Source organism: Pseudoalteromonas sp. MM1, from assembly GCF_030296835.1.
Lineage (GTDB): Bacteria > Pseudomonadota > Gammaproteobacteria > Enterobacterales > Alteromonadaceae > Pseudoalteromonas.
In genome coordinates, this window is record NZ_AP027923.1 from 57,672 (window position 1) to 115,342 (window position 57,671).

Annotated in this window: 52 protein-coding genes (1 of these 52 only partly in view); 29 read left to right on the forward strand and 23 right to left on the reverse strand. The window is 40.5% G+C overall.

Annotated elements, in window-relative coordinates:
- From der to ndk, 9 genes are all read right to left on the reverse strand, one after another.
- Window positions 1-153 carry the start of a ribosome biogenesis GTPase Der gene (der, locus tag QUE46_RS16895; RefSeq protein WP_286248709.1) on the reverse strand. The gene continues 1,314 nt to the left of window position 1, outside the view, so the window shows 153 of its 1,467 coding nt (coding positions 1-153); the start codon lies at window positions 151-153; the stop codon falls past the left edge of the window.
- 74 nt (window positions 154-227) lie between these two features.
- On the reverse strand, window positions 228-1,406 hold the full coding sequence (gene bamB, locus QUE46_RS16900) for an outer membrane protein assembly factor BamB (RefSeq protein ID WP_286248711.1): 1,179 nt from the start codon (window positions 1,404-1,406) through the stop codon (window positions 228-230).
- 10 nt (window positions 1,407-1,416) lie between these two features.
- A complete protein-coding gene (locus QUE46_RS16905; RefSeq protein WP_286248713.1) occupies window positions 1,417-2,037 on the reverse strand; it encodes a tetratricopeptide repeat protein in 621 nt (206 codons plus the stop codon).
- A gap of 19 nt (window positions 2,038-2,056) precedes the next feature.
- Window positions 2,057-3,337: a histidine--tRNA ligase gene (gene hisS / locus QUE46_RS16910; RefSeq protein ID WP_286248716.1), complete on the reverse strand. Its 1,281-nt coding sequence runs from the start codon at window positions 3,335-3,337 to the stop codon at window positions 2,057-2,059.
- A gap of 395 nt (window positions 3,338-3,732) precedes the next feature.
- On the reverse strand, window positions 3,733-4,851 hold the full coding sequence (ispG, locus tag QUE46_RS16915) for a flavodoxin-dependent (E)-4-hydroxy-3-methylbut-2-enyl-diphosphate synthase (RefSeq protein WP_055016093.1): 1,119 nt from the start codon (window positions 4,849-4,851) through the stop codon (window positions 3,733-3,735).
- A gap of 5 nt (window positions 4,852-4,856) precedes the next feature.
- The gene (locus QUE46_RS16920; RefSeq protein WP_286248719.1) at window positions 4,857-5,753 is read right to left on the reverse strand and encodes a RodZ domain-containing protein; all 897 of its coding nucleotides are present in this window, start codon (window positions 5,751-5,753) and stop codon (window positions 4,857-4,859) included.
- Window positions 5,750-7,654, reverse strand: coding sequence for a type IV pilus biogenesis/stability protein PilW (gene pilW, locus QUE46_RS16925; RefSeq protein ID WP_286248721.1), 1,905 nt, complete (start codon window positions 7,652-7,654; stop codon window positions 5,750-5,752). The genes QUE46_RS16920 and pilW overlap by 4 nt, the downstream gene beginning before the upstream one ends.
- A gap of 126 nt (window positions 7,655-7,780) precedes the next feature.
- Window positions 7,781-8,911 carry a bifunctional tRNA (adenosine(37)-C2)-methyltransferase TrmG/ribosomal RNA large subunit methyltransferase RlmN gene (locus QUE46_RS16930; RefSeq protein ID WP_286248722.1) on the reverse strand — a complete coding sequence of 377 codons (1,131 nt, stop codon included), beginning with the start codon at window positions 8,909-8,911 and terminating at the stop codon, window positions 7,781-7,783.
- Between the two features lie 183 nt (window positions 8,912-9,094).
- The gene (ndk, locus tag QUE46_RS16935) at window positions 9,095-9,526 is read right to left on the reverse strand and encodes a nucleoside-diphosphate kinase (protein WP_004586996.1); all 432 of its coding nucleotides are present in this window, start codon (window positions 9,524-9,526) and stop codon (window positions 9,095-9,097) included.
- A gap of 218 nt (window positions 9,527-9,744) precedes the next feature.
- On the opposite strand from ndk, the gene yegQ reads away from it, so the two are divergent.
- From yegQ to QUE46_RS16960, 5 genes are all read left to right on the forward strand, one after another.
- The gene (yegQ, locus tag QUE46_RS16940) at window positions 9,745-11,136 is read left to right on the forward strand and encodes a tRNA 5-hydroxyuridine modification protein YegQ (RefSeq protein WP_286248723.1); all 1,392 of its coding nucleotides are present in this window, start codon (window positions 9,745-9,747) and stop codon (window positions 11,134-11,136) included.
- An 8-nt stretch (window positions 11,137-11,144) separates the two neighbouring features.
- Window positions 11,145-11,399, forward strand: coding sequence for a YfhL family 4Fe-4S dicluster ferredoxin (locus QUE46_RS16945; RefSeq protein WP_286248724.1), 255 nt, complete (start codon window positions 11,145-11,147; stop codon window positions 11,397-11,399).
- Window positions 11,400-11,532: 133 nt separating this feature from the next.
- On the forward strand, window positions 11,533-12,870 hold the full coding sequence (locus tag QUE46_RS16950; RefSeq protein ID WP_286248725.1) for a PAS domain-containing methyl-accepting chemotaxis protein: 1,338 nt from the start codon (window positions 11,533-11,535) through the stop codon (window positions 12,868-12,870).
- A 413-nt stretch (window positions 12,871-13,283) separates the two neighbouring features.
- Complete coding sequence (locus tag QUE46_RS16955) at window positions 13,284-16,211, forward strand: TonB-dependent receptor (RefSeq protein ID WP_286248726.1); 2,928 nt, start codon at window positions 13,284-13,286, stop codon at window positions 16,209-16,211.
- 97 nt (window positions 16,212-16,308) lie between these two features.
- Window positions 16,309-16,944 carry an isoprenylcysteine carboxylmethyltransferase family protein gene (locus QUE46_RS16960; RefSeq protein WP_286248727.1) on the forward strand — a complete coding sequence of 212 codons (636 nt, stop codon included), beginning with the start codon at window positions 16,309-16,311 and terminating at the stop codon, window positions 16,942-16,944.
- Between the two features lies 1 nt (window position 16,945).
- On the opposite strand, the gene QUE46_RS16965 is transcribed toward QUE46_RS16960, so the two are convergent.
- From QUE46_RS16965 to QUE46_RS16975, 3 genes are read right to left on the reverse strand one after another with little or no spacing between them, the layout of a single operon-like run.
- Window positions 16,946-18,979 carry a bifunctional diguanylate cyclase/phosphodiesterase gene (locus tag QUE46_RS16965; RefSeq protein WP_286248728.1) on the reverse strand — a complete coding sequence of 678 codons (2,034 nt, stop codon included), beginning with the start codon at window positions 18,977-18,979 and terminating at the stop codon, window positions 16,946-16,948.
- Window positions 18,980-18,981: 2 nt separating this feature from the next.
- Entirely contained in the window at window positions 18,982-19,515 is a 534-nt protein-coding gene (locus tag QUE46_RS16970) for a YfiR family protein (protein ID WP_286248729.1), read from the reverse strand.
- Window positions 19,516-19,523: 8 nt separating this feature from the next.
- Complete coding sequence (locus tag QUE46_RS16975) at window positions 19,524-21,584, reverse strand: TonB-dependent siderophore receptor (RefSeq protein WP_286248730.1); 2,061 nt, start codon at window positions 21,582-21,584, stop codon at window positions 19,524-19,526.
- Between the two features lie 405 nt (window positions 21,585-21,989).
- Between QUE46_RS16975 and QUE46_RS16980 the strand changes: the two genes are divergently transcribed.
- The 3 genes from QUE46_RS16980 (at window position 21,990) to QUE46_RS16990 (ending at window position 24,638) form a co-directional block, all read left to right on the forward strand.
- Window positions 21,990-23,006 carry a kelch repeat-containing protein gene (locus QUE46_RS16980; RefSeq protein WP_286248731.1) on the forward strand — a complete coding sequence of 339 codons (1,017 nt, stop codon included), beginning with the start codon at window positions 21,990-21,992 and terminating at the stop codon, window positions 23,004-23,006.
- Window positions 23,003-23,719, forward strand: a complete 717-nt coding sequence (locus tag QUE46_RS16985) for a Sir2 family NAD-dependent protein deacetylase (protein WP_286248732.1) — start codon at window positions 23,003-23,005, stop codon at window positions 23,717-23,719. The genes QUE46_RS16980 and QUE46_RS16985 overlap by 4 nt, the downstream gene beginning before the upstream one ends.
- A 121-nt stretch (window positions 23,720-23,840) precedes the next feature.
- The gene (locus QUE46_RS16990) at window positions 23,841-24,638 is read left to right on the forward strand and encodes a response regulator (RefSeq protein WP_286248733.1); all 798 of its coding nucleotides are present in this window, start codon (window positions 23,841-23,843) and stop codon (window positions 24,636-24,638) included.
- Between the two features lie 58 nt (window positions 24,639-24,696).
- Here QUE46_RS16990 and QUE46_RS16995 read toward each other — a convergent pair whose 3' ends face one another.
- Window positions 24,697-25,299 carry a LysE/ArgO family amino acid transporter gene (locus tag QUE46_RS16995; protein WP_286248734.1) on the reverse strand — a complete coding sequence of 201 codons (603 nt, stop codon included), beginning with the start codon at window positions 25,297-25,299 and terminating at the stop codon, window positions 24,697-24,699.
- Window positions 25,300-25,404: 105 nt separating this feature from the next.
- Here QUE46_RS16995 and QUE46_RS17000 point away from each other — a divergent pair, with 105 nt between their 5' ends.
- Complete coding sequence (locus QUE46_RS17000) at window positions 25,405-26,304, forward strand: LysR family transcriptional regulator ArgP (protein ID WP_286248735.1); 900 nt, start codon at window positions 25,405-25,407, stop codon at window positions 26,302-26,304.
- Window positions 26,305-26,319: 15 nt separating this feature from the next.
- Here QUE46_RS17000 and QUE46_RS17005 read toward each other — a convergent pair whose 3' ends face one another.
- Window positions 26,320-27,633, reverse strand: coding sequence for a M20/M25/M40 family metallo-hydrolase (locus tag QUE46_RS17005; protein ID WP_286248736.1), 1,314 nt, complete (start codon window positions 27,631-27,633; stop codon window positions 26,320-26,322).
- 677 nt (window positions 27,634-28,310) lie between these two features.
- Between QUE46_RS17005 and QUE46_RS17010 the strand changes: the two genes are divergently transcribed.
- The 4 genes from QUE46_RS17010 to QUE46_RS17025 all read left to right on the forward strand — a co-directional run bounded on the left by QUE46_RS17010 (window position 28,311) and on the right by QUE46_RS17025 (window position 29,834).
- A complete protein-coding gene (locus tag QUE46_RS17010; RefSeq protein WP_055016077.1) occupies window positions 28,311-28,769 on the forward strand; it encodes a hypothetical protein in 459 nt (152 codons plus the stop codon).
- A gap of 186 nt (window positions 28,770-28,955) precedes the next feature.
- On the forward strand, window positions 28,956-29,210 hold the full coding sequence (locus tag QUE46_RS17015) for a type II toxin-antitoxin system Phd/YefM family antitoxin (protein ID WP_286248737.1): 255 nt from the start codon (window positions 28,956-28,958) through the stop codon (window positions 29,208-29,210).
- Window positions 29,203-29,466 (forward strand): Txe/YoeB family addiction module toxin, encoded by a 264-nt coding sequence (locus QUE46_RS17020; protein ID WP_286248739.1) that lies wholly within the window; start codon window positions 29,203-29,205, stop codon window positions 29,464-29,466. Before QUE46_RS17015 ends, QUE46_RS17020 begins: the two co-directional genes overlap by 8 nt.
- A 134-nt stretch (window positions 29,467-29,600) precedes the next feature.
- Complete coding sequence (locus QUE46_RS17025) at window positions 29,601-29,834, forward strand: DUF6429 family protein (protein ID WP_286248741.1); 234 nt, start codon at window positions 29,601-29,603, stop codon at window positions 29,832-29,834.
- Between the two features lie 154 nt (window positions 29,835-29,988).
- Here the strand turns inward: QUE46_RS17025 and QUE46_RS17030 are convergent, their stop codons facing one another.
- Window positions 29,989-30,669 carry an SDR family oxidoreductase gene (locus tag QUE46_RS17030; RefSeq protein ID WP_286248743.1) on the reverse strand — a complete coding sequence of 227 codons (681 nt, stop codon included), beginning with the start codon at window positions 30,667-30,669 and terminating at the stop codon, window positions 29,989-29,991.
- Window positions 30,670-30,952: 283 nt separating this feature from the next.
- On the opposite strand from QUE46_RS17030, the gene QUE46_RS17035 reads away from it, so the two are divergent.
- A complete protein-coding gene (locus QUE46_RS17035; RefSeq protein WP_286248746.1) occupies window positions 30,953-31,807 on the forward strand; it encodes a mechanosensitive ion channel family protein in 855 nt (284 codons plus the stop codon).
- Between the two features lie 91 nt (window positions 31,808-31,898).
- Here QUE46_RS17035 and astB read toward each other — a convergent pair whose 3' ends face one another.
- The 3 genes from astB to QUE46_RS17050 all read right to left on the reverse strand — a co-directional run bounded on the left by astB (window position 31,899) and on the right by QUE46_RS17050 (window position 35,774).
- Entirely contained in the window at window positions 31,899-33,245 is a 1,347-nt protein-coding gene (gene astB / locus QUE46_RS17040; protein ID WP_286248747.1) for an N-succinylarginine dihydrolase, read from the reverse strand.
- A gap of 412 nt (window positions 33,246-33,657) precedes the next feature.
- A complete protein-coding gene (locus QUE46_RS17045) occupies window positions 33,658-34,761 on the reverse strand; it encodes an L-dopachrome tautomerase-related protein (RefSeq protein WP_286248749.1) in 1,104 nt (367 codons plus the stop codon).
- A 2-nt stretch (window positions 34,762-34,763) separates the two neighbouring features.
- Window positions 34,764-35,774 carry a zinc-binding alcohol dehydrogenase family protein gene (locus tag QUE46_RS17050; RefSeq protein WP_286248751.1) on the reverse strand — a complete coding sequence of 337 codons (1,011 nt, stop codon included), beginning with the start codon at window positions 35,772-35,774 and terminating at the stop codon, window positions 34,764-34,766.
- Window positions 35,775-35,887: 113 nt separating this feature from the next.
- On the opposite strand from QUE46_RS17050, the gene QUE46_RS17055 reads away from it, so the two are divergent.
- The gene (locus QUE46_RS17055) at window positions 35,888-36,787 is read left to right on the forward strand and encodes a LysR family transcriptional regulator (RefSeq protein WP_286248753.1); all 900 of its coding nucleotides are present in this window, start codon (window positions 35,888-35,890) and stop codon (window positions 36,785-36,787) included.
- On the opposite strand, the gene QUE46_RS17060 is transcribed toward QUE46_RS17055, so the two are convergent.
- A complete protein-coding gene (locus QUE46_RS17060) occupies window positions 36,776-37,234 on the reverse strand; it encodes a MarR family winged helix-turn-helix transcriptional regulator (protein WP_286248755.1) in 459 nt (152 codons plus the stop codon). The genes QUE46_RS17055 and QUE46_RS17060 overlap by 12 nt on opposite strands.
- A 136-nt stretch (window positions 37,235-37,370) precedes the next feature.
- Between QUE46_RS17060 and QUE46_RS17065 the strand changes: the two genes are divergently transcribed.
- The 5 genes from QUE46_RS17065 to QUE46_RS17085 all read left to right on the forward strand — a co-directional run bounded on the left by QUE46_RS17065 (window position 37,371) and on the right by QUE46_RS17085 (window position 42,857).
- Window positions 37,371-37,799 carry an organic hydroperoxide resistance protein gene (locus QUE46_RS17065; protein ID WP_286248757.1) on the forward strand — a complete coding sequence of 143 codons (429 nt, stop codon included), beginning with the start codon at window positions 37,371-37,373 and terminating at the stop codon, window positions 37,797-37,799.
- A 184-nt stretch (window positions 37,800-37,983) separates the two neighbouring features.
- Window positions 37,984-38,337, forward strand: coding sequence for a metalloregulator ArsR/SmtB family transcription factor (locus tag QUE46_RS17070; protein ID WP_286248758.1), 354 nt, complete (start codon window positions 37,984-37,986; stop codon window positions 38,335-38,337).
- 38 nt (window positions 38,338-38,375) lie between these two features.
- Window positions 38,376-39,386 carry an ArsJ-associated glyceraldehyde-3-phosphate dehydrogenase gene (locus QUE46_RS17075; protein ID WP_277054824.1) on the forward strand — a complete coding sequence of 337 codons (1,011 nt, stop codon included), beginning with the start codon at window positions 38,376-38,378 and terminating at the stop codon, window positions 39,384-39,386.
- 29 nt (window positions 39,387-39,415) lie between these two features.
- On the forward strand, window positions 39,416-40,639 hold the full coding sequence (gene arsJ / locus QUE46_RS17080; RefSeq protein WP_286248766.1) for an organoarsenical effux MFS transporter ArsJ: 1,224 nt from the start codon (window positions 39,416-39,418) through the stop codon (window positions 40,637-40,639).
- 97 nt (window positions 40,640-40,736) lie between these two features.
- Window positions 40,737-42,857 carry a methyl-accepting chemotaxis protein gene (locus tag QUE46_RS17085; protein WP_286248767.1) on the forward strand — a complete coding sequence of 707 codons (2,121 nt, stop codon included), beginning with the start codon at window positions 40,737-40,739 and terminating at the stop codon, window positions 42,855-42,857.
- Window positions 42,858-42,944: 87 nt separating this feature from the next.
- Here the strand turns inward: QUE46_RS17085 and QUE46_RS17090 are convergent, their stop codons facing one another.
- Entirely contained in the window at window positions 42,945-43,532 is a 588-nt protein-coding gene (locus QUE46_RS17090; protein ID WP_286248769.1) for a TetR/AcrR family transcriptional regulator, read from the reverse strand.
- A gap of 112 nt (window positions 43,533-43,644) precedes the next feature.
- Between QUE46_RS17090 and QUE46_RS17095 the strand changes: the two genes are divergently transcribed.
- Window positions 43,645-44,187 carry a carboxymuconolactone decarboxylase family protein gene (locus tag QUE46_RS17095; RefSeq protein ID WP_286248771.1) on the forward strand — a complete coding sequence of 181 codons (543 nt, stop codon included), beginning with the start codon at window positions 43,645-43,647 and terminating at the stop codon, window positions 44,185-44,187.
- A gap of 60 nt (window positions 44,188-44,247) precedes the next feature.
- On the opposite strand, the gene QUE46_RS17100 is transcribed toward QUE46_RS17095, so the two are convergent.
- Entirely contained in the window at window positions 44,248-44,778 is a 531-nt protein-coding gene (locus QUE46_RS17100) for a hypothetical protein (RefSeq protein WP_286248773.1), read from the reverse strand.
- A 53-nt stretch (window positions 44,779-44,831) separates the two neighbouring features.
- Here QUE46_RS17100 and QUE46_RS17105 point away from each other — a divergent pair, with 53 nt between their 5' ends.
- Window positions 44,832-45,227, forward strand: a complete 396-nt coding sequence (locus QUE46_RS17105; protein ID WP_286248775.1) for a DUF1294 domain-containing protein — start codon at window positions 44,832-44,834, stop codon at window positions 45,225-45,227.
- A 38-nt stretch (window positions 45,228-45,265) separates the two neighbouring features.
- Here QUE46_RS17105 and QUE46_RS17110 read toward each other — a convergent pair whose 3' ends face one another.
- Together QUE46_RS17110 and QUE46_RS17115 are read right to left on the reverse strand one after the other, a co-directional pair.
- Window positions 45,266-45,622 (reverse strand): PEGA domain-containing protein, encoded by a 357-nt coding sequence (locus QUE46_RS17110; protein WP_286248777.1) that lies wholly within the window; start codon window positions 45,620-45,622, stop codon window positions 45,266-45,268.
- 171 nt (window positions 45,623-45,793) lie between these two features.
- Window positions 45,794-47,767, reverse strand: a complete 1,974-nt coding sequence (locus tag QUE46_RS17115; RefSeq protein ID WP_286248779.1) for a serine/threonine-protein kinase — start codon at window positions 47,765-47,767, stop codon at window positions 45,794-45,796.
- Window positions 47,768-48,251: 484 nt separating this feature from the next.
- On the opposite strand from QUE46_RS17115, the gene tagH reads away from it, so the two are divergent.
- From tagH to QUE46_RS17150, 7 genes are read left to right on the forward strand one after another with little or no spacing between them, the layout of a single operon-like run.
- Window positions 48,252-49,526 carry a type VI secretion system-associated FHA domain protein TagH gene (tagH, locus tag QUE46_RS17120; RefSeq protein WP_286248780.1) on the forward strand — a complete coding sequence of 425 codons (1,275 nt, stop codon included), beginning with the start codon at window positions 48,252-48,254 and terminating at the stop codon, window positions 49,524-49,526.
- A gap of 15 nt (window positions 49,527-49,541) precedes the next feature.
- Window positions 49,542-50,006, forward strand: coding sequence for a type VI secretion system lipoprotein TssJ (gene tssJ, locus QUE46_RS17125; protein ID WP_286248782.1), 465 nt, complete (start codon window positions 49,542-49,544; stop codon window positions 50,004-50,006).
- A gap of 14 nt (window positions 50,007-50,020) precedes the next feature.
- Window positions 50,021-51,349 (forward strand): type VI secretion system baseplate subunit TssK, encoded by a 1,329-nt coding sequence (gene tssK, locus QUE46_RS17130; protein WP_286248785.1) that lies wholly within the window; start codon window positions 50,021-50,023, stop codon window positions 51,347-51,349.
- Between the two features lie 20 nt (window positions 51,350-51,369).
- Window positions 51,370-52,650 (forward strand): type VI secretion system protein TssL, long form, encoded by a 1,281-nt coding sequence (tssL, locus tag QUE46_RS17135; protein ID WP_286248787.1) that lies wholly within the window; start codon window positions 51,370-51,372, stop codon window positions 52,648-52,650.
- 10 nt (window positions 52,651-52,660) lie between these two features.
- Window positions 52,661-56,170: a type VI secretion system membrane subunit TssM gene (gene tssM, locus QUE46_RS17140; RefSeq protein ID WP_286248788.1), complete on the forward strand. Its 3,510-nt coding sequence runs from the start codon at window positions 52,661-52,663 to the stop codon at window positions 56,168-56,170.
- A complete protein-coding gene (gene tagF / locus QUE46_RS17145; protein ID WP_286248790.1) occupies window positions 56,152-56,880 on the forward strand; it encodes a type VI secretion system-associated protein TagF in 729 nt (242 codons plus the stop codon). Before tssM ends, tagF begins: the two co-directional genes overlap by 19 nt.
- Window positions 56,873-57,670, forward strand: a complete 798-nt coding sequence (locus QUE46_RS17150; RefSeq protein ID WP_286248793.1) for a PP2C family serine/threonine-protein phosphatase — start codon at window positions 56,873-56,875, stop codon at window positions 57,668-57,670. Before tagF ends, QUE46_RS17150 begins: the two co-directional genes overlap by 8 nt.
- Window position 57,671 lies beyond the last annotated feature (1 nt).

Sequence of the window (57,671 nt, forward strand, 5' to 3'; positions counted from 1 at the left end):
TTCATAGCCATCGTAATTAGCTTGGCCATATTTTCTATCTCGTGTTAAACCTGGAAAATCGGCTACGAGTGCATCACGAGTACGTGTTAAACGGTTAAATAATGTGGATTTGCCCACATTGGGTCGCCCAACTAGAGCGATCACGGGAAGCATAAACTACCTCTTTAAAAAACAACAAAAGGCTTCGCAGTGCGAAGCCTTACAAAAAACCTTTAAGTGTTAGCTAGTTAGTTAGGTATGTTTACCACACTAACTTCACCATCACGGGTGTATAAAATTAGCTTATCGTCGGCTACAACGGGTTCTACAAAAAAGCCTGAGCTGTCAAATTCTTCACGAGATACTAACTCGCCAGTGTCTTTGTTTAGCCAATGCAGGTTACCTTCTTGGTCGCCTAAAGCTAAGTGGCTACCTGCAACGGCAGGGCCTGTAAGGTACCAACCACGTAGAGCGGGTTGGCTCCAACGTTCAATACCTGAATTTTTATCTAATGCGTAAATTACGCCATCACTATCTACTAGGTAAATAGTTTGTGCATCCATCGCTATTTCGCGGTAGCTGCTGTATTCACGCTTCCATACTACATTACCTGAGCGAATATCTACCGCTGCTAGATTACCGTTATAAGCAATAGCATAAGCGTAAGGGCCGCTAATAAGTGGTTGCGTGTCTACATCAACCAAACGCTCAAATTCTGATGCACCTTTAGCTACGGCAATTTCTGCACTCCATGCTGAGTAACCGCTTTCTGAAATTAGTACGCTCAGCTTGCCTGTTTCTAAGCCCATTAACACACCACCGTTTGCAACTGTTGGCGAGCTTTGGCCGCGCAGTGTAAGTGGAGGTACTTCTTGTTCAAAGTTCCAGCGTTCTTCGCCTGTATCTGGGTGCAGCGCTAATAATTTACCCGAGCCTAAATTAACAAAAATTAAGCCATCGCCAGCAGCGGGTTTAGATAGTGCTTCGCCAGGTACATTTTTACGCCATACTTCTTCACCCGTTTCGCGGTCAAGAGCAATAATAAAGCCGTGCTCAGAGCCTACGTAAATTTTACCATAAGCTTGTAATATACCACCCGATAATTTTGCTGTGCCATTATCTGACCATGGCCAAAACGATAGGTTTTCACGTACATCGGTTTCCCATAACGTGTCACCATTAGTCAGCGAAAGCGCTTCAATTTGGCCTTCACGGCTGGCTACAAAAACAGTGTCTTTGTATACAGCAGGCGATAAGCGAGAAAAATAATGCTCTACACCACTGCCAACCGACTCTTGCCATACTACGTTTGTTTCAAACTGATTAACAATTTCAGGGAGTACCAACTCGTCTTCGTCATCGCTTGATGAACAACCCATTAGTGTTGCCATGCACAGTGCTAGAGTTGCTGTTGTTATTTTTTTCATACCTAAAACCTTATGCCGCTGGGCTAGTTACTGCTAGGTCGTCTAATTTAATTTGTAATAAAGGGTTTGTTGCTAACCCACCTGCATCGGCAGCGGCTTGATACGCAGTGCGAGCTTGGTCTTTATTACCTTGTGCAATGTAAATATCGCCTTTAAGCTCAGCTACATTGGCATTATATGCCTCTGGTAGTGGTGAGTTTAATGTGCTTAGCGCTTCGTCAAACTTACTTTGCGCAAGTTGAATACGGGCTAAACGCGTAATTGCGATGGCTTTAAGCTCTTCGCTTTGGGCGTTTGTAACAATCCAGCTTAGTTTTTCGCTAGCTAAGTCTAATTTTTTTGCATCAACAGCATCTTTTGCTGCAACAAAAGCGGCTAAAGTTGCATAGCTTGTGTCTTGATTATTTTTAATAAATGTATCAGCTGCGCCTAGTACATCATCACCCTGCACAAGTGTTGTATATTCGTCAGATGCTTGCTCAGCAGTTGTAATTTGGTTTTGGTTATATGCTTTCCAGCCGTATAAGCCACCTAAACCTACAATTACACCTAGCGCAAGTGATATACCGTTTTCGCGAAAAAAGCGCTTAATGGCTTCTGCTTGTTGTTCTTCTGTTGAATAAATGTCCATTACTACCTCTTATGTTAGCTTAGCTATTTATAAGCTCAGCTAATAGCGCTTTAGCTTGTTCTAATTCTAGTGTGACTTGCTCTTTACGCTCGCGTAAATATTTTATGGTCACAACGCCTTTTTCTAATTCATCTTCGCCAATAATTACGGCAACAAGTGCATCGCTTTTATCAGCTCGTTTTAGTTGTTTTTTAAAGTTACCGCCACCGGCATGTACCATAACGCGTAAACCCGGTACGTCGCTGCGCAGTTGCGCTGCAATGGCAGGGGCTTGAATACTTGCTTTGTCACCCATTGCAGCTAAATATACATCAGCATTGCGACGAATGTCACCTACACACTCAAGGGCTTGAAGTAACAGCACTAAACGCTCAAGGCCCATTGCAAAACCTACCGCTGGGGTGGCTTTGCCGCCAAGTTGCTCAACTAAGCCATCGTAGCGCCCGCCGGCACATACTGTACCTTGTGCGCCTAGGCTATCTGTTACCCATTCAAACACGGTGCGGTTGTAGTAGTCTAAACCACGTACTAACTTTTCATTAACCGTATATATGACGCCAGCTGCGTCTAAACGTTCACATAAATTTGCAAAATGTTCTTTTGATTCAGCATCTAAATGCTCAGACAATTTAGGTGCATCCACTAAAATTGCTTGCACGTCTGGGTTTTTGCTGTCAAGTACACGTAATGGGTTTGAGTACATACGGCGCTTTGAATCTTCATCAAGCACGTCGGTATGTTGTTCAAGGTAGGCTACAAGTGCATCGCGGTAATCAGCACGGGCTTCGTTAGAGCCCAATGAGTTAAGCTCTAAACGAACGTGTTCGTTAATGCCAAATGCTTTCCATAATTGCGCGGTAAGTAATATAACCTCTGCGTCTATATCGGCTGTGGCAATACCAAATGTTTCTAAACCAAATTGGTGAAACTGACGGTAGCGGCCTTTTTGCGGGCGTTCATGACGAAACATCGGGCCCATATACCACAGACGCTGCTCTTGGTTATAAAGCAAGCCATTTTGATTACCTGCACGTACACACACTGCGGTGCCTTCTGGGCGAAGGGTTAGCATGTCGCCGTTACGATCGGCAAAGGTGTACATTTCTTTTTCTACTATATCGGTTACTTCACCAATAGAGCGCTTAAATAAGTCGGTTGATTCTACAATAGGAAAACGAATTTCTTGATAACCGAACGAAGCTACTGTCTCGCGTAAAATGTTTTCTACTTTCTGCCAAACTTGCGTGTCGCCCGGCAGACAATCGTTCATACCGCGAACTGCCTGAATTTGTTTTGCCACTGATAAATCCTAATTACTGTTTATGTGTAATAAAAAATGCTTACACAACAAGAATGCTAAAAATTGACCCGTCATTATATACCCAAATGACCCCATGATGCGAGCGTCGTTGGAATTAAAAGCGATTTAGGCAAGGCATTGATTGAAAGTAATAGTGGTTCTATTGTTAAAATCAATAACGCAGTATAAATCGCTTTTAAACCAACCCGTTGGGCGGTTCACAGACACTTACTCTCATCGTTGTTACTTTTTAAAAGGGATTGCCATTCTTGCAAAGTAACGCCTTGATATTAAGAGCCTGTGAAACGCTGAATTCTGTATCTTGGGGTCGTTTGGGTATCCTCTAGCTATAAAGGTAAACGCCAAACAGCGTGGTTTGGCGCTTTATACGGTATTTATTCGACTATTTTTATGTCGATAGGTGTTTGCTGCTCTTTTTGGGCAATAAAGTCGCGTACGTAGCCTTCGAGCTGGTCAACAATGTTGTTGTTATCTATACGCGCTTTTTGGCGCTCGCCATTAATGTATAAACCTGAGCGGCGATTTGCACCGGCAAGGCCAATATCACTAACAAGAGCTTCACCTGGGCCATTAACTACACAACCAATCACCGAAACAGACATTGGCTCAACCACATCTTCTAGGCGTTCTTCAAGTTGGTTCATGGTGCTTACTACATCAAACTCTTGACGTGAGCAGCTAGGGCAGGCAATAAAGTTAATACCGCGTGAGCGTATACGCAGCGATTTTAAAATATCAAAACCTACTTTGATTTCTTGAACTGGATCGGCAGCAAGTGACACACGTAGGGTGTCGCCAATCCCTTCGGCAAGTAACATGCCTAAACCTACAGCCGATTTAACCGAACCTGAGCGCATGCCGCCGGCTTCGGTGATCCCTAAATGCAGGGGTTGATCTATTTCTTTAGCAAGTAAGCGATAAGCGCCTACAGCTAAAAATACGTCTGATGCTTTTACCGATATTTTAAATTGGTCAAAATCAAGGCGGCGTAATATATCTACATGGCGCATTGCTGATTCAAGTAATGCCTCGGGAGTTGGCTCGCCGTATTTTTCTTGTAGGTCGCGCTCTAATGAGCCGCCATTTACACCAATACGAATAGGAATATTATGCTCGCGTGCTGAGTCTACAACGGCTCTAATACGCTCTTCACTGCCTATATTCCCCGGGTTTATACGCAGGCAATCTACGCCGTATTTTGCCACTTTTAACGCTATGCGGTAATCAAAGTGAATGTCGGCTACAAGCGGTATACTAACTTGCTCTTTTATACTTTTAAACGCTTCTGCAGCATCCATTGTTGGTACAGATACCCGCACTATGTCGGCGCCGGCATCTTGTATTGCCTGAATTTGCGCTACCGTGGCATCTATATCTAGGGTGTCGGTATTGGTCATCGACTGCACGGCAATAGGGGCACCGTCACCAATAGGCACGTTGCCTACATTGATGCGGGTTGATTTTCTGCGTTTAATTGGAGATTCTGAAAACATAGCGACTACTCTGCTAATGGTAATTTAAATTTGGCTAAACGATTTTTAGGATAGCCAGAAATATCAACTGGCTCGCCGTTTAGAGAAACACTAACTACGTCGTGCTTACCCAGCACAACTGAAAAAGGCGGGGTACCGCTTACAGTCATTTTATAGCCTGCTTTTTTTACGCCAAATGCAATGCGCTCACCTTCGCCATCATGTATTTCTACCCAGCTTTCATCGTTAAACACCATGTTAATTGTACTGATGTTGCTTTGCGTGTCGGGCTCGCTAGTCGCTGCTTGCGTGCTTGCTGCAATAGGTGCTGTTGTATTTACGGCTTCACTTAAGGGCACTTGTTCATCACTTGTAGGTGTTATAGCCGGTGTGCGCTGTGCAATTTGTGTTGCTTGCATCTGCGAACTACTCTGGCTTTCATTATTAAGCGCATTATTATTTTGCTGGTTATCTAAAATTGAATTTTCAATATTGATAGTGCTAGTTTGTTCATCAATAGGCGTGGCATTTTGCCAAAACCACATGGCAGATGAGCCAATAACAATGGCTAAAATAATGTAGCTCACCAGCATTAAGCGGCTGTCGTGAGCCTCTTTTTCTGTGCGGCGCGAAAAGCTTTGCATGTTAGCCGGCTTTGTAGGCTCAGGCGGTGCAGGTAGCTTAGCTAAAATAGGGGCACTGTCGACGTTTAGTTCGCGACAATAGTTTTTTATATAACCTTTTACAAAGGTTATAGGGCCTAACGTTTGGTACTGATCGCTTTCTAATCGTTGTAACTGAGAAATAGAAAGTTTAAGCGGGCCAGTCAGTGACTCTAAGCTTATATTAGCTTGTTCTCTGTGCGCTTTTAATAGCTGCCCAACACTTGGTTCATCGCTTTGTTGCGTAGTTTCTTCTGTCATAATAAGTACGAATTTGGATCCACTAGTAATAGTCTGTGCCCGGGTGTAAGTTCTATATCTGGGCTTAATTTATTCCACCGCATTAATTCATCAATTAATACATGCCGCTGGGTAGCTATGTCGTAAAGGGTATCACCAGCTTTAATCTCGTAATAAATATTAGGATCGTTTAAATAAATTTTACTTCCGTTGATAACACGATCCGACTCCTTTAGACCATTCCACTGCAGGAGTTTTTGTAGTTTAACATTGTATCGCACCGAAATGCTAAATAGGTTTTCACCAAACTCAATAATATGAAAAGGCACCTCTAACGGTGGTACTTTTGGATTAAGCATTGGTGGCGCTTGTTTTACACTAGGTTGGTAGTTTTTTAGTGTAATGTCTTGATTATCGTTGTACGAATTATCACTAAATACCGCGCTGTCTTTTTTAGCTTCGTAAAATACAACAGTATTGTTTAAGCCCGAATTTTGTGGGCCATTTGCAGCAGAACGCGTACTTTGCGGCGCATTAAAGTTAGCTTGTTTGGGAGCGCCAAACGAAATTATTTTAACTTCGTCATCATTTTTTGGGGGTTGCGTAGAGGCGGCTTTTGGCGGCGCTGCTATAGCAGATGATGTTTGCTGATCTTGGTGCTCTGTTGTTAATGCTAAAAGTACCGCTGTGGTATCTGTTTTAGTCTCTGCAGATGCACTTATGGCTGGCGGTGTACCTACTGCTTGGGCAGGTTGGTTTTTGTCTGCTTCAGATGCCTCTGCCTTATTTGTAACATTAGGGGCCGCTACCACAGCAGGTACTTCTGTATTAGTTGTTGCTATTTTAGCTTGCGCTGGTTGAGCCGGTGATGTGTGCGCTTTCACTTCATCACTTTGCCCAGCTAAGGTTTTTTGTTTGTTTGCTGCGGTAATGGTTGCCTGTGCTTTTGCCGTCTCATTTAATACTGGGCTAGATGGCTCAACACCAGGGGAAATTAAGCTGGTAGAATTATCGGTAGTTGGACGTTTTTTACGAATAATTTTAATTTTTGGTTGCTCAACACTGATTTGCTCTTCACCATACTGCTCTTGAAGCTCCTCAAGCTGCGCTTTACGGTATTTTTCGCGCAGTATTTCAAACTCAGTTTGTTTAGTACGATTATCGCGAATAGCATAAGCTTGGTTACTTGTTGGGTAAGTTTGCAATATGGTGGCGGCAATTTTTTCTGCTTCTTCTATTCTGCCCATTCGCTGTTTAATTAAATAACTAAGTAATAAAGCCCGTGCAGACACACGGCCAGTATCGTCATGGCGCTTTAAAACGTCGCTGGCTTTATGTAAGTCACTTTTAGCATAAAAAAGGGCTGCTAAGCTAATTAGGGTCGATGTACGCTGCGAGCTATGATTAAGTGCTTGTGTAAAGTAACTCTCTGCATTTTCAAAGTCGTTAAATTCAATGGCACATAGTGCAAGGTTTTCGTAGCTTTCGGCAACGCGAATATAGCTTGGGATATCAATAGCTTTTAAAAACTGATCAGTTGCGCGGTCATACTCTTTAATACTACATAAAAATACCCCGTAGTTATTAAGCGTATTTGGATCGTCAGGCTTGATTGCTAATGCTTTTTGATAAGCTTTATCGGCACGCTCGTTTTCCCCTACTTGTTGGTAATAATAAGCAAGAGAGTAATGTACTTCAGGAAGATTAGGGGCAAACTCTATAGCTCGCTCAAGGTTATACTTTGCTTGCGAGTTATTGCCTGTTTCTAAGTATTGTAAAGCCAGAGCGATACGTGTGCGTGCTGCGCCTGCATTATTGATTTTATTTTCGACGACGGGTTTGTCACTGCCGTTATAACTACTTTCACTTACGCAGCCTGTAAGGGTAAGTGTTGAAAGTGTTAAAGCAAGTAAAGATCGCATTACCTTGTCTCTGTTTTTCTATCCATAGCGCCTATCTTACCTAAAACCCTTGGTGTTGCATCATTTATTTAAAAATAAACAACTTATCCACCCTGCATAAAGAAAATACGCAGGGTGGTAACAGGCTTATGCTTGTTGGATATTTACGCTAATGGCGTTATCGTCGCGCATTTTCTTTTTCGCCATACGCTTAGTACGGTCAACAACATCGCCAGCTAATTGCCCACAGGCGGCGTCAATATCGTCACCGCGAGTACGACGAACAATACACGTAATACCCGCAGCTTGTAGTACTTTAGAAAAACGGTCAATACGGCTGTTGCTAGAGCGCGTGTATTCGTTACCCGGGAACGGGTTAAACGGAATAAGGTTAACTTTAGAAGGGGTACCTTTAAGCGTTTTAACCAGCTCATGTGCTTGGTCGGTGCTGTCGTTAACGCCATTTAGCATAACGTATTCAATAGTCACGTCTTTATTTGCTTTAGAGCCATCGATATAACGACGACACGCAGCTAAAAATTCTTCAATAGGGTACTTTTTGTTAATTGGCACAAGTATGTCACGCAGTGCGTTATCGGGTGCGTGAAGTGAAATAGCAAGTGCTACGTCTATTTTTTCTTTTAGTAAATCAAGCGCAGGTACAACACCTGAGGTACTTAATGTTACGCGGCGCTTAGATAAACCAAAGCCCCAGTCGTCCATCATTAGCTCCATTGCTGGCACAACGTTTTTAATATTAAGTAGTGGCTCGCCCATACCCATCATTACTACGTTGGTAACGGGGCGTTTTTCGCTGTTGCCATCAAGGCCTATGTCTTTAGCTACACGCCAAACTTGGCCAATAATTTCCGATACTTTAAGGTTACGGTTAAAGCCTTGTTGCGCAGTTGAACAAAACGTGCACTCAAGGGCACAACCTACTTGTGAAGATACACATAAGGTGGCGCGGTCTTTTTCTGGGATCCATACAGCTTCCACTTCTTGGCCGCCATCAAGCACTAATGCGTACTTAATTGTGCCGTCGCTTGCTTGCTGGCGTACAGAGATTTCTGGCGCAACAATTTCGCATTCGTTTTTAAGCTTTTCTTTAAGCTTTTTATTCACGTTGCTCATATCGTCAAAGTTATCAACGCCAAAATGATAAATCCATTTCATCACCTGGTCGCCACGAAATGGCTTTTCACCGAATGATACAAATAGCTCGCGCATTGCATCTCGGTTTAAATCTAATAAGTTAATCTTTTTTTGCTCGGTCATGAAACAACCTCAATCGGTGACGGTGGAGATAAAATTTACAAGGGCGAATTGTACACAATTCACCCACTTTAATCATTAAGTAAAATATCAAAATGTACTTATGAATACTTTACGTAATGACTAAAAAAGGGCTCGAAAGCCCTTTTCTTACTTTGCATTACAGCGTTAACTGTAAAACTCGAATTAACGAGTACGTGGACAAAGCTCTTCGTCAGCGAAGAAGTACGCGATTTCGCGAGCAGCAGATTCAACAGCGTCAGAACCGTGAACAGCGTTTTCGTCGATGCTATCAGCGTAGTCTGCACGTAAAGTACCTGCTAGTGCTTCAGCTGGGTTAGTAGCACCCATGATTTCGCGGTTTTTAAGAACAGCGTTTTCGCCTTCAAGAACAGTAACCATTACTGGGCCAGATGTCATGAAAGATACTAAAGCACCGAAGAAAGGACGCTCGCTGTGCTCTGCGTAGAAACCTTCAGCTTTCTCTTTTGAAAGGTGAACCATTTTTGCTGCAACGATTTTAAGGCCTGCAGTTTCGAAACGGTTGTAGATTGCACCGATGTGGTTTTTTGCTACTGCATCAGGTTTTACGATTGAGAAAGTACGCTCTAAAGCCATCTTTATGCTCCAATAATTTTTAAATAAAAGTGTGAATATTTACGGGCGCGAATTATACGCGTTTTAATTGAAAAAACCTAATTTTATTAAAAACCAGTTTGGTTGCAGTTTTATGATCTTGATCAAAAGCACATTGTTTGGCGCACTTATAATGCCGCGTTTCTAAAATTAATTAATCATATAACCGATGTGTACTCGGTTAGCTGTTTGGAGCGCATATGCCAGCTGTTTCTTCTGTCACTTCTTTTATACCTGAACTGTTATGTCCTGCGGGAAGTTTAAAAAACATGCGCTACGCCTTTGCGTATGGGGCCGACGCCGTTTATGCCGGTCAGCCCCGCTATAGCTTACGGGTACGTAATAATGAATTTGATTTAGAAACATTAAAAATAGGGATTAATGAAGCCCATGCGCAAAACAAAAAGTTTTATGTGGTTTCTAATATTGCTCCGCACAACGCAAAGGTTAAATCGTATTTACGCGATATAGAACCGGTGATAGCTATGGGACCCGATGCGCTGATTATGTCAGATCCTGGGTTAATTATGCTGGTACGTGAAAAGTGGCCAGCCATGCCTATTCACTTATCGGTGCAAGCAAATGCCGTTAATTATGCAAGCGTTCAGTTTTGGGCAAAACAAGGTATTGAGCGGGTTATTTTATCGCGCGAGCTCTCGCTTGAAGAAATAAAAGAAATACGCACGTTATGCCCAAATACTGATCTTGAGGTGTTTGTACATGGCGCGTTATGTATGGCGTATTCTGGGCGCTGTTTGCTCTCGGGGTATATTAATAAGCGCGACCCAAATCAGGGAACCTGCACTAATGCCTGCCGCTGGGATTATGATGTAAAACCAGGCACTGAAAACGAAATGGGCGATATGGTGCACAAAGTTGACCCTAACCAAGTTATACCAACGCTTGGCGAAGGTGCGCCAACCAATAATATTTACATGCTTGAGGAGCAAGGACGCCCTAGGGAGTATATGCCCACGTTTGAGGATGAACACGGCACTTACATTATGAACTCAAAAGATTTACGTGCCGTGCAATACGTAGAACAGCTTACAAAAATGGGCGTACATAGTTTAAAAATAGAAGGGCGAACTAAATCGTTTTATTACGTAGCCCGCACTGCGCAAGTATATCGCAAGGCCATAGATGATGCGGCTTTGGGTAAACCATTCGATACTAACTTATTTAAAACACTTGAGAACTTAGCGCATAGAGGCTACACCGAAGGCTTTTTAAAACGCCATGCTCATCAAGATTATCAAAATTACGAATACGGTCATTCGGTCTCTACTAAGCAGCAATTTGTGGGAGAAGTAATAGGGCGACATGCAGAGGGTTTAGTTGAAGTAGAGGTAAAAAATAAATTTTGCGTTGGGCATTCTTTAGAGCTAATGACCCCAAAGGGAAATATCACTTTTGAGCTTGAATACATGCAAAACAAAAAGGGCGAAAGTATTAGTGATGCAAAAGGTTCTGGGCATATTGTAAAAATTTCATTAGATGTGAGCATTAATTTAGAGCACGCAATATTGATGCGCAATTTAGATGAGCACCAAGATACCCGCAATCCCTATAAAAATGTAGCAAGTGAGTAATCGGTAGCATGGCCCTATTTATTAATAACAAGTGCATTAACTGCGATGTATGTGTAGATGAGTGCCCCAACAGCGCGATTTTTATGGGAGAAGAAATCTACCAAATAGACCCAGCTAAGTGCACAGAGTGTGTGGGGCATTACGATAAACCAACGTGTGTCATAGTGTGCCCCATTAACTGCATTAAAAGCGATCCTTTAAATAGGGAGTCACTTGAGCAGCTCGCACAAAAGTATGTAAACCTAGTTGAAAGTGAAGGCTAAGCATATAAAAAAGGAACACATGCTTACAAATTTAGCAAAAAAGTAGCTTAAACTACTTATTAATTATCGCGTTATCATTAATACCTCCTATACTGGAAGTAACTTGATTTAGTGTTTTTTGGTAGGGAAATTAATGTTTTTTTCAAAAGGTAAGCAAAACGAAATAGCCGCTTTAAAAGCCCAGTTGTACCCTTTAGAGCAAGTGTGGGAAGGGCTTTACAAAGAAATGCTGGTACTTAATGTACTTTATGATGGGCGCATTTCGCATGCTAACGATAACTTTTTAAACGCATTAGGTTATAACGAAGATAATTTAACAAATAACCAGCTAAGTGATTTTATTGCTGATCAATCGCGTTTATCACCTGAATACACAGCACTTGAAAAAGCATTCCAAAAAGAAGGTCACTGGAGTGGAGCAATTGAGTTTGTTCGCCAAGATGGTAATAAAGAGTGGTTGAGGATAATTGTGCACCCAGTGGTGGGTGAACAAAACCAGTTATTGTATTTTTCGGTGTTTGGTACTGTGCTTACTAAAACAATAACAACCTCTCGCGAGCAAAGCGACACAATAAAAGCAATTTATCGCTCTATGGCTGTGATTGAATTTGATTTAGAAGGGCATGTATTAACGGCTAACGATCAATTTTTGTCAGCCATGGGATACAGTGAATCAGAAATAATTGGCCAGCATCACCGCGTGTTTTGTGAAACCGAAGAAGCTAATTCGGCCGAATACCAACACTTTTGGAGCAAGCTTAGACAGGGCCAATTTATTGCCGATAGGTTTAAGCGCATAGATAAGTATGGCAATGTAATATGGTTAGAAGCCACTTATAACCCTATATCAAATGATGCGGATCAGCTTTATAAGGTAATGAAGTTTGCCACAGTGATCACTGAGCAAGTAAACCGTGAAATGGCTATTTCACAAGCAGCCGAAATAGCCTATGGCACCTCCACAGAAACAGACAAAACAGCAGAGCGGGGTAGTAGCGTGTTACAAGAAACTGTTTCTGTTATGAACGAGCTGGCTATCAATATGGAGCAAGCGGCGAGTGAAATATCGGCGTTGGATCAACAGTCTCAACAAATAGCCAATATAGTGCAAAGCATAAGTAGTATTGCTGAGCAAACCAACTTACTTGCACTTAATGCTGCCATTGAGGCTGCCCGTGCCGGAGAGCAAGGGCGTGGTTTTGCTGTGGTTGCTGACGAAGTAAGGCATTTAGCGTCAAGAACATCAAAAGCAACAGAAGAAATTGTGGAGGTTGTGCAGCGCAATCAGTCACAAACACAAAGTACCGTGGCCGTTATTGAACAAGGCAAAGAAAAAGCAGAGCAAGGTTTAGCGCTTTCTAAAGAGTCGGGTGAGGTTATGGCTGAAATTCAAGATGGTGCTCAAAAAGTAGTGAATGCAGTTGGGCAATTTACTAGCCAATTAAACTCAAGTAATACCAACCCGCATTAATACTTAATCATTTTCAGGGGCTAAACGTGTCGCTATCTGCGTTAAAAAACTCTCATTTAGAACAACTAAATAGCGAATTTTTTGCCTTGCTATCAACTCGTTTATCCATCCTCAAAATAAATCACTTAATTATGCGGATTGGTATAACTAATTAGCAGCACTTATTACTCGTTGTTATTTATATAAGTGTTTTAAAAAGCCGCGTAAGCGGTTTTTTTGTGCGTTATTTTTATTAATTTTTACTTTGATTAGTCGTGATTATTAGCAGTTCACTTAAAATTAGGCATGCGTTAACAATAGATTAAGTTTCGCTATGTAAACTTTGCAGCAATTTACCATTACGTATCTCAATACGTTTACGGAATCACTTATTTGCTCAACCTATAGCAATGTAAATGGAATCGCTGTCAAAGATGATTAATTGCCTACGTCATTACTCCTTATCTAAAGTGTATAAATCTTTATTTTGTGTATCTGTTGTTACTGCAAGTTCGTTTAGCTTAGCGGATGATGCTGCCTCACAAAATGCTAAAACCCAGCTTAAAAAAAATATGGAAGTCATTGAAGTTCGGGGTATACGCTCAAGTATGGCTGAGAACTTAGATGTTAAGCGTATGTCTGGCTCTGTGGTAGATGCAATTACTGCCGAAGATATTGGCAAATTTCCTGATAAAAATGTAGCGGATTCGTTGCAGCGGGTACCTGGCGTTGTAATAGAACGCGATGGGGGAGAGGGATCATCGGTTAGTATTCGTGGTTTATCATCTGAGCTTACATTTACTCAGCTTAATGGCAATTTTATTGCTTCCTCTGCGGGAGAGCCCGCTCGCTCGTTCGACTACACTTTACTTCCCTCTGCCATGATAGAAAGCGTAGAAGTGTATAAATCGCCAGAAGCACGTTTAGATGAAGGCGGCGTAGGCGGCACAGTATTAATGCATAGCCGCAAGCCTTTAAGTATGGAAGCCAATTCAGGTGTATTTAATGTTGAATCTACTTACGCTGATGTGACAAAAGAGTACGAACCGCAATTTAATGGCTTATATTCGTGGAAAAATGATGACGACACCTTTGGCGTATTAGTGGGTTATACCTATCAAGAGCGTACTAATCGCACGTTAACAGGCAGCACCGATGCAAATGTATGGCGTTACACCGGTGGCGGTCAACCTACTGATGTTAATGGTAATGCCGTTGATAACAATAATGGTTGGGATACGATAAGTGATGCTAGTGGTAATCGTTATGATGGCGTGTGGTTTCCGCAAGTTGTACGTGGCTCAGTGCTTAATGAAAAACGTGAGCGCGAAGGTATTCAATTTAGTACACAATGGCGCCCAACTAATCGCTTAGAACTAGGATTTAACTACTTTGGTTTTACACTCGGACAAGACAGAACCGAATCAGTGATTGATATTCCTGAGTGGTCACTCAATCCTGATTTTTTAACCGCCGTAAACCTGGATGAAACAGGCACTATTGCAACGGGTATGCAATATAATGCCAGTGCTAGCGGTGTTGAAAACGATATGCAATTTCCGTGGATGCGTGGCAGTTATGTACGAGAAGAGTCTACCTCCGATACTATAGATTTTAATTTAACCTACGAAGGCGATAGCTTTAAAGCGCGGTTTGTTATTGGTAACACTCAAGCTGAGGGCGGCCCTGAAGAAAGCTGGGAAGCCGCTTATAAAAGCTCAAACGCCGGTGAAAACCAAGCCGTTATTCAAAACGCATCGCAAAGCGCAGCGTGGTCTTTAAATGAAAATAATGTATCGCTGAGTATTGATCCCAACACATTGGCTAACCTGCAAAGTGGCTTGGGCGGCGGGCGTGATGCTGGTTCGTCAAATTCAAGCTTTGTGCGCAGCGAACTCGAAGAGGATTATTATCAGGCCGATATCGACTTTTATGTTGATTGGGGGTTTTTAAAAACAATTAGAACCGGCGCTAAATATCGTCATGCCAATTTACACCGCGAGACCGGTAATACGTTTTTTTTAGATCCTAACTTTGATATTGCTGCAGGTGAAGCGAGTGAGCAAGGTATAACGCAATTTGATAGCTATCAATGGAATGGCGGTATGCCACTTGCCGAGGATGTGTTTATTAATCAAACCAATATAGTTGGCGGGTTTAACATAAACCAAATGCCCAGCATAGATTGGGATAAATACCGAAGTTTAGTAACCGACAACTACATGCCATATACTCGCATAGAAGATAACTTTGTATACGATATTGAAGAAAAAATATCAGCGTTTTACATTCAAGGCGATTTTGAGTTTAGTGAAGTAAGGGGTAATTTAGGTGTGCGCGTAGTACAAACTAAAACCTTAACCTCTTCTACCGATTTATATACTTATCAACTTGATCACACCAATGATGAAACAGGCGAGCCGGTTACTGGTGATGCGCGTTTTGTAGAAGACTATCAGTTGGTTACACAAAAAAATACGGACACACAAATTCTACCAAGCTTTAATATAGCGTGGGATGCCACCGACGATTTAGTGATTAGAGGCGCTATTGCTAAAGTGATGGCGCGACCAAATTACAGCGATTTAGGCTCGCAGCAGCGTATCACGTTTGTATCAAATGAGTGGGCAGATGACAGAGCGGCATTCAACGAGCTAGCAGGCTTTAGTGGCAGTGGTGGGAATAAAAATTTAAAACCTTTTGAGTCAGTACAGGCCGATTTATCTATTGAATATTATTACGACGAGGGCTCGGCATTAGGTTTAGCGCTGTTTCATAAAAAGGTTGATAACTTTGTTGTGCCGCTGGTAATAGATGCTCAGCAAGATTTTGCAGGCAAAGAAAATATAGTAGAGAGCGGTATAATTACCGTTGCGCCATACAGCACAGTGGGCAATGGCACCGATGCGGTATCAAAAGGGGCAGAAGTATTTATTCAACATGCATTTGCAGGTGGTTTTGGTTTTTATGCTAATTACACCTATAACAAAACCAATAAAGCCGATGTAAGTGTAAATGGTGAAGAATTTGGCCAATCACCATTAATAGGCAGTGCTAAATACCAGTACAACACCTCAGCTTATTACGAAGGCGAGTACTTTACTCTTCGCGCGTCGTACAATAAACGCGGCGAAACGGTCCTTGGCTTAAACAGCGGTTTAAATGTCTACCAAGACCCTTACGAGCAAGTTGATGTAAATGCCGCCATTAATATATCTGATAGCTTAAGTTTAACAGCCTCTGTTATTAATTTAACTAAATCGGAGACAGTTACGCGTTTAGGCAATGATACCGACGCGCGTTTATTAAGTTCAAGTTACTCTGGCAGGCGTTACTACGCAGGTATAAATTATAGTTTTTAAAGAAAAACCCACTATACGTTTATAGCACACTAACCTTGTTAATGAATAGCATGGCTATTATGATGAAATTATTAAAAAGGATGAAGAAAATAAATTAATGAGCTACCAACCGTTGATAGATGATTCTGTTTCGCTAATTGAATTTACGCGTGTGTATTTAGCGCTTTTTTATACGTTTGTGGCGGGGTTTTACACCGTTAGAATTATTCATAAAAACCGCTCAACCCCTGCGGGGGTTATTTTTCCAGGCGCTAAGTTTTGCACTAGCTGGTGGAATCATATGGCGTTTAAGTTTTTTAGGACTGCTATATGGTTTGTGTGTGTGCTGCGTGTGTTTGTTCCCGCCACTGATAACTACTTAGGTCTATTTAATACCTTAAATGGGTGGCCAGGTGTTATGTTTGGCAATATATTGCTCACCTCGGGCTTTGTGCTCAGTATGGTTGTTCATTTTCATATGGCGTCACTTTGGCGCTCGGGTATAGACCCAAATGGGCCACAAACGCTTAAAACTACAGGATTATACAGTTTTTCGCGTAATCCTATGTATGTCGGTGTGGCAACTGCTCAGTTGGGGTTCTTTTTGGCATTACCGAGCTTATTTAGCTTAATTTGCCTTGCTGTGGGCTTATATGCACTTTATAAACAAATAGCCGTGGAGGAAGCGCATTTAGTAACGCGTTTTAAAAATGACTACCTAAAATATAAGCAAACCGTACCGCGCTGGTTGTAGCTTATTCAACGGTTGCTTTTATTTGCAGATGGCTATTTATAAAATCTTGTTTTGAGAGCGGCTTTGAATATAAATAGCCTTGAATGTAATCACAGCCCAACGCGATTAATTGCGCTTGCTGGGTAGGTGTTTCTACCCCTTCGGCGACCACTTCTACCCCTAAGTTATGCGCCATAGTAATTATAGCTTTAATTAGCGTTATACTGCTGCTATTGGCTTCAATATTTTGTATAAAAGATTGATCTATTTTAAGTATATCAATGTCTAATTGCTGTAAGTATGCAAGCGATGAATACCCAACGCCAAAATCATCAATAGCAATATCTATATCAAGCGCGTTAAGGCGTTTTAAGTGGTGCTGAATAGCGTTATCTGGATCCATTAAGCTGTTTTCAGTTATCTCAATTAAAATCGTATGAGGTGGCAGCTTATAAAGTTTGCAAGCCTCTACCCATTGGGTAACCCATATTCCGTCGCGATCAATTTCTAAAGGTGAGGTATTTACACTAATTTGCACCGGTGTATAGCTTAGTTTATTAAACTCTACAGCATCGCGAACAGCTTGCGACTTAACCCATTCGCCAAGATCTTTTATCAAGCCATTTTGCTCTGCTATGTCGATAAATTCGACAGGGCCAATAATGCCTCGCTCTGGGTGGTTCCAACGGATCAACGCTTCTGCTTTTTTTAGTGTGTGTGAATGCGGATCCCATATTGGCTGGTAGTAAAGTTCAAATTGGTTATTATTTAAACCTGTGCGTATTTCTTCTATGAGGCGGCGTTTTTCAATCGCTAGCTCTTCCATTTCGTATGAAAAAAACTCAAACCGGTTACGCCCCTTACTTTTAGATAAATACATCGCTTGATCAGCTCGTTTAACTAAGGTTTCGACCGATGTACCGTCATGCGGAAAAAACGCCACGCCAATACTTGCTGTTACCTGCACATGTTCGTTTTTTATGGTTATTGTTCGGGTCAGGCTTTTCATTACATCGTGTGCAATGTGCGAAACCGCTGTTGTATCGCTTATTCCTTTGAGAATTAAGGTAAACTCATCACCGCCTAAGCGCGCCACTATGTCTTGCTGTTTTAAGCAGCGGCGAAGTCGCTTAGCCACTTCGTGAAGTAATAAATCACCAAAGTCGTGGCCTAAGCTATCGTTTACTTCTTTAAAGCCATCTAAATCAATAAATACCAAAGAAAATGTTTGTTCAGGTGTGCTTACAAGCTGTTGCAGGTGCTCATAAAAATAACGGCGGTTAGGTAGGTCGGTTAAGCCATCTTGATAAGCATATTGATGCAGTTGAACATTGGCATTCTCAAGCTCTGTTGTTCTTCGTTTTACTTGGTTTTCTAGCAGGTTATCGCGCTGTTCTATAGTTTGTAGCATGGTATTAAAACAACTAGTTAGCTTACCCACTTCGTCCTTCGAAAGCTCTTTAGCACGCAAGCTATAGTCGTTGGATGAGGTAATTTTCTCTGCTGTTTGTGCTAAATATAAAATGGGGTTTAAAAAACGTTTTCTGAGCATTAGCGATACAAGCAAACTTAAAATAAAGCTAAAAATCATTAACACAATAATAAACCGGCCATAAAAATCGGCTCTGTCGTTTAGGTCACTGTCGTCGGCCCGCAAAATCAGCGTACCGTAGTGTTGAGCGTCAATTGTTAATGCTGTTTTTATTTCTATTGTATGCGGTGCTGAGCTTTCTTGGTTGTATTTAGGTGACGTTACGCTTGCTATTTGTTGGCTCAAATTGTTAAACACTTCTACCGATACAATGTCGGAGCGCATTAATAGCGGCTCAATGAGCTCTTTTATTGCGGCGGTATCGTAAAATATTAAAGCAGTACTAATATTGGGGGCTAATATTTGCGAGAGTGATTTTAGGCTTTGTGTTTGTTCTTGTTTTGCGGTTTTTAGCTCATACGCGCTAAAAACTGCAGTCACGGTAGCCGTAGAGGTAAGTGCAACGCTCATTAAAATAAACAGCAGCTTTTTACTCATTGAATTTAGTGAGAAGTAGTTTTTCATTATTAGCCCTCAACTACACGTGCTAAGCGCAGCACTTTTGAGCTCATAGTAATGCCTGCTTTTTTAAGCTTGCTTGGGGCAACTTCAAAACGCACTTTACTACTTGAAAGAAAAAATCGAATATGTCCCTGTGCGGCTATAAAGCCATCGGTTTCGCCAACTATCATTGTATTTTTTAAATTAAGCGTGGTGTGAGCATTTAACCACTGGTTGTATGTATTATCGGTAATAAATACTATATCACAGTCCTCAAGTGCAGTTGCCTCAAGTGGGGTATATTTATTGTGCAAGTGGCGATTATGTACTTTTCTATTTTCTAGGGCGGCATTGGCTATTGCTATAAATTGACTGTCGGGGCTACAAATTAAAAAGTCGGGTGTGTTTTCGTGTGCAGATTGCCATTGCCCTAAACGAGCAAAGTTATATAAAAAGCCTGCTTTAAGCACATATTCTTTTTGCACAGCAAATGCGCTTGCGCTTGTACAAAGCGCAAGGCCAAAAAATAGGTAAAGCAATCGATTTAAAAGCTTAAGCATTGGTTCTCTTAAAATGTTGCACTAACTGAAAACGTGACACACTCGTCAATGTAATTTGGAACTGTAAATGTTTCGCGAGTATTACCGTATTCTATATGTGAGCCTGCAAATAAGTTTTTGCCTGATACGGCAGTGGCCCAGTTATTGTTTATTTTCCAGTTCCATGTAAGGTCTACTGCGGTGTAGTTATCTGTATTGTACGTGTTTGAGTTTTCGGCTCTTAGCGTGGCATAAATAGAATGCTGCTCACTCAATTGGTAATTCAGTTTAGTAAATAATTGTCTGTTTACTGAGTCGTAGCCAATGGAAGGGCGGGTTGCATTAGGTAAGTCGTAATCTATTTTTGTATAGCTGTAGCCTATTTCGCTACTTAAGTTATCCATTAGTTGCATCGAAAATAATAAATCACCGCCGGTTGTGGTGGTTTTGCCTACTGAAACAAAGTCGTAGTCTAAGCTTGTTGTTTGAAGCGCTGCAAATGCTTGAGGTATTTGCCCTGTAAGGTAAAGGTTTAATGCAGGTATAAATTGTTCTATGTGAGGGTTTAAACTAATTACGGCAACATCATCCGCTTGCGTATTAAATGCAGAAACATCTAAAGACCAGTCTGCTTTAGATATACGGTAGCCTATCTCGTACGAGGTGTAGTTTTCGGCTTTTACGCTATCGTTACCATTTAAAAATGTAGCTATATGGTATTGATCTATTTCGGCAATACCCGTTTGCATGCCAACAACATCTGAGACTTTTTGGCCATTTACTCTAAAGTTATCATTATATTCAATAAGTGTAGGAATGCGCACGCTTCGAGAAATTGAACCCCAAGCTAGGTGGTCGTCATATGGCTGATAGGTAAAGCGGGCAAGGGGTTGGTTTTCCCAGCCAGTTAAATCGTTATGCTCTACTTTGGTGCCTACAATGAGATTTAACGTATCAGGAATAACACTGTATTGCGCTTGTAGCATGGCACCATATTGATAAAGGTTATCGAAGTCTCTGTCACTATTAATAAAAATACTATCTTGGAAAGAAATATCATTAAAGCGATAATTTAGCCCCCAATCTACCTGTAGCTCACCGGTAATAAAGTTCATTTGATAATCAACGTCAATCGATTCAAAATCTTCATTTATAAAGGGCTGATCACCTTGTTGTTTAAGCCACGACATTTGCAGCATTTGGTTTGCATTATCTGAAAGGCGATGCTCAACGCGGGTCATTAATCGCGTATCGCGCCTATCTGCAATAGTTGGAAACTGCTGACTGCGGTTAGACGCATCTACTACGCCAGTCAGGTTTTGGCCGTGCTCTGTGTGAGTATGATCCCCTTGCAGAAGGATTGACCACTCATCGCTTGGCGTAAAATCAGCTCTAAAGCCGCCAGCGTGCTGTTTAGTAAAGTCATTAGGTTTAATGCGGCTGCCTTTTTTAGAAGGTGCGGTATTTTTAGTATTATAGTAGCCCCTGTAACTACCAATATCAGAAATATCACCACCATGGCGAAGGCTTATGTCGGCATTTATTTGATTACCTGTAATTGCTTTAGCGTAAGTGTTGCGTGTATCTAAGCTATTTTTAGTAATGATATTGATAACGCCATTATTTGCGTTATTACCCCATAACAACCCGCCCTGACCGCGAATAACCTCAATGCGCTCAATATCATATAAAGGCACGTGTAACGACTCCCAGTACACAGCTGCAAATTTTGGCGTATATAGGCTTTGCCCATCTATCATTACTAATAATTTGCTTGAATAACGTGAAGCAACACCGCGAGCAGAAATAGCCCATTGATTGTTATCAAGTTGTCTTACTGCAAGGCCTGGCACCATTTTTAACGCCTCAGGAATAGAGGTAGCGCCCGAGCTTGTAATTTGCTCTTTGCTGAGCACATAAATAGAAGAGGCGGTAGTAAAGGCCGACTGTGCTCGTTTCATTGCAGAGGTTGCTTGAACATCCATTTCCATTAACGCGTCAAGGTCTAAATCATCGTCGTTTAATGGTTCTGCAGCAATTATTGGTGAGGCAATAATCAGTAAGCACAATAACTTTTTAGGTATTTTCACCTAGGTTTCTCCACAGGGATCAAAAATCAAAAACAGGATATATTTTTGTAAAACATTTGTTACCACAAAATATTAGCATACTTTATATTGCTAAAAGTACACTTTATTAGGTTAACTAAAATAAATTGCTTAGTAGCAAGTATGTTTTAAACTTAGCGCTAAATTATTAAAATTTGTTATCTTCTAAATAAAAATTACTAAAAAAGTCTCAAAATTTAATGATTGGGTCGTGTAAATTACTTTAGGGGTGAAGGTTGCTGATTATTGTAAAGCCTCATGAGCTGAAGTGAAAACACAGCACACCGGGATACGCATATTAATATGATAAATTACCTCAAGTTAGCTGGTTCATACAGGCAAAATAATTTACCCTAAGTGTATTCTTCACTTTTATATTATTTGTTTATGAGCCTTCTTTTTTCTATTGCGTTAGCAAGCCTTCCTGCTTTACCTGAACCCGTTGCAAACAATGCAGTCGCCAAGGTTACTGTTGAAAAGCAAAGCTATTTTTTAAGTTTTATGGGGCTTGGTAAAAACAAACAACATACCGATGTACACAACAAGGTGTTTTCACTTAAATTAGGTGAGAGCGCATGGCAACAACAAGCGAGTGTACCTTCAAGTTTGCCGTTAAAAGGACGTTTAGCGAGTACTGCGGTTGGCTTAGGTGAATACGCTTATATTTTTGGTGGTTATACGGTAGATAGCGACCATACTGAAATTTCAAGCCCCGACGTGTACCGTTTTGATATTAAAAGTAATACATACAAGCACCTTGCAAGTATGCCTGTACCGGTTGATGACAGCGTAGCGCTAAGCTACAAAGAGCGTTACATATACCTTATTAGCGGTTGGCATAACGATGGTAACGTAAATTTAGTACAAGTATACGACACCCAAACCGACACATGGCAACAGGCGTCGCCTTTTTTAGGTGAGCCAGTATTTGGCCAAGCAGCTGCTATTAGTGGTAACACCATTGTTATATGCGATGGCGTTAAAACCCAAGCCAACCCCAATTCACGCCGCTCTTTTGCAGGTGTTGCGCAGTGTTTAAAAGGCACAATAGATACTCAAAATCCACTAAAAATAGATTGGCGTACTTTGCCTCACCCAACGGGGGAGTCGCATTACCGTATGGCCGCTGCTAGCTACAATAACAATATTTACATGATTGGCGGCTCTAATAACCCCTATAATTACAACGGTATTGGTTACAATAAAAAGCCCGCTCCGGCAAGTAAACATGTGTGGCGCTTTAATATTGAGCAAAATAAATGGCTAGTTTTACCGCCTTTAGCCAAAGGCAGCATGGATCACCGCGGGCTACTTGAGCACAACGGGGCTTTGTATCGTATTGGCGGTATGAACAACCAACAGCAAGTAATAAGCGATGTAACAGGTTATGAGGTAACACAGTGAATACCCTTTATATTACCGGAGCAGGGGTAAGCGCTGCCAGTGGTATACCTACTTTTAGGGGCGAAGATGGCTTTTGGACGATAGGCAGTAAAAACTATACACCTATGGAAATGGCCACGCGTGCTATGTATCAAAACAATCCGCGCGAGTTTTTAGCTTGGTATTACAACCGCTTTGCAGCGTATCGTAACCATGGCCCTAACGACGTTCACCATTGGCTTAGCGATAAAAACTTAATAACCCAAAATATAGATGGGCTTGATGGCAAAGCGGGTAACAAAAATTATATTGCTATACATGGCAGGCTCGATCAGATGACGTTATTTCATGAGCAAGGCGAAGCCGTTAAACCGCTAATGACCCCATGGGATAGCGTAGACGAAAGCCGCTTACACGCATCATTGTTTGAGCTGTTTAACATTCAAAATCAAATACCTGAGCTCAACCATTCGTTTAAGCCTTTTGTGTTGTTGTTTGATGAATTTTACACCGAGCTTTACAGAATAACCGAAGCACAGCAGCGTATGCTCAATGCCGATAAAATGGTATTTATGGGCACTTCATTTAGCGTCAATATCACTCAAATGGCATTAGAAATAGCTCGTAATTACGATATACCTGTTGAGGTTGTTGACCCTAACCCTGTTCATATAATGCACAGTAATGTAACGTTCAAAAAAATGAATGCACTAGAATACATTCAATCTAATTAGAAAGTGCTATATTTTAAAGAGATTGCTAATGTTTTCTTAAATATTACAATCTCTTTTTATAATACTAACGAGCCAACAATGATATTATTATCCTGATTACAACAATACTAAAGAGATCTAAATGAGCGACTTAACTGCAATAGCTAACTTGTCAATTTTACTTGTAGAGCCCTCGGAGGTTCAGCAAAAAATAATAATAAAATCGCTTTTAGAAAGCGGTGTAAAACAAGTTGAAACTGCATCTACACAAACACAAGCGCTTAGCTTATTAGCAAGTTATCACCCAGACCTAGTAATAAGCTCTATGTATTTATCTGACGGCACTGCCGACTCATTGTTGCAAAAAATAAGATCAAACCCAGCCACTGAGCATCAACCCTTTATGCTTATATCGAGCGAACGTAATAAAAAGTATCTTGAGCAATTACGCCAATCGGGTGTACTGGCTATTTTACCTAAACCTTTTAGCGCAAAAGCCATTACCCGCGCACTAAAAGCAACGCTCGATATTATAAGCGAAGAAGAAGTAGAGCTTGATCATTTTGATGTAACACTACTACGTGTGCTCGTGGTTGACGACAGCCGCTTTGCGCGTAAACACATAATACGCGTACTTGCTGGCATGGGTATTCCTGCGCCAGTAGAAGCCGAAAACGGTAAAGAAGCCATAACGCACCTTAACGAGCAGTCGTTCGACTTAATCGTTACCGATTACAACATGCCGGAAATGGATGGGCGCGAACTAACCGAAACAGTGCGTGGCTCTAATGCTTACTCGCATATTCCAATTTTAATGGTGAGCTCAGAGGCAAACGAAACCCATTTGGCTAATATTGCGCAAGCGGGAGTTGATGCCATTTGTGATAAGCCGTTTGAACCCGCCACAGTGCGAGAGCTTCTATATAAAATAATGTCTTAGTCGATAATAAACGGCTAACAACAGCGGTAGTTAAATACATAATTACCGCTGTTTTGGCTTATTGGCTGGGCACGTTATATAACTGAAACGCTACAAAACATAAAATAACCGCAATGCAGCTATCAAATACGCGCCATCTAAACGGGGAGCTTAAAACCTTTTTTAACTTTGGCGCAAACAATACTAAGCTGCTAAACCAAATAACAGAGGCAACACAAGCGCCAATGGCAAAGTGCATAGGCTCTGGTTGTAGTGCGCCAATACTGCCAAGCAGTAATACGGTATCTAAATAAACATGTGGATTTAGTAAACTTATTGCAAAGGCCGCAAGGGCAGTTTGCCACCAGCTCACTTTTATTACTTGAGTTACCTTTAACCCCGATGTGCCTTTAATTGCACTGCGCGCAGAGCCAAATGCTAAGTAAAGTAACATAGCTATACCGCCCCACGTTAACCACGGTAATAACCCTGGCAGCCATAGCTTTAACTCATTAGCTGCAAATACCCCTACAATAATTAAAGTGGAGTCACAAATTATGCAAACTACAGCTAATACAAAACGGTTAGCGCCCGCCATACATTGGCTTAAAATCCAAATATTTTGCGCCCCAATGGCAATAATTAAACTCAGCCCTAACATCACACCCGACAAAAACGACATACTTTAAATCCAAATAAATAAAACCTGCTATTCAATGCCTTGCAGGGTAGGGAGTATTCTGTTACAAATCCAATGAATATATTTATTGTTATATGCGTAAAACTCATGATTGATTATCAGTTACTCAATGCGCTTAGCGCCGTTATAAGTGAAGGCGGATTTGAAAAGGCATCTAAAAAGTTATTTATTACCCAATCGGCAGTGAGCCGGCGTATTCATCAGCTAGAAGCCAAACTAGGTGAACCCGTATTAATAAGAACCCAGCCACCATCACCTACAGCACTCGGCAAGCGCTTACTTAATCATTTACAGCAAGTATTACAGCTAGAAGTAGCCCTTAATGTGGGAGCGCTTAACGAGCATACTGATTTAAATACACCACTTAGCGTAAGGCTAGCTGCTAATGCGGATTCGCTTGCCACCTGGTTGCCCGAAGCACTCGCTGTGCTTGATAGTGAGCTTACGTGCAAACTACGCTTTGAAGTAATTAGTGAAGATCAATCAGTCGCCCATAAAAGAATGAAAGACGGCGAGGTTATGGTGTGTATTAGCTCATCACCCGAGCCTGTAAATGGCGGGCTTGTTAGCCCACTTGGCGCTATACGCTATAAAGCCATTGCGAGTCCTGAATTTATAAAGCAGCATAAAATCAACGACCTTTCGCAGTTAGCGCACTTACCGTGTTTAGTGTATAGCGACCTTGATAAGCTACAGCATCAGTTTTTAAACGACATTAACGGCTCAACTCCATTGTTTACCCATATATACCCTTCGTCAGAGGGATTTAAACAAGCCATGATCGCAGGCTTAGGTTATGGGTTATTACCTACATTACAGCTAGGAGATTCGTTAACAAAAGGAGAGTTAGTCGATTTATTCCCAGAATATTATATTGATACGCCTTTGTATTGGCACTATTGGCAAACCGAAAGCCCGCAACTTAAAACGCTACGCAAATTTGCATTGCAAGTAGCGAACAAACGGTTAGAGCCTATTAACCCATAAAGGCTAAGCCTGCGTTTATAACTGGCCTAATCTGTATATAAGCAGCGCTGTTTTAGCGGTGTTTTTATTTAGGCTGGTTAAATCGGCGGTTTCGTTTTTAGTGTGCGCGCCACTGCCCATTAGGCCTAGCCCATCAAGCGCCATATCAACATGGTTTGCAGCAAACGAAATATCAGCAGCACCGGCATTACGAGGGTTTGCAGCCGCCACTTTGTTATAACCTAAGTCTTGGCTTGCTTGGCTATACAGTGCAAGCAGCTTTTTATTACCTTCGGTGAGCCCCATTGGTGGGTAGCCGTCTTCAAAAATAAGCTCAGCTTGGCTGCCATTTAAGCTTTTAGCCACTATTTGCTGCATCACTTTTTTAGCGCCTTCTACCTGCTTTGGCGAAAGCGCTCGTAAATCACCCGCTACATGCACGGTTTGTGCAATTACATTACTTTTACCAAACGCCGTGGCTGACGAGTTAGCACTGTTGTACTGTGCATCAGTGCCACCCACAATAAGCCCAGGGTTAAAGGTTAAATTAGGTTGCGTGGCAAGTTGCTCTCTAAAGTCATTTAAAATACGCGAGGCCTCGTAAATAGCGCCATAGCCCACATTGTCACTAAATATTTGCGACGAATGGGCCGCATTGGCCGTTACATTTAATGTCCAGCCGGTATAACCACGGCGCGCTGCCATCGCGGTTTTAATATTGTTATCGCCGTTCTCAAAACCTAGCGCTACGTCAGCCCAAATTGCTGCATCAACAATCGCCTTTTTAGATAAACTAAGCGGGCGACCGCTGCTTTCTTCATCGCCGGTAAGTAGTACTTTAATGCTTACGTTTTCAAGTAAATTAAGGGCTTGTAAGCTTTTAAGGGCGGTAATTATTATAGTGTTGCCGCCTTTCATATCGGCTACACCTGGGCCGCTGGCGGTGTGTTCATCAATTTGTTTGTAGGTAGTAAAGTTATCGTGTTTGGCAAACACCGTATCAAGATGGCCGATCATCAGTATTTTTATTGCATCGGGGTTTTTACTCTCATGCGTAGCGAGTACATGCCCTGCACGGTTAAACGTGCTGCCATCTAACCACTCAACCTTAAAACCAATCGCTTTTAGTTGCTCACTTGCAAGTGCGCCTACCTTTTTTACACCTTCAATATTAAGTGAGCCGCTATTAATATTTACCGCTTGTTTTATCTCTTCAAGTGCTTGGGGAATATTTTTATCGACCTGTTTTACTATTTCACGCTCGTTTTTATCAAGCGCCGCATGGCTTGTAAGCGACACGGTACTCGCAAGGGTAAGAATAAGTGCTTGGCTAAATTTTAAAAGTGACATAACAGCCTCATAATTGAAGAAAAGAGTTAGGGCGTGTTTATCTTTGATGGTTGAATTTGCAGCAGTGTGTTTGGTTTTTAGGCAAGGCAGAGCCTATGTAGTGTGGTTACTCCCCATAAATAGGCGATAACGTAGCATAAATGCCAAACATGCGCTGCCCGTTGGGTTCTTTCTAGGGACGATAAACTCTTTGTTGCTCGGTTTTTACTTATTCTTACATGGATGTAAGTCATTAGAATAACGCAGGAGCAGTTATCGAGCCCACTAGGTTACAAACCTCGCGCCGCGATTTAATCACCCCTAGATTGAACAAATTTCAATCCGCAAAGGTCAACACGCCCCAATATGAAGTAAAAATACAGAGGATTCAATAGGCGTGGTTTATGACTTTTAAAATAATAACAAGTTACAAGCATAAGATGTATGGAGTGTAAGCGTTATTGGTTTAAACACAGATATTAATATTCAACTAGTACAACTAAACAGTAATTTATTTGATATTACTGCTCTCTACCAATTTGGGTTTTTGCTGTATTTAGGAAAGGTAAGGCGAAGCTAACTATCTGCTTACAGATGTTTATTTTATAGCTAGGATAAAATTATTGTATATAAAGACATTTTTCGGTTTGTAAAGCGACAAATGTCGTAGACTAAATTGTTAGGGTTAAAATTAGGCAATGAAATGGACTGAACCTTGGATTAAATCAATCCAAAATCAAGAGAAATACAGCCTCATTTCAAAGGGGCTGTTAATTAGTTGCTTATTATGGACGCTGTTTTTTGTTTTTTTGGCCGCAATAAGTCTGCTGACTAAAGATGACTTTATCCATCACGTAACTAAAATTATTTGGATTGCGCCTGTGGGAGGTTTCATTTTAGCTTGGGTCTTGTATACGATTACTTGGCTGTCACCAGTTAAAATTGACTCAGGCCCCAAAGGCCTTGTTAGAATTAAAGCGGATAACATTACTTTGATACCTTGGGAACTGATCTCTTCATACAGGTTTATTTTAAAAGGCATCGTTTTTAAGTTTACTGATGATAGTGAAATTACATTCTTATTACCTGAAAAAATGGATCGAAATTCAATATCTAAGGAACTCAAAGCACACTCAATCAAACAAGATGTTTTGTAACCCATACAAGTTGCTTAAACGGACAAAAAACAGTTGGTTTTTGCTCGTTCATCAAATATTTTAGCTCGTATGTCTTTGCGCCTTATTTAGAAATTTGCTACCACGGCAAAGTAATGCACAGCATCCTGTACATGTAATATTTTTCCAGCTAAACTTGGCTTATATAATGTACAAGTGAGGTGCAAAATGAGAATAGTCTCTTTTACCGAAGCCCGAAATAGTCTAAAAGCCGTTTTGGATAATGTAATTAATGATGCAGATACGACAGTCATCACTCGTCGTGACACTGAAGATGCGGTTGTAATGTCATTAGATTACTATAACAGCCTCATGGAAACTGTTCATTTACTTCGCTCTCCAGCGAACGTTGAACACTTAAACCGTTCAATTGCACAGTTTAAAGCGGGTAAAACAACCACGCGAGAACTGATTGATGAGTAACAGGTTATTATCATGGACTGATGAAGCTTGGAATAGTTACGTCTACTGGCAGACTCAAGATAAGAAAACCTTGAAGCGTATTAATAAGCTAATAACCGATGTTAAGCGCTCTCCTTTTGATGGGATTGGAAAACCGGAACCCCTTAAAGAAAACCTTTCAGGCTTTTGGTCTCGCAGAATAGATGATACCAATCGTTTAGTATATGCCGTGGATGATACAGCAATTACAGTTATTTCGTGTCGTTACCATTACTAGTAGTTAACAAAGTAAGCGAGATAATGCCCCTCACCCGTATTTGTGGTCGGCTCCCGTCACTTCGTTACGTATGTTAGCTCACGTGTAATGCCCCTACTTGGGTGTTAGTATCAATGTGAATAATGGAGATCGCAGTGGAAATAGATGAAAATAAAATTGATGAAGCAGCATTAGCGCTATTTTACCTTACTTTGCATGATAAGTTTGGTAGGGCTTGGAAACAAATAGATTGGAGTATTACCGATCGGCTTTATGAAAAAGGTTATATTCACGATCCCGTTGGTAAAACAAAGTCGGTTGTTTTAACTGAGGAAGGCCTTTTAAGATCAGAAGAGCTCTTCAAAAAGTTATTTGTCAAAAGTGATTGAGCTGTATGCGTAAAAGTCAGCTTTTTTGGGATATAAATAAGCTAAACATCTATTCTAAACTCTTTCTTCTACCTAGGCGGTATTTAAAGTTAATAACCATCAGGTTTAACGCCATTAGCATTAAACCTGACAGCTCAAACTTAACCAATTAACGTTAATTAGTCGGCATTAAATAAATCTCACGCACACTATTGCGCTGGTTTGCTTCTATTGCAAATAATACGGCGTCGGCTACATCTTGCGGGTCGAGTTTGTCGGGCTTAGCTTCATCAAAAAATGGGGTGTTTACCATGCCAGGGGCTATGGTGGTACAGCGGCCATTCCACTCGCTCATTTCCTCAGCTAAGTTTTGTCCAAACCCGTAAGCAAACCATTTAGTTGCGCCATAAATAGAGCCTTTAATAGGCTTACGGCCAGCGGCTGAGCTGGTTAATATAAAATGCCCTTTGTTTTGGCGCAAATGTGGCAGTGTTGCTTTTGCCGTCCACAGCAGAGCTTTAATGTTTATGTCTATCATGGTTGACCATTCATCAGGGTCACCTTGTTCGGTGCCTGCGGTTGAAACGCCCATACCTGCATTGGCAAATGCGGCATCTAGTCGGCCAAATTTTTCGAGCCCTTTTGTTACTACGTTTTCAAGCTCGGTAAAGTCGGTGGCATTTGCCGGTACACTGAGTGCGTTATCTTCACCTAATTCTATAACTAATTTTGTTAGTTTGTCTTCGCTTCTGGCTGTAAGTATTACTTTGTGGCCGTTATTAGCCAGTGTTTTAGCAGTTGCTTCACCTATACCACTAGAGGCACCTGTAATTAGAACTACTTTTTCTTTCGCCATGATTATTTCTCCTATGTTTTCATATTCAAAATGAGGACAGTATTTACAGTAACTTTTGTACTAACACTAACAGTGTAGGGTTAACCTAAATTGAATAGTAACGTCAGAGGAACATAGCTTTTATTTAATGCTTTCATTTAATACAAAAACAATAGGTATAACTGATTTATAGCTATATACTCGCGCCGTTTTTTAGCCATTAAGGTTAATTTGTGGGGTTAGCGTATTTAGCTTTGCTCCTTGTTAAATTGTGCTGAGTGTCAGCCCATTTTTTGGAATATGTATGAAAGACAAACTTATTGTGTTTTGGCAAAGCCATTCAGAAACCATTATCACTTTGGGTTACAAAGTGGTGTTAGCGTTGGCTATTTTAGTTGCGAGTGCACTTATTGCGCGCTCGGTTAAAAAAGCGATTAAAAACTCTAAGTCGCCATTAAAAAAGGTAGACGAAACACTTTTGCCGCTTCTATCGAGCATTGCGGGGTATTTAGTTTACATAATTGCTGGGCTGTTTATTTTAGATATTTTTGGCGTTAATACGGCAAGCTTAATAGCGCTAATGGGCGCGGCGGGTTTAGCGATTGGTTTGGCGCTTAAAAATACTTTAAGTAATATTGCCGCTGGCATTATGCTACTCATACTTAGGCCATTTAAAATAGGCGATTTTGTAGATGCAAGCGGCACGCTTGGCACAGTGAACGAAATAAACTTATTTACGACCATTTTTAAAACCACCGACGGCCTTTATATCGCATCGCCTAACGGTAAAGTGTGGGGCGGCAACATTAAAAACTTTACCCGCAACGGTAAAAGGCGCATGGATATAGTGGTGGGGATTTCGTACGCCGACTCTATTGATGTAGGCTTAAATGTACTTAAAGAAATCGCCGAATCAGAAAGCCGATTACTCGCAGAGCCAGCGCCTAAAGTAATGGTTACCTCAATAGGCGAAAGCGCGGTGAACATACAATTACGTGCCTGGGCTGTAAATGGCGATTACTGGCAAACCGTGTGGGATTTAAATAAGCGCGTTAAAGAAGCCATAGAAGGTGCAGGGCTGAGCATTCCGTTCCCGCAGCGAACGCTGCATATATCTGAGTCGATGGCATCGGCAATAACGGTTAATAACGGTAAATAAAAAACGTTTAAACTCTATTAGCATAAGCACAAATAAATATAGCGAGCCTTGGCTCGCTATTTTTGTATTAACCTTTGTGTTGGCTGAGGTATTAACCTTCTAATTGAAAGTCGTACACTGAGCCTAAATTAAGCAGTTGGGTTAGTTCATCCAGTGCTTGGTAGCTTTCGGTTAATAAGGCTGAATCGGCAAAGTCGCTTGCGCCTAATCTATCGCGGTAGTTGCGTTTTGCCCAGTCACAAAGTTGGGTGTATTTAGTATCAGTTAAAATAACCGCTGGGTTTACTGCAGCAAGTTCTTGCTCGTTAAGGGCTACACGTAAACGCAGGCAGGCAGGTCCGCCACCATTTTGCATACTTTGGCGCAGGTCAAAAAACTGCACTTGGTTTACTGGGTTATCGGCTAAAATCATTTCTTCAATGTAGGCGTTTACTGCGCTATTACGTTGGCACTCTTGTGGCGCTACTAATAACATTGAGCCATCATCTAGGCTTACTAATTGGCTATTAAATAAGTAACTGCTTACTGCATCGCTAATGCTTACTTTATCGGTAGGGACTTCAATTATGTATAGCTGTTTACTGCCGGTGTAGGCATCGCGAATTTCTTGCAGGGCATCTTGTTGGTTTAAAAATGCTTGCTGGTGGCAAAGCAGTACGTTTGCGTTACCTACTGCAATTACATCGTTATGAAACACGCCTTGATCTATAACATCTGGGTTTTGCTGCAGTAAAATTTGGCTCGATTCTTTTAAGTTATGTAATCGGCAAATGGCTTCTGAGGCTTCAAGTGTTTGCCTTGCAGGAAACTTAGCCGGTTTTGGTAGTTGGCTGTTAAAGGCACTTGCGCCAAATACAAACATTTCTAGGCCTTGCTCGCCGTGGCTGTCGCAAAGTCGGGTATGGTTAGCCGCGCCTTCGTCGCCAAAAAAGCCCTGATCGGGTAAATGCGTGTGGTGTGCAAAATAACTATCGTTATTAAACATGGCTTTTAGTAAGCGGGTAGTTGTAGCAGGCTCTAGCGAGCGATGAAACTTATTGTTTAAATTAGCTGAGGTAAAATGCACTTTGCCATCGAGGGTATCTGGCGAAGGTGAAACAGTAGCGGCATTGGCGGTCCACATTGCAGAGGCCGAATAACACGCGCGCAATAAAATAGGGTCTGCTTTAAATGCTTTATGAATAACTTGCGAGTCGTTGCCGGTAAAACCTAGGCGACGTAGTACGTTTAAATCGGGGCGTGCGTGGGGCGCAAACACACCTTGTGTTAGGCCTTTGTCGTGCATGGCTTTCATTTTTTCAAGGCCCTGTAACACAGCTTCTTGAGGGTTTGAAAAACTTGCCGCATTATTTAACGAGGCAACGTTACCATACGATAAACCCGCATAGTTGTGAGTAGGGCCAACTAAGCCATCAAAATTTACTTCTAAGGCGTGCATACACGTTCCAATCATATTGTTTTTAGTTACTTAACAATACAACGCAATGGCTGTGCTTGCAAAGCCTATAAATACTAAATTTATCGGCTGTAAACTCGCTCTTTGTCGCACGTAGTATGGGTATTGCTCGGATCGTTTACCTGCCATACGCTAATGTCTAAACGCCAGAGTAGGTAAAGGGTGTGGTATAGGTTAGCCATGGTATTTTCCTTGAAAGTTTCACTGAACACATTTGTACTTTGGAAGAATTATGCCAACTGTTAATTGAATATTTTATGAATATAAATCAGTAATTTATTAAAACATTAAAAATAACTTTTTAGCGTTTAGCACTACTTTGGGGCTCAAGGGCTTAAAAATTGCACCAAAAAGCCACGCAGCAGGTGCGTGGCTTATGTTTTATACGCGGAAATTAGCGCCCTACTTTACCCTTTACTAGCGGGTCGAACGACAGCACACTAAATTTCCCTTGGCTGGCATTTTTACCGTTATTTAATACTGGCGAGCGATGTAGCTCATCTACGGTAAAATATATTTTATGATCGGCGCCATAACTAAAGCCATCAGGCCAGCTTAAGCGCTCGTCTTTAAATAATACCTGGTATTTACCACTTGGTTTTACTACGCCAATTGCGTCATTGGTTATGTCGGTAACATACACATTACCGCCGCCATCAACAATAATACCGTCGGAAATGGGTTTAGTGCCGTAACGCGTTACTTTACTCTCAAGGGTGCTTGCACTCAGGCTTTTATTGTTAATGTCGCTGGTGGCAATACGGTAAACCGACGTGCCAGACATAGAGCCAAAGTAAAGCCACTGTTCGCTTGGGTCGAGCGTGATGGGGTTTACGCCTAAACGTGCTGGTTGGCCGCCTAGTTTCATGGTGCGCCCTTCAATGACCATATCGATGTTTTCGGCTGTGGTGTATGGGCTATTTTGTAATACTCTGCGCGCCTCACCTGTTTTTAAATTTACGGTAATAATAGCGGCTTGGCTGCCTTGTGCGGTGTCGGCAATGTATACAACACCGTGTTTATTATCGATGACTAAATCGTTTAAAAACGAGGTGTCGGTAATGGTGGGTTTAGCTAAGTAAATTATTTTATGCAGCTGCTCTTTATTGGTATCCCAACCGACTAAACGCCCAGCATGATCAGGGCCTGATGTATCAAGCATCCATAACACGCCATCAGCAGATACATTTATGCCAAGCACATCGTAAAACCCTTTGCCGTTTTTATACGCGTATGCCCATTCTTCATTAGGGTAGGGTTTGGTGGTGCCATCGCTTAATAGCTCCATAATTTTTTGCTTTTGGCCGTAAAAACCATGTATCGATAAAAACTTACGACCCGATGGCGTAATAGCAATGTTACCCGGTGGGTGCTGCGCATCGAATGTAGCAACTGTTTTTAAATCAGCATTTTGATTAGCGGTATTAGCAAACACACTGCTGGTTAAAAACGCGGTGCTGCAGGCTGCAACTAAAAGTAATTTTTTAATCTCGATCATGTTTAAAAGCCTTCTAAAACAAGTTTACCGCGTGAGGTGTGCGATTCTAAAATTTGGTGCGCTTTATATAAATTAGCGGCGTTTATTGGGCCTAAATTTTGCCCAAGCGTGGTTTTAAGTGTACCTGAGTCTATCAGCTCACTAATTTCATTAAGTAAGGTGTGCTGCGCTGTTATATCGGCGGTAGTAAATAGCGAGCGGGTAAACATAAACTCCCAATGCACCGATATACACTTACGCTTAAATTTTAAAATATCGAACGATGTAGGGTCGTCTATTAGCGCAAATTTACCTTGGGGTTTTATACACTCCACTATTTGGTCTTGATATTGGTCGGTATGGGTTAAGCCAATAACGTAATCAAACTCAGCTAAATCCAGTTCTTTGCGCTGCTCGTTTAAGTTTTTAGAATGATCGAGCACATGATCGGCACCTAACTCTTTAAGCCAGGTTACGCTTTGCTCGCGTGATGCAGTACCTACCACGTTTAGCCCAGTAAGTTGCTTGGCAAGCTGTACTAAAATAGAGCCAACACCACCTGCGGCGCCAATAACTAAAATAGATTGCTGAGTATTATGCTTATTTTTAGGCACTTGCAGGCGGTCAAACAGCATTTCGTAGGCGGTAATACTGGTTAGCGGCAGCGCTGCGGCTTGTGCGTCGGTTAATGTTTTAGGCGCAAGGCCTACAATACGTTCATCAACTAATTGAAATTGCGCATTACTGCCTTGGCGCGATAAATCGCCGGCGTAAAATACACGATCCCCCACATTAAATAACGAAACCGACTCGCCAACGGCTTTTACAACGCCTACACCGTCCCAGCCTAATACTTTGTAGCCTTGCTCTGGCGCTACATTTGCACGTATTTTTGTATCTACAGGGTTTACCGAAATAGCCTTTACTTCAATAAGTAGGTCGTGCCCGGTGGCGGTTGGGGTATCAAGTTCAATTGCTTGTATAGAGGTTGCTGTAAGCGTTTTTGTGTTTTTGGTGTAGCCAAATGCTTTCATGTGCGTTCCTGATGATTTTAACTAAGTGTTTTTAACTTATAAGCACTATAGCTCAGTTGAAAAATAGAAAAAGACATGAAAAACTAAAGCACTTTCAAATTTTAATTGAAAATATGCGATCATTTAACGATATTCAAACTTTTATAGATGTAGCTAGTTGCGGCAGTATTTCTGAAGCCGCACGGCAAAACGCGCAAACCCCAGCGGCGGTAAGTGCAGCTATTAAGCGCCTAGAAAAAGATTTAGGAAACGTGCTGTTTATTCGTTCTACCCGCAGCTTACGATTAAGTGTGGCAGGGGAGCAGTTTTTAAGTTACGCCAAAGATTCACTTTCGCTTATTCAACAAGGTGTAGCCGCAGTGCAAACTGTAGTAGGCGAAGTAACAGGAACGCTACAGGTATCGGCCCCGTGCGATTTAGGGCGTAATAAACTAAGTGAATGGCTTAATGAGTTTTTAGCGCAATACCCGCATGTAAAACTTAAACTGCATTTAAGTGACGAAGTAAGCGACATTTACAGCCAATCAATTGATATTGCACTGCGCTTTGGTGTACCAAAAGATTCGCAGTTAATTGCAGCGCCACTTTTTTTAAATAATGCGCGTATTTTAGTGGCCTCTGCTGAGTATGTAGCAAAAAATGGATTGCTTACACACCCCCTTAACTTAACGCAGCACACCACTATTACGTTTATGCGCTTTGGTGAGGTGTTTAAAGAGTGGCGATTTTATAAAAATGGCGCGGTGCAAAAAGTGCAGCTAAATTGCCAACACATAGTAAACGATGGCGAAATGGTGAGGCGCTGGGCGCTAGAGGGCAAAGGCATTGCGTATAAGTCGTACTTGGATGTAATTGATAATTTAGCAAGCGGGGAGCTCGTTCATTTATGCCCACAGTGGCAAAGCGATCCACTACCGCTTTATATGATGTACGCCGACCGGCGCCAAATGACCCCGGTGATCACGGCATTTAGGGCGTTTATTCAACAAAAAATAACCGCGTTAGTTGGCTAACTCATCGTCACTTTTAGCATTTAAATCGTTTACCACTAAATCAAGCAGCTGCATAAGCTGTTTAGCTTGCGTAGGGTCTACACTTTCAAACTTACATAATATATTTTTTGGAATATCAGCGGCTTCGTTTTTAAGGGCTTGTCCACTTTGGGTAAGCTGAATTAGGCGTTTACGCTTATCGTGTTCGTCTTTAATAACAGCCAGCAGAGACTTTTCGGTCATTTTTTTGAGTATTTGGGTCATAGCGCCGCCGTCAATAGCGGTTTTATCTATTAGCTGCGCGATGGTTATTTGGTCTTGCTCCCACAGCGCCATCATTACTACATACTGCGGATACGTTAAGTTAAGCGCAGCCAAAGGCTCACGGTAAGCGCGAGCAATGCTATTTGATGCCATATATAGCCTATGACACAGCTGATTTTTTAATTTTAATTGCTCAAATGACATACCTAACTCCTAGTGCGTTAATACTTTAAACTCAAAAAAACATTTTAATTTGCATGCAAAATATTTGCAATCTCTAATTACTTGGCCTATTATTTTGCACGCAAACTAAATTAATTGATAAACTTTGGAGTTCACTATGAATGTATTACAAAACGTTGCCTACACAGCAAAAGCAACTGCAACCGGTGGCCGTGAAGGTGTAGCTAAATCTGACGATGGCCGTTTAGATGTAAAACTATCAACCCCAAAAGGGCTAGGTGGCGACGACGGACAAGGCACAAACCCAGAGCAATTATTTGCAGCAGGTTATGCAGCGTGTTTTATTGGCGCACTAAAATTTGTAGCCGGTAGCGAAAAAATTGCGCTACCAAGTGATACACACATTAATTCTGAAGTCTCTATTGGCGCGATTGAAGGTGGTTTTGGTATTGCAGTTAAATTAGCTGTATCACTCGGTGATATGGATAAAACAGCAGCGCAAGAGCTGGTAAATAAAGCACACCAAGTATGCCCATACTCAAACGCTACTCGCGGTAACATTGAAGTAGAGCTTTCGGTTATTTAATTTACTAATTAGTTAACGCTTTAACAGCCCAGTGGTTTTGCCACTGGGCTTTTTTGTGCGCTGAAATTTAGCAAAGTTCATATTAATTAAACTCCTCTAAAAAATATACGGAAAATCGTATATTCACTATTTCATATATTCTCGTTTTGTTTTATTGTATGCACATTAACTAAACGAGGATGCTATGGAACAACTCAACCCACTTCAATTTTACAAATGCTTAGCCGACGATACGCGCTTAAAAGCCATGTTATTAATTAGCCATGAGCAAGAGCTATGTGTGTGTGAGCTTGTTGCTGCACTTGAACTTAGCCAACCTAAAGTGTCGCGCCACTTAGCACAGCTTAGGCAATGTGGCTTATTGAGCGACCGTAAGCAAAATCAATGGGTGTACTACAGCATTAATAAAGCCCTGCCAGAGTGGGCTCTTAGTGTACTAACACAAACCAAAGATGAAAATTCTGCGTTTTATAACGACGATTTAAATCGACTCAATGCAATGGGTAATCGCCCTGAGCGTGCAGCAAGCTGCTGTTAATTAAGCAAATTGATATAACTTTACTAAAGGTATTTATTATGACAATTAAAGTAGGTATTAACGGCTTTGGCCGTATGGGACGTTTAACACTGCGCGCAGCACTTGAGTGGCCAGAAGTAGAATTTATTAAAGTAAACGATGTTGCAGGCGATGCTAAAACACATGCCCATTTATTAGAGTTTGACTCAGTACACGGGCGTTTAGCGCACAGCGTTACAGCAAACGAGAATAGCTTTAGTGTGGGTAAACACACTATTGCCGTTACCAATAACAAGACCATTAGCGATACCGATTGGTCTGATTGCGATGTAGTAATAGAAGCCAGCGGTAAAATGAAAACCACAGAGCTGTTAAATCAATATTTAGCACAAGGTGTTAAGCGCGTTGTGGTAACCGCACCAGTAAAAGAAGACGGCATTTTAAATGTGGTTATGGGTGTTAACGATGATTTATATAACCCAGATGAGCACAAAATTGTTACAGCGGCTTCGTGTACTACTAACTGTTTAGCGCCAATTGTAAAAGTACTACAAGAAAAAGTAGGCATTAAGCACGGCTCAATGACCACTATTCACGATATTACCAATACCCAAACTATTATTGATGCGCCACATAAAGACTTACGTCGTGCTCGTTCGTGCGGTACTAGTTTAATACCCACCACAACCGGTAGCGCAACAGCCATTACGCATATATTCCCTGAGCTTAAAGGTAAGTTAAATGGGCATGCCGTGCGCGTACCTTTAACTAACGCATCAATTACCGACTGTGTATTTGAGCTTGAGCGTGGTGTAACAGCAACTGAGGTGAATGAATGGTTTGCTCAAGCGTCTAAAAACGAGCTTGCAGGTGTATTAGGTTACGAAGAAAAACCGCTGGTATCGATTGATTACAAAACCGATCCACGTAGTAGCATTATTGATGCGCTATCTACCATGGTTATTAATAATACCCAGCTTAAATTATACGCTTGGTACGATAACGAATGGGGCTACGCTAATCGTACCGCCGAGCTTATGCTTAAAGTTGCTAAAAGCGACTTGGTTTAACCATTTATAAGGTTTAAAGGGCTTTACCCATGTTTGAGCAACTTGCTAATTTACCTACAGCAATAAAACAGTATTTAATTATTACCGGTAATTACTGGGCATTTACCTTAACCGATGGCGCACTACGTATGCTGGTAGTGCTGCATTTTCATCAGTTAGGGTATGGTGCACTGGCTATTGCCATGCTGTTTTTGTTTTACGAAATTTTTGGTGTGATCACCAATTTAGTGGGCGGTTGGCTAGGGGCTCATTTAGGCCTTAATAAAACCATGAACTTTGGTTTGGCGCTGCAAATAATGGCGCTTGCCATGTTATGCGCGCCAAGTGAATGGCTTACAGTTGCTTATGTTATGGCGGCGCAAGCACTTAGTGGTATAGCAAAAGATTTAAACAAAATGAGTGCCAAAAGCGCCATTAAACATTTAGTGCCCGAGGGAGAAAGCGGCCAAGGCCAGCTTTACAAATGGGTGGCTATTTTAACGGGCTCTAAAAACGCGCTAAAAGGGGTGGGCTTCTTTTTAGGCGGGTTACTCCTTACGGTACTGGGCTTTGTCGGGGCTTTAAAAGCACTTATTATACTACTTACTATTGCGTGGATGATTAGCGTTGTATTTTTAAAAGGCGACATGGGCAAGGCTAAAAATAAGCCTAAGTTTAAAGAGCTATTTTCTAAATCCCGTGCAATAAACTTACTAAGTGCAGCACGATTATGCTTGTTTGCCGCGCGTGACGTATGGTTTGTAGTGGCTTTACCTATTTATTTAGCCCAGCAATTTAACTGGAACTTTTGGTGGGTAAGTGGCTTTATGGCACTTTGGGTAATTGGCTACGGTGGTGTGCAATCGCAAGCGCCGCGTATTACCGGCACCAGTAACTCAAGTGTTGATACCGTTAAACATGCCTATTTATGGGTGTTGCTGCTAAGTGGTGTAACAGCACTATTAGCACTTTTTATGCAACTTGATGTGGCCGTGCATGCCACGCTGATTATAGGTTTACTTATTTTTGGCGGTGTATTTGCTGTTAATTCATCTGTGCATAGTTACTTAATTGTCAGCTTTGCTAAAAGCGATGGTGTATCGCTTGATGTTGGCTTTTATTATATGGCCAATGCCATGGGGCGTTTACTGGGCACCGTGCTTTCGGGGTGGGTGTTTCAGGTTTATGGTTTTGTAGTGTGTTTGTGGGTGAGCGTAATTTTGCTTGTTTTGGCCTCTATAGCCACTGCCTTTTTAACCAAAAATAAAAGCTAAACGTTTGTATTAGATTTAATTTTCTTAGCGATATTCATAGCTTCATTTCTCAGATCTACTAAACTGTAGCCGTAGTTTAAATTAAAGGGTGAAATGAATGCGGGAATTATCGCTAGCAAAAAAATTACTGTGGCTTACAGTCTCAAGTATATTAATAACAGTAATAGTATTGTCGGTTACGTTGTGGTGGCAATTATCAACAAGTAACAAAGACTTAGCTGTTAAGTCAGAAGGGTACATTGTTGCCGAGGTTGAGCACAAACTTAATTCAAATGCAGCCGCTTATGGTGAAAAAATAGCAGGCTTTATTAATGAAGCCTATCGCGTACCTTATTCATTAGCCGCTTTATTAGGCGACGCTGCACAAAGTCAAAATTTAGACCGCGATACGGTTGTGAGCATTAACCGTTCGATGTTAGAGCAAAATACGTTGCTTTCTTCTATATATTCGCAATTTGAACCTAATGCTTTTGATGGGCAAGATTCCAGCTTTAAGCAAGGGTATAAACACTCAGTAAATGGCGATGGCACTTTAGAGGTATATATTACTCGCGATCAAAACGGCACCATTGAGCAGCAAAAAGTAGCCAGCGCCGCCGATAAATATATAACTTCATTAAACGAGTTTGGTATTCGCGAAGCGCATTGGTACTTATGTGCAAAAGACACGTTAAAGCCGTGTATTATGGAACCTTACTTATACGAAATCCCATCGGGTGATTCAGTAATGTTGACCTCGTTAACTGTGCCAATAATAAAATCGGGTCAGTTTTTAGGTTTAGCAGGTGCTGATTTAACCCTACCTACCTTTCAAGCAATGACCGAGCAATTGTCTAGCGAGTTATATAACGGGCAAGCAAAAGTAACGCTTTTAAGCGACATAGGCTTAGTGGTGGGCAGTAGCCATTATAAATCTAAATTAGGGCGCCGATTTAAAGAGGCTGTTAGTGCCGCTACTTTTAAAGAAGCCGAAAGATTCAAAGGTCAAAAAGGCATTTTTAAAATGTCGTCAGAGTATTTAGTTAATTATCCTATAAATATTAAACTTGCTAATACTCAGTGGTCTTTACTTATTGAAGTACCTACTAATTTAGCGCTTGAAGGGCCTGATGCTCTAGCTAAAGGAATGGAAGATACAGCAAGCTACTTAGGTGTAATGATCTTAATTACAGGAGCTGTAATAGCGTTAATCGCTTTTATTATTATGAAAATAGTAGTAGGCACTGTGGTCGCGCCACTTGAGCAAATTCAACAGCGTGTAGATAACCTTGCCAGCTCAGAAGGTGACTTAACTCATACACTCCATGTTGATACGCATGCAGAACTTATTGCACTTGCTGGTGGATTTAATGCCTTTTTAACTAAGTTACGAGGCTTAATTGCAGAGCTAAAAGATGTTTCATCGCAAACTAAGCATCAAGGCGAAATAGCGCAGCATATTGCTATTGATACCAAGCACAACGTGCAATCACAATTTCAAGAAATTGAAAGCGTGGTAACCGCCATGAACGAAATGAGCGCTACTGCACTTGAAGTTGCAAGAGCCTCTGAGCAATCAGCTCAACAAGCGGATGAAATAAATGGTTTAGTAGTAAGCAGTGAGTCGAGCTTGTCATCGGCTATGAGCCAAGTTAAAACCATGTCTGAAGAAATAAAAGAAGCTAACCAAGCGGTTGAAAAAGTGGCTTCGCGTAGTAAAGACATTACACAAATTTTAGATGTGATCAGAACGATTTCAGAGCAAACAAACTTACTTGCACTTAATGCTGCTATTGAAGCTGCTCGCGCTGGCGAGCATGGTCGAGGCTTTGCGGTAGTTGCTGATGAAGTACGTGCACTTGCCTCTAAAACCCGTTCATCTACCGATGATATTAGCCAACTTATAGATAGCTTATTATCAGAGGTAGGAAATGCATCTACCGTCATTGAAAACGGTGTTATTCGTGCTGAAAATGCAGTTAACGAAACCTCAGTTGCGTTTGAAGCACTGCATAGCGTGGTAGTAAAAGTGGATGAAATTACAAATCAAATAACCCACATAGCCACCGCCGCTGAAGAGCAAAGCTTAGTAACCGAAGAGATAAACCGTAACCTAACGCTTATCTCTGATGCGGCATCGCAGCTTGCTGATTTATCTACCCAAGCGGGCGATAGCAGCGAAGCACTTAATGCATTGGTAGCGCAACAAGATAGCGAGCTTAATAAGCTTAAAACGTAAAAAAGTAAGATATAAAAAAGCGGCTAATTCACACTGAATTAGCCGCTTTTTTTGTTGAGACTTTTTAGTTGTGAGTAATGCAAAAAGTTATAGCTTTTTGATCAAGGCAAACATTTGATTAATCATTGGCTGCGCTAATTGCTCAACCCCTGGGCGGTTAAAGTAGCCACGTAGCCCAGTAAATTGCACCTGAAAAAACTGCGCATATTCAAGCGCCGTAAGATTACTACTCAGCTCATTATTTTTAATAGCTTGAGCAAACAAGGTGGTTAAGTAGGCTTCAAACTTTGCCGATAGGTCTAAACTCAGCTCATATAATGAGGCATCTTTTTCTGCAAATTCACAGTTTGCTTTTACCAACATACAAATAGCACTTGGGCTGCAGTTTTTGGTTTTAATTATTACGTTTTCTACAAACGCACGCAAACCACCTACAACAGTGTCAGAACTTGCTAAAAACCCGTCAATTTGGCTTTTCATTTGTACTGTGTAGTCTTTTAAAGACTCACTATATAAGCCTTCTTTAGAGCCAAACGCCGCATAAATACTGCCAGGGCGCATATTAATTGCTTCTTGTAAATCGCGGGTTGAGGTAGCTGTAAACCCCTTCTCCCAAAATAACTGGCTTGCAACGCGAATGACATTCTCGCGTTCAAATTTAACTTTGTTAGCCATCTTCATCTCAACTATTTTGAACGTATGCTCAATTTTAACTTGAGCAGTCGCTCAAAATCAAATAGTATGTGTCTCGAAGTTACTCAAACACATTAATTTATTGGAGCAGAACATGGCAGAATTTACGTTATATACTCAAGACAACGCACCTGAAGAATCAAAGTCGCTAATGGCTGATTCAGTAGCCGCATTTGGCATGTTGCCTAACCTTCACGCAGTAATGGCAGAAGCACCTACACTGCTTAAAGGCTACCAAGTACTGCACGACTTATTCCAAAAAACATCGTTTAACGCAGAAGAGCTAACAGTTGTATGGCAAACAATTAACGTTGAGCACGAGTGTCATTACTGTGTACCAGCGCACAGCGCAATTGCCGCTTCAATGAAAGTTGACCAAAATATTGTTGATGCTCTAGTAAACAAAACACCACTTGCAGATGCAAAACTTGAAACACTACGTGAAACCACACTTGCAATGACACGCGATCGCGGCGTAATTAGTGATGAGCAAATTGAGAAGTTTTTTGCAGCAGGTTACGGTAAACAGCAACTACTAGAAATTATTGTTGGCTTATCGCAAAAAGTAATGAGCAATTACACAAACCACCTTGCTGATACACCTGTAGACGAACCATTTAAAAAGTTTGCTAAATAATACCAACTTAATAAATAACAAAGGCAGCCTAGGCTGCCTTTTTGTGTTTTAAATGCAAAGTTATTTAAATTTTACGGTTTTTGTACTGCGTGTATAAGTACGTTGCTCAGGCTTAGTCCATTCACCCTTTTTTAAATAAGATGTTGAGACGACAAATTTATCGTTTTTTAATTCACTGGTTGAGCGTACTTTGGTGATACCTTCTTTACTGCCCGTTACTTCCTCATAGGCCACAAATTGGGTGGGGCTTAGCACTTTCATGGTACCCTTTGTATAAAACCCTGCGGTAGTGAAATAGTAAAAAACCAAAGAGTCTTTTTTACTATCGTAAAAAATCATCGATTCACCACCATACTCGCCTTCATTTATAGAGTGTGTAGTATGAATTGCTTTACCATTTAAAGCGCGCTCCCAGCGGCCTACATCTTGTACAGGCTTTGCACCTTCAGGCACTTTAAAATCGGCCTGCCAAGTGCCTAAATAAGGCTTAAATACAGCAAGTTCTTTGTCAAGGTTAGCGGGTGTATCAGTGGCGTAACTATTAAAGGTGTATAAACATAATACTAAAAATAGCGCTTTAAAATATGTCATAATTTGGCTCTTATTATTTTGCTTTAACTCTTTTTAGTATAGGCGATCATGAATTGATAAAGAAAACATTAATCACCTTCTCATTGCTTTTTTTAGCTGTAATCTGGCTCGCGTATCTATCTCAGTACTTGCCTATTTACATACCTATTTATGCACCCGTTTATATAAGTGCACTGAGCTTAATCACTTTTATAATGTACGCATGGGATAAGCGACAAGCTAAACAATCAACGCATAAAAAAGTAACTCGCACGAGCGAGCGTACGTTGCAATTACTATCATTATTTGGAGGATGGCCCGGTGCACTCATTGCACAGCAATGGCTTAGACATAAATCACAAAAACGTCGTTTTATAGTGGTGTTATGGCTGTGTATTTTTGGGAATTTAAGTGTAATAGGGGTTATTACATTTTTTGCAGAAAAGATGAGAGTTATGCCTTTAAATTAATGCGTATTTAAAGGCATAAATACAATTTTACCCTGTGTTTAGTTAGCAGCTTCAGTTTTTGCTACTTCATCTAACGCTACTGTAAGTATGGTTTTTTTATCAACCACAACCCACTTGCGGTAAGTTTGGTAGCCTGGTTTGCTTACTTCAATATCATATTCACCTTCTTTTAGTTCAATGGCGTCTTGATATACTGGTTTGATATTCATAATACGCACGCGAGCGTCATTAGGGTTCGTAATTACGGTAAGTGAGATTGGAGCAACCACTTCGGCTACTTCAGCTTGAACATCGGCAACATTGTCTTCAACTTTCTGCTCAGTTTCATTCATATTTGAAGTGTTTGCACAGCCACTTAGGATGAGTAATGCTGCAAGTGCGGTTATTTTTTTCATTGGTACTCCATAAATCATTATAGTAATTAAAATTGCGAAATATCATGGAGGAGTACAAGCTTTTGCTTAACTTGTCGTCCTTGACTTTCGTCTGTAAAACTAAGTGTTCATCAACTTTTAAATTGTATTGTAAAAGCAAAGCCACATTCGCTTCGCGTTACTGTTAGTAAATTACAATAAAACATTATCAAGTGATTGAGTAATGGCTTCACTTCGCTCTACTAGTTGTTCAGCAGTACGATACATTTTCCTTTTCATTAAAGTGCTCGCCATTGTGATGTATCGTTTAGATAATTCTTGCTTTAAAGAAACTAAAAGCGAAAAGTCTGACGGTAAATCCACCGACTCAACATTAATTTTCTCTTCAAATTCTAATAGCTCTTTGTATTGCTCTATGCTTTCCAATTGCTCAGAATAGCGATTAAAGCGTGGCTGATAAAATACAATAGCATCTGCAGTAGGGAATTGTGCTTGCTGACCATTATTTACTTTTTCTTGATACAAGGTAAGCGCATCGATTGCAGACTCTCTTTTAAGTAACTCTGCGAATTGCAGCTCTTCTTTTTGAGTATTCGTAAAAATAGCCTTTCCTACATTTAATAATGCTTTTTGTGTTATAACATCGTCTTCTTCTATGGCTTTATCTAGCGCTAACTTGTAATTATCAAAGTGAATCTGTGAAGGTTCATAGACATAGGTGTCATCAACTTGTTGTAAATCGATAATTAACTGAGGAATGCTATTGTTATCAACTTCGTTGTAACGTGATTGCTCTAAAAGTAAATTAATTCGCGATGTAATATCAAAAATAATCGATTGTCTTTCTCTTAAAATACTTTCAAGTTGCACAGAAAGCTTTTCTGAATCGGGGTAGTACTCAAGTGCTTGAGTGTATACATCTATTGTTTCATCGAAGTTCTTAAACTTATCACCACTATTGTTTAGCTGGTTAGCCATACCATCAAAGCTTTGCAAAACACTCTCTTGGTTTACACGCAGTAAGCCTTGTTTTAAAACTTCATATTGCGGTGGTATTTCAGAAAGCTTACCGAGTATGCTTGGGCCATTCCATGACATCCACGTTTTCACTTGCTGATTTATAGCTTGGGCATTGTCTAGCTTAGCTTCGAGTTGTTTAATATTATGATCATTAGAGAAGTAATATTGGCCGGCAAATACTGTAGCAATTACTAAGCTTGCCACTAGTGCGATAGCTGGTTTGTAATTACGGTTTAATTTAGCAGTAATGGGTTCTAGTGAACTTAATCTATCAGAAGCGTTTAATGCAATTGCTTTATTTAAACTACCCCACAACCATAATGGGCAGTTACTAGGGCGTTTTGCCGATGTCTCTTTTGCAAGTTTATCAGCTGCTACGCGGTTAAACGGGTGTTTGCTGCTTAATAGTTCAAGCGCTATACATGCGTAAGAAAACACATCATCTTTAACTGAAGCCTCAGCTCCTTTAAGTTGCTCTGGGCTTGCATAGGTGGGAGTGTAACCACCTACAACAGCGGTATTTTGCTCGTTTTGCACAGCATAAGCATCTTCAATGGTTTTATGTTTTGCAATACCAAAATCAAGTACTTTTAAGTTGCCGTTAGAATCAAAAATAATATTTGATGGCTTTAAATCATTGTGGATAACACCGCGTGCATGCGCGTAAATCAGGGCATTAGCTAACTGTTCTAAAATCACCTTAGCTTTTTTAAACACCATACCTGTGGGTTTGTTTCTTTTTATTATTTGCTCAAGTGTTTCGCCTTCAACAAGCTCCATTGTTACATAGTGAAGATCGCCATCAGAACCTGCTGAATAAACTTTAACAATATTAGGGTGAGCTAGCTGTTGTGTTTTAGTGGTTTCATCTTTTAGAAGAGTGATGGCCTCTTCTGAGTGTGAAAACTCTTCGAGTAACACCTTTATCGCCACAAATACCTCAGGGCGACTTGGACTTTCTAAGAATAGATCCCTTGCGCGATAGATATAACACATACCGCCTTGGCCAATTAATTCTTCAACCAAGTAACGAGCAGATATTTTTTTGCCAATTAGATTGAGCTTATTTTTAGCTTGGGGTTTTTTGAGATTTGAATCAAGCGACGCTATCTGAGTTTTATCGTTAGAATTATTGATACCGCTCATTATAAATCCTTTTATTGTGTATATATAAATAATTGCAAAGGTGAATTTTTATCGTTTTTATCAATTCTCCCTTTGATAACGCCAGTATTTTTACAAAAAAAGATTACTTTAGCAATCTTTCTAGCGTAGAAGTTTCATACAAAATTAATTATGTAGCCTGTTTTAACTCATTTAAAATTTGTTTTTATTTTTAAACTTAAAAAATAACGTGCTTAAAAGCGCTGTAAAAGGCGTAAAAGGTACATTTAGCGGTAATTTTTCACTTTATTTTGTTTGGGATTAAGTTTGTTGCAGTGTGCTGAAAAAGGAACATTCAAGCGGTCATTTAATTATTGGATTTCATGTTTTTAGGTTTATTAGATTTTTCGTTGTCTTCAAATTTAAATATATGTGTATATTTTTATATATTAATTTCAATGTTGACAATAGTTTCGCTTCTACTTTATCCTAATAAAAATGTAGATTTATGGGACTAACTTATCAAATGGAACTGATACTAAATATAACTAGTTATCATAGACTCTCGCCTGAAATTGAAGCTTCTAAAACAACTAAACACTCTCTTATTTTTGGCCGCTCGGAAGCGTGCGATTGGCACTTGCCTGATCCTGAAAAAATAATTTCTAGTCGGCACGGTCGTATTGAGAAAGAAGGGGATTCGTTTTACTTATACGATACCTCCACTAACGGAACGTTTATTAATTTTGGCGTGTCTGCACTTGGTCAAGGTAATAAACACCGTTTAGCGCACAGTGATGTAATTACTGTTGGAGACTTTCAAATTGAAGTCGAATTAGCTGATTCTCAATCTACAACAGCATACACTGAAACACGCCCGAACACGGATGAGTTTGCAGTAAGAAATAACCCCCCTGCACCTGCAATAGATAATTTTTCTTCAAGTGATTTATTTTTGAATGAATCTATTCTAGATGAGTCAATGCCTTCTGTATTAATGAAAGAAGAGGGTATGGCCCAGCCTGATAACCAAATTCCAGAAAATTGGGATGAATTATCGCATTTAATGAACCCTGATGTATCAGTTTCAGCTCAAAGCCGTTTTGATGATGTTGCAGTGGCAGAAAAACCTGTTCAAGTTGAACCTCAAAAAGCACCAGAACCCATTAAGCAGCCTACAAAACAAAAGCAAACACACGCTAGTACTACAAGCGCTAATTCCGCTTTATCTGAGGCGTTTTTAAAAGGTTTAGGAGTTAAAGCTGAGCTTCAAAATGCGCTCAATACACCAGAGTTGTGGTTTGAAATGGGGCAAAGTTTAAATTTATTACTAAACGAGTTGATGGAGTCATTAAGGCAGCGAGCATTGGTAAAAAATCAATTACGTTTAAATCAAACTATGTTTCAAACAAAGCAAAATAACCCTATAAAATTTTCTGCTGATATTGATGATGTTATTCAGAATTTATTCATAAGAAATAGTGCAAGCTTCCTGTCGTCTCGTGAATCGATCAAAGAAAGCTTTACTGATACACGTAGGCACGAATATGCTTTATTAGCAGGAGCTGATGGTGTACTTAAAGGGATTTTAGAGCAAGTTTCTCCCCAGCAAATCACTCAGCAAGTAAATGAAAACTCTAATGTATTGAAAATTATTCCAGGCCAGTCAGAGGCAAAATGTTGGAAGGTATATCAAAGCCTTCATGAAGAACTAGCGCATGATGTAAATGCAAAAGGCGCTATGGCATTGTCTGACGATTTTTTAAAGGCTTACAATGATAAAACTCAAGAAACGTTTTAGAAAGGAAAGTAAATAATGTCTAAATTTAAGCTCTTATTAATGAGCATTAGCCTACTCTTTTTAACGGTTGGGTGTACTACCGTAAATAAAATAGTGCCGCCTTCAACTGATTTAATTATTAATGTTTCTAAAGATGTAAATCCAGATACATCAGAGAGACCATCGCCAGTTGTTATGAAAATATTTGAGCTAAGTTCGAGAACTATTTTTGATACACAGGACTTTTTTAGTTTATACGAAACGCCTGAAAAACTACTGGGCCCAGATCTATTAAAAAAAGACGAGTTAGAATTACAACCAAACTCAGTGCAAAAATACAAAATGAGCCTTAATAGAAATACCCGTTATGTGGGTGTTGTTGTGGCCTATAGAGATATCGATCAAGCAAGATGGAGAGCCGTTATTGAGGTTGACCCTACCGGCTATGACGATATAGATGTAAATGTTGAAGCAATTGCAACATACATGAGAGAGCGATAAAAAGGATTTGTAAAATGGGTGATAACACTCGTGTTGCGTGGACTGAAGGGATGTTCTTAAGGCCGCAACATTTTCAACAGTCAGATAAGCACTTTTCTAATTTAATTAATCAATTATGCAAAGGAAATTTATCTGATCCGTGGGGCATACTTGATATAAGTATAGACACACAATTATTGAGTTCAGGACAGTTTGCTCTTGAGTCTTTAAGTGCTATTACGCCTGATTTACTACCAATTGAAATGCCGCAATCAACCCCTTTACCTGAACCATTAGTGGTTAATAAAGATGTGTATGATGAAGTGGTATACCTTGCTATCCCTGCATTGAAAGGCAGTGGTATTAATATTTCAGCGCTGGATGAAAATATCGTCACGCGCTATAAGCTAAATGATTTAACGGTGAGTGATGACTCTTTAGGATCTCAATCCCAAGAGGTAATTCAAGTTGCCAAAATTTATAGCAAATTGGTGCTTTCGTCTGATGATCATGCAGGGTACATTCTATTGCCTGTTGCGCGCATTATTGAAGTTAGCAGCGAAGGAAGTATTAAGCTTGACGCTAAATACATACCACCATCGTTAAAAGTGGGTCAATGCAAGCCTTTGCTTGGTTTAGTGAGAGAAATTGGCTCTATGATAAAACAGCGCGCAGAGAGTATATCTGTTCGTTTATGCCAAGGTTACGCAGGTAGCACCTCAGTTGCTGACTTTATTATGCTGCAAACCCTTAATAAGTACGATGCTGTTTTTGATAATCTACTTAATATAAATAACCTCCACCCAAATGTACTTTATACTCGTCTTATCGAGCTTGCAGGCGAGCTATCTACTTTTAGTACTGCAAATAAAAGAGTACCGAAGCTGCCTAAGTACGACCATGATAATTTGGGTAAAGTATTTTCAGAAGTGGTTAACTTTTTATATCAATCTTTAAGTCATGTTATTGAACAAACTGCGACAGAAATTAAATTAGAACAAAGCAAGTTTGGTATTTCGTTTGGCGCATTAAAAGACAAGTCGGTGCTAAACTCAGCACAATTTGTTTTAGCAATTAAAGCAAGTGTTCCACACGAGGAGTTACGCAAAATTCTGCCATCCCAAATTAAGATTGGTAGCGTAGAAACCATACGAGACTTAGTTAATAACCAAATTCCAGGTATTACTATTAGTAACTTACCAACGGCACCACGCCAGATCCCATACCATGCAGGTTTTCATTACTTTGAATTAAACAAGCAGGGTGAACATTGGGAAAAACTTCGTTCAAGTGGAGGCATCGCTATCCACTTATCGGGTAATTACCCTGAGCTACAAATAAGCCTTTGGGCAATTAGAACCTAACTTTTAAAGGAAGAGTTTCAATGGATGAAACCATTATAAAACCTCGCCCTGGTAGACTAGGGCGTGATACTTCAAACACTCCTAACATTGATAACGATGCTGATAAAACAGTGATGTCTGTTGAGCCAGTTGCCAGCAGCGTTACCAATACATCTAAAGTTTCCATTTTTAAAAACCCACTTTTAGAAGCGGCAACGGATTGCTTTTCGCTTGTAATTTCGATTAGCCAAGCTAAAGAAATGACTAATATTGCCGCTTTAAAGCATCGTTGTGTTGAGGCTGTGAAGCGCTTTGAAGTTGAAGTGCGTAATCAAGGACTCTCTAAAGATGTAATTACCAATTCGCGCTACTGTTTGTGTGCGATTTTAGATGAATCAGTATTAAATTCTAAATGGAGCTCAATGGAATGGGCGGATGAGAGCTTACTATCGACATTTCATAAAGAAACTTTTGGCGGTGAATACTTTTACACCCTGCTTGACAATGCATTGGCACAACCTGAGCTACATAAGCATTTTATTGAGCTACAGTATCACTGTTTAAACTTAGGGTTCAAAGGTAAGTATAGGTTAGATAATGGCGGGGATACTAAAATTGAAGAGTACCGTTCTCAAATGTATCACCTGTTAAATCAATTAGATGGACCACTCAACAATAAGCTTTCACCTAATTGGAAGCAGCGTGTTGCCGCTGGTGTAGAACTTAGAAATCAAGTGCCTCTTTGGGTGATTTTTTCAGTGTTAGGCTTGGTGCTGTTAATGGTTTATTTATTTATAAACATGAAACTAAATGATGGCGTTACTTCTCTTAACGATAAGCTGGCTGTCATTCATCCTATAGCGCAAAACGAATCTGTCGATAAAAAAGATAAGCAACTATTAGTTCTAGAGCAATTACTGCAAACAGAAATTCAAATGGGGATAGTCACAATTAAGAAGAACCTAGACCGTATAAGAATTTCAATAAATAGTGAAAGCTTATTTAATCAAGGCGATGCAAAACTATTACCGTCAATTCAACCTATTTTAGAAAAGCTAGCACGTAGTTTAGAAGGAACAAAAGGGCGTATTTTAATTACTGGACATACTGATGATACGCCTATCCGTACTGATAAATACCCATCAAATTGGCATCTTTCATTAGCCCGTGCAACGCAAGTTGCCAATTCTATGGCTAAAAGTACAAACCTAAGTGGCCGCTTATGGCCTGAAGGTAAAGGTGCTGCAGAGCCTATCGCAAGCAATTCAGATTCAGCTTCTCGGTCACTAAACCGACGAATTGAAATCGATTTATTATTTTAATGGGGCTGACATGAGTATTTCACACAAAATAAAAAAAATTACTTACGTACTTACTTCTAAAACAGCCATGTTAATCATCGGCTTTTTAGCATTATCTTTATTAATATGGTTTGGTGGTCCGCTTATTGCGGTTGCTGATTTTATACCATTAGAGAGTGTAGCAGCACGGCTTTTAACAATTCTGTTTGTTATTTTAGTGTTTGCCATCACCAAAATTTATAGCTTAACGCAACAAAGTAAACGTGATGAAAAAATGGCTGATGAGCTCATCGAAAGTGATGAGTCCAATAGCAACGAGGTGAATGAAGAAATCACCACGTTAAAAAATCGTATGAATGAAGCCATCAACCTACTAAAAGATGTAAAGCTATTTAAAGGTAAAAATATATACCAATTACCTTGGTATATCATGATTGGCCCGCCAGGGGCAGGTAAAACAACGGTTATAAATAACTCAGGCTTAGACTACCCGTTAAAAGATAAGTTAGGTGTGGATTTAGTTCATGGTGTAGGTGGAACACGTAACTGTGATTGGTGGTTCACCAATAAGGCTGTACTTATCGATACTGCAGGACGATACACCACACAAAGTAGCCACGCTAAACATGACTCGCGCGCCTGGGAGGGCTTTTTAGGGCTTTTACGTAAGTACCGCCCGTTACGCCCAATTAATGGTGTAATGATCAGTATGGGTATTTCTGAGCTCATGAGTCAAACTAAAACAGAGCGTAATTTACATGCTCGTGCTATTAAGCAACGCTTGCAAGAGCTTCAAAATCAATTGGGCATGACCTTTCCGGTCTACGTTATTCTTTCTAAAGTAGATTTAATCGAAGGCTTTAGAGAGTTTTTTGGTGAGCTTACAGAGGAAGAGTGTGAGCAAGTTTGGGGCGTTACTTTTGAGTTAGACCTAGATAAAGACACTCAAGTTGAAGCATTTAATAAAGAGTTTCACGCATTAATCTCAAAACTAACAGAAATGCTTAATCGAAGGTTGATTAACGAACGTAATGAAGAGATACGTGCCAAAATTTTCGAATTCCCAAGACAGCTTCGCGTACTGCAAGGTGTAGGCGATGCGTTTTTAAAAGAAATTTTTACTCCTAACGCTTACGAAGAGCTGCCAATGTTTAGGGGCGTGTACCTTACAAGTGCGACTCAAGAGGGTAAGCCCGCTAGTTTTTTAAATGACGTAAACTCAGCAGATTCAAACTATATCAATCAATCGAAAAGTTTCTTTATCAAAAACGTTTTAGAAGGAGTGATTTTCCCTGAGCAAAACTTAGCAAGCACTAATAAGCACCATGATAAGCAAAACAAATGGCTGAGAGTAGGTAGTATTTCTTTAGCAAGTATTGCGGTAATTGGTTTTTCTATTTCGTGGTACTTTAGTTTTGCATGGAATAATAATTTAATGGCTGCTACAGATGAAGCCATTGAAACTTATCAAGAATTAGATGCCGCCTCGTTTGATAGAAGTAACTTATTAGTATTAAACGACAGACTCAATGCGCTACGAAACTTACCAGCAAACAATCCTGCGTTAGTTGATGACGATGAGTCTCAATCAATAGGTTTTAATAAACTCAATGAGATTAAACAGTCGTCGACACAAGCATACAATCGGTCGCTGCAAACGTATTTAGAACCTTATATTGCCAGTACGTTAATTAAAGAAATGGAGGCGCACCCAGAGCACCTTAGCTATTTATACGAAACGCTAAAATGCTATTTAATGTTATTCCAGCCTGAGTACTTTGAAAGTGAGGATATTTCGGCTTGGTTTAATGCATACCTTGAAAGAAACCTACCGGGTGATAAAAATGCGCTGACTCGTGGCCAGTTAATGGATCATATTGCTGCATTACTTGAGCTTGGGGTTAGTCAAACCAAAATAGATAACCAAGCAGTGCGTATAGCTAGAGCAGAGTTAACTAAGTTACCAATAGCAGAAAGAGCATACCAACGTCTGCAAGCTGATTTTCTTGATAGCAGCATTCCACCATTTAGATTAACAGACATAATTAGTTTTGAGAGTGCGCAAAAATTCACATTCAGAAATAACGGCGAATTGACTCGCAGTATTCCTGGCTTATATACCTTTAACGGTTTTCACGGCATTTTTAATGTTGAGAAAAGTAAAATGCTCGGTAATTTGATGGCAAGCAGCTGGGTATATGGTGAAGAAGCATCGGGAACATATGATATTTCTAAAGAAGAAATTGAAAAGAAATTAGAGCAACGTTATTTTCAGGATTATATCTTCTTTTGGCAGTCATTTATCGACGATTTAAGTCTTAATCAGTACAGTTCACCTGCTGAGGGTGTCAATATTACAGATGTACTTGCAGGCTCAGAAGCACCGATTAAAAACATTATTATGGCTGTGCAAAAAAATGTTCAGCTAACCAAATTACCGGTGTCAGAAAATCAAAAAGCAGCGGGTAAAGTTGCCGCTAATGCCGCTGAAATAGCAATGCAAACTAAAGCGAACAGAATTAAACGCTTTCTACCTGACGAAGCCCCTAAGTTTGATATTAAGCTGCCAGGTTATCAGGTTGAAGAAGCGTTTGAAGATGTAATAAATATTGATGCTCAGCAATTAGATAACATTCAGAAAAACCTCAGAGAGCTTAATGTATATCTTACTAAGCTTGATAGAGGAGATCAGTTAAAGTCATCGATAAAAGATCAAATCAGTGGAAAAAGTAAACCAAGTTTCATTCGCCAACTTGAGTTCCAAAGCCGTGATCTACCTTATCCATTTAATAGTTGGTTATTAGATATAAGTAGAGATACCAGTAATATCACTAAAAATAGCGCTAACAGACACTTAAACGAGATTTGGAAAAGTCAAGTTTTACGTGAGTACAATGCAGCTATTGTGGGCCGATACCCTTTCTCACCTTATGCGCAAAAAGAAGTGAATATGAAAGACTTTACACGCTTCTTTGGACCAGATGGCACTATTGATAGCTTCTTCACTAACTATGTAGCGCCAAGTGTGGATATGAGTTCGAGCCCGTGGAAGTTTGAAAAAGACATTGGCATAAGTGCAGATACTCTAGCTATGTTTGAACTAGCCCATCAAATTCAAACTGTGTTCTTCGATGGTGGAAGTGCAACACCTAGAATTGAGTTTGGATTAAGAACTGTTGAATTAGATCAAACTGTCTCTAAATTTAGAGTGGAAATAGATGGGCAGTCTATGTCATATCGTCATGGTCCAATCAAAATTACTAACTTTGTTTGGCCAGGTTCATCAGGGCAAAGCACCACTAGAATTGAGTTTACCCCGCCAAGCGGTGGCCGCCCGATTAATACAACTTACCAAGGTGAGTGGTCGCTTTATCGCATGCTTGATGAGCTAAGCGCTAAAAGAGCAAAAACGCGTGAGGATTTAGAGCTACATTTTTCTCTCATGGGTAACAACGCAAAAGTTGAGTTATTGCCAAAATCAATTAGGCATCCATTTTGGAATAAAAGTGTAGAGAAGTTTTCATGTCCGACCCGATTATAAATATAGGCTACCTTGGCAAAGTCCCTAGCTTAGGGGACTTTGTTCAAGACAGCGTTTCGAAAGAGTTTTCAGAGCACTGGGAACAATGGCTGCAAGCAGCGATTGCTGTAAGCAAAGAACAGCTAGGCGACAATTGGCAAGATAACTACCTAACAGGCCCGGTATGGCATTTTGCATTATCACCAAATATTGTCGGCAATAAAGGCGTAATGGGAACCCTGTTACCGAGCATGGATGCAGTAGGGCGCCATTACCCATTTACTGTGGCCAGTACATTAGAAGTTGCGCCTATAGAAGTGTTAAATTCGGGTGTGTTCTCCTTAGAGTATGAAGACACTGTACTTAAAGTACTAGATAGCTCTGTCGACCTTTTTACATGGAGAAAAGAGGTTGCTAAATCAATAAGAACGCTGACAGAGCCTAAAAAGCAGCTAAGTATTTCTCCTTCAAATGACAAAAATAAAGAGGGTGAAGCATTTGAGTTCTCTGGTGATGAGTTATCAAATGATGTTTTAAAAGACGCTCTTCATGCACTTTTGTATAAAAAACATGGTGACTACAGCGTTTGGTGGACACACGGCTCATGCAATATAAAGCCTATGATGCTTGTTACTTCAGGGCTACCACCTGTCAATCAAGTTGCAGCTATGTTAGATGGCCGATGGAAACATTGGGAATGGAATTACACACAGGTAAAAAATAGTGATTAGCAATTTAAGTACGAGCTATGCAATAACTCATCGTGGTGCTGTTAGGCAATTAAATGAAGACTCTCATGTCGAAATTAATAGCCATAACTTATGGGTAGTAGCTGATGGAATGGGCGGGCATGAAGCGGGCGAAGTTGCAAGCCAGCTTGTCGTGGATGTTATCAGAGCAAAAGTTGAAGAAAAGACATTAGCTACGCTTAGCGTTTCTCATATTGTTGCCGCTATTGAAGATGCAAATCAACAATTAAATGAATACAGCGCTCAGTACTTAGGAAGCAAAACCGCGGGCAGCACAGTAACCGCCTTATTTATAAAAGATAATCAATATTACGTTTTGTGGGTAGGCGACAGCAGGGCATATATGTTACGAAACGGCCAATTACAGCAAGTGTCTAGAGATCATAGTCAGGTAAACGATCTTATAGATGAAGGCGTAATTTCAGTCGAAGAAGCAAAAACACACCCTCTTTCGAATGTGATTACTCGTGCAGTCGGCGTTACCAATGAAGTGAAGGTAGATGTAGTCCAAGGCGAGGTGAAAACCAATGATATTTTCTTACTTTGTTCAGATGGTTTAACAGGCGAATTATCTGATGAAGAAATATGTTTGTCATTAGAGCCTAATAGTATTATTGATTCAGGTATGGCGCTTATGCATTCCTCTTTAGTAAGAGGAGCGCGTGATAACGTTACCTGTATTATAATTAAGTATGGTCATGAAAACTTTAGTAGTAAATCGGAAACATACAAAATTCAAGATGAAGCTACAATTCCACTTTTTACTAAATAAT

Coding starts and splice junctions, on each gene's coding strand:
- ispG (WP_055016093.1), bottom strand. CDS start 4,851: ATGTTTTCAGAATCTCCAATTAAACGCAGAAAATCAACCCGCATCAAT.
- yegQ (WP_286248723.1), top strand. CDS start 9,745: ATGCCAGCTGTTTCTTCTGTCACTTCTTTTATACCTGAACTGTTATGT.
- QUE46_RS17110 (WP_286248777.1), bottom strand. CDS start 45,622: ATGAAAAAAATAACCGCACTTGCAGCATTACTCATCCTAAGTGGCTGT.
- bamB (WP_286248711.1), bottom strand. CDS start 1,406: ATGAAAAAAATAACAACAGCAACTCTAGCACTGTGCATGGCAACACTA.
- QUE46_RS17100 (WP_286248773.1), bottom strand. CDS start 44,778: ATGACATATTTTAAAGCGCTATTTTTAGTATTATGTTTATACACCTTT.
- QUE46_RS17050 (WP_286248751.1), bottom strand. CDS start 35,774: ATGAAAGCATTTGGCTACACCAAAAACACAAAAACGCTTACAGCAACC.
- QUE46_RS16965 (WP_286248728.1), bottom strand. CDS start 18,979: ATGAAAAACTACTTCTCACTAAATTCAATGAGTAAAAAGCTGCTGTTT.
- QUE46_RS16955 (WP_286248726.1), top strand. CDS start 13,284: ATGATTAATTGCCTACGTCATTACTCCTTATCTAAAGTGTATAAATCT.
- QUE46_RS17015 (WP_286248737.1), top strand. CDS start 28,956: ATGAGAATAGTCTCTTTTACCGAAGCCCGAAATAGTCTAAAAGCCGTT.
- QUE46_RS17020 (WP_286248739.1), top strand. CDS start 29,203: ATGAGTAACAGGTTATTATCATGGACTGATGAAGCTTGGAATAGTTAC.
- QUE46_RS17115 (WP_286248779.1), bottom strand. CDS start 47,767: ATGAGCGGTATCAATAATTCTAACGATAAAACTCAGATAGCGTCGCTT.
- QUE46_RS17090 (WP_286248769.1), bottom strand. CDS start 43,532: ATGGCTAACAAAGTTAAATTTGAACGCGAGAATGTCATTCGCGTTGCA.
- QUE46_RS16945 (WP_286248724.1), top strand. CDS start 11,145: ATGGCCCTATTTATTAATAACAAGTGCATTAACTGCGATGTATGTGTA.
- QUE46_RS16920 (WP_286248719.1), bottom strand. CDS start 5,753: ATGACAGAAGAAACTACGCAACAAAGCGATGAACCAAGTGTTGGGCAG.
- QUE46_RS17035 (WP_286248746.1), top strand. CDS start 30,953: ATGAAAGACAAACTTATTGTGTTTTGGCAAAGCCATTCAGAAACCATT.
- astB (WP_286248747.1), bottom strand. CDS start 33,245: ATGCACGCCTTAGAAGTAAATTTTGATGGCTTAGTTGGCCCTACTCAC.
- tssM (WP_286248788.1), top strand. CDS start 52,661: ATGAGTATTTCACACAAAATAAAAAAAATTACTTACGTACTTACTTCT.
- QUE46_RS17060 (WP_286248755.1), bottom strand. CDS start 37,234: ATGTCATTTGAGCAATTAAAATTAAAAAATCAGCTGTGTCATAGGCTA.
- QUE46_RS16970 (WP_286248729.1), bottom strand. CDS start 19,515: ATGCTTAAGCTTTTAAATCGATTGCTTTACCTATTTTTTGGCCTTGCG.
- QUE46_RS16995 (WP_286248734.1), bottom strand. CDS start 25,299: ATGTCGTTTTTGTCGGGTGTGATGTTAGGGCTGAGTTTAATTATTGCC.
- QUE46_RS16950 (WP_286248725.1), top strand. CDS start 11,533: ATGTTTTTTTCAAAAGGTAAGCAAAACGAAATAGCCGCTTTAAAAGCC.
- tssK (WP_286248785.1), top strand. CDS start 50,021: ATGGGTGATAACACTCGTGTTGCGTGGACTGAAGGGATGTTCTTAAGG.
- ndk (WP_004586996.1), bottom strand. CDS start 9,526: ATGGCTTTAGAGCGTACTTTCTCAATCGTAAAACCTGATGCAGTAGCA.
- tssJ (WP_286248782.1), top strand. CDS start 49,542: ATGTCTAAATTTAAGCTCTTATTAATGAGCATTAGCCTACTCTTTTTA.
- QUE46_RS17095 (WP_286248771.1), top strand. CDS start 43,645: ATGGCAGAATTTACGTTATATACTCAAGACAACGCACCTGAAGAATCA.
- QUE46_RS17055 (WP_286248753.1), top strand. CDS start 35,888: ATGCGATCATTTAACGATATTCAAACTTTTATAGATGTAGCTAGTTGC.
- QUE46_RS16960 (WP_286248727.1), top strand. CDS start 16,309: ATGAGCTACCAACCGTTGATAGATGATTCTGTTTCGCTAATTGAATTT.
- QUE46_RS16990 (WP_286248733.1), top strand. CDS start 23,841: ATGAGCGACTTAACTGCAATAGCTAACTTGTCAATTTTACTTGTAGAG.
- QUE46_RS17065 (WP_286248757.1), top strand. CDS start 37,371: ATGAATGTATTACAAAACGTTGCCTACACAGCAAAAGCAACTGCAACC.
- tssL (WP_286248787.1), top strand. CDS start 51,370: ATGGATGAAACCATTATAAAACCTCGCCCTGGTAGACTAGGGCGTGAT.
- QUE46_RS16980 (WP_286248731.1), top strand. CDS start 21,990: ATGAGCCTTCTTTTTTCTATTGCGTTAGCAAGCCTTCCTGCTTTACCT.
- QUE46_RS16930 (WP_286248722.1), bottom strand. CDS start 8,911: ATGACCGAGCAAAAAAAGATTAACTTATTAGATTTAAACCGAGATGCA.
- QUE46_RS17085 (WP_286248767.1), top strand. CDS start 40,737: ATGCGGGAATTATCGCTAGCAAAAAAATTACTGTGGCTTACAGTCTCA.
- QUE46_RS17030 (WP_286248743.1), bottom strand. CDS start 30,669: ATGGCGAAAGAAAAAGTAGTTCTAATTACAGGTGCCTCTAGTGGTATA.
- pilW (WP_286248721.1), bottom strand. CDS start 7,654: ATGCGATCTTTACTTGCTTTAACACTTTCAACACTTACCCTTACAGGC.
- tagF (WP_286248790.1), top strand. CDS start 56,152: ATGTCCGACCCGATTATAAATATAGGCTACCTTGGCAAAGTCCCTAGC.
- QUE46_RS17070 (WP_286248758.1), top strand. CDS start 37,984: ATGGAACAACTCAACCCACTTCAATTTTACAAATGCTTAGCCGACGAT.
- QUE46_RS17045 (WP_286248749.1), bottom strand. CDS start 34,761: ATGATCGAGATTAAAAAATTACTTTTAGTTGCAGCCTGCAGCACCGCG.
- tagH (WP_286248780.1), top strand. CDS start 48,252: ATGGAACTGATACTAAATATAACTAGTTATCATAGACTCTCGCCTGAA.
- arsJ (WP_286248766.1), top strand. CDS start 39,416: ATGTTTGAGCAACTTGCTAATTTACCTACAGCAATAAAACAGTATTTA.
- QUE46_RS17075 (WP_277054824.1), top strand. CDS start 38,376: ATGACAATTAAAGTAGGTATTAACGGCTTTGGCCGTATGGGACGTTTA.
- QUE46_RS17000 (WP_286248735.1), top strand. CDS start 25,405: ATGATTGATTATCAGTTACTCAATGCGCTTAGCGCCGTTATAAGTGAA.
- QUE46_RS17010 (WP_055016077.1), top strand. CDS start 28,311: ATGAAATGGACTGAACCTTGGATTAAATCAATCCAAAATCAAGAGAAA.
- QUE46_RS17005 (WP_286248736.1), bottom strand. CDS start 27,633: ATGTCACTTTTAAAATTTAGCCAAGCACTTATTCTTACCCTTGCGAGT.
- QUE46_RS16905 (WP_286248713.1), bottom strand. CDS start 2,037: ATGGACATTTATTCAACAGAAGAACAACAAGCAGAAGCCATTAAGCGC.